We start from the raw sequence: 57671 nt of genomic DNA on the forward strand, positions 1-57671 counted from the left end.
GGAAAGCCTTGAGAACTCTCCACTTATCGGTCGGTCGCTACGCGGTGTTCCCTCTACCCGTGATCGATCCGGGCTAGTCCGGATCGTTCACACCGGGGACGGAGATAGGGCTGGTGTCGCAGCGGAGCCTGCTGGTGGCCTCGCGCTTTGCCTCGCGGCGGTTCTGGTTTCTGCAACGTGGGAACTGGTCACAAGAACTTGCGGCTCTCGGGGTGTGAGAGACCAGGAAAATGAAGCTGCGACCTGAATGGAGATCCAACCCGAGCGTCGCCACTCAAACCCATTGGGCGACAATCGACCTTTCCGTCGGTGGTGCCCGTGTTGGTGTAGCTCTCTCCAAGTGAAGACCAATCGCTTTTCGAAAGGAAGACGTCCATGGCTGAAGGCATCACGCAGGAAGTAGAGACAAAGGAAGGGCGGGTAGTGGGGAAGATCGACGAGGGCATCTTCGTCTTCAAGGGTATCCCCTACGCCGAGCCTCCGGTGGACAGCCTCCGGTGGAGCCCGCCCGTGCGCAAGCAGTCGTTGGGGGAGAAGCCCCTGGAGGCCTTCGAGTACGGCGCGTCGCCGCTCCAGTCGCAACAGGGCTGCATCGAGGGTGGCGGCGGGGATCCTGGCATCATGAGCGAGGACTGCCTTTTCCTCAACGTTTGGACGCCCACCCTGAACGAGACGGCGAAGAAGCCTGTCATTGTGTGGATCTTCGGCGGCGCCTTCGTGGTGGGGACCGGCTGCGTTCCGCCCTACAACGGCATTCCCATGGCCCAGAAGGACGTGGTGCTCGTCACCTTCAACTATCGCGTGGGGCAACTGGGGTTCTTCGCTCATCCCCTCCTGGACAAGGACGGCGCACCCCAGGCCGAGGCCAACTTCGGCCTGATGGATCAGATGATGGTCCTGGAGTGGGTGCAGGACAACATCGCGCAGTTCGGCGGGGACCCGGGCAACGTCACCCTGGTGGGCCAGTCCGCGGGCGGCAAGAGCGTGCTGTCGCACTTCTGCTCGCCGCTGAACCGGGGCAAGAACCTGTTCCACCGAGGCATCGCGCAGAGCGTGTACGTGCTCAACGAGACGTCGATGGAGAAGGCCAGGGCCAGCGGTGAGCAGTTCACGCATGACCTGGTGGCGGTGGGGCTGCTGAAGGAGCAATTCACCCTGGAGGAGCTGCGCAAGGTGCCCGGGGATGAGTTCTGGCTGCACTCCCCTGGGACCTTCAATGCCCCCAGCCCCATCGTCGGAGACGCGGTGCTGCCCAAGAGCCTGCGGGCTACGTTCGAGGATCATGAGGAGCAGCGGCTGCCGCTCATCATGGGCAGCACGAGCGATGACGCCAGCGTCGCGGCGGCGTTCGACATGGACGCGGCAACGATCATCCAACTCCTGAAGGACAAGGGCCTGTACCTCTCGGTCAAACTCCTCTACTCGGGGGCCAATGACACCGAGTTGGCCCGGCGTGTGGTCCTGGACTTCGTCTTCGGGATCACGCCCAAGTACTTCGGAGACCTCCACAGCGCATCCGCCAATGGCAGCAATCACACGTGGAGGTACGAATTCGCCTACGTTGCCAAGGGGCTGACGGGGCAGCAGCCGAATGGTGTGCCCCATGGCGGGGACGTGTCGTACTTCCTGGGCACCTGCGACCGCTGCCCTCCTACGCAAGCGGTCTTCACAGATGCCGACCGCGCCTTCGCCAGCCAGGTGCTGGAGTACGTCGTCCGCTTCGCGCACCGTGGTGATCCCAGCCCAACCGAAGGAGGAGTCGCGTGGCCGCGACACATCAAGGGCTCCCAAGATCGGTTGCTGTTGCTGACCGACTCGATCACGGCGAAGTCGAACTACAAGCAGGTGATCATGGGCGCTGCGGAGAAGGCAGTGAAGGATGGCGCCTTCGACGAGATGTCGAAGGTGCCCGCCATCGCCAGCCGGAAGCCCGGTGAGACGCCGTAGGCCGGCCCCACCCCAGCAGACGGGATAGCCCTCCACCATTCAGGGCGTTCTGGAGCAACGGGGCGGGACTACGTGGGACGCGGCGGGATATCGATTCCAAGTCGTTCCGGGCGGTTACACGGCGGCGGAATGGGCTGCGCGGCGCCATCGTCGCCGCGTCCAGCTCGGCCCGGGTGCAGAGCGCGTCCGACAGTGCCTGCTTGGGGCAGGTGGAGTGTGCCAGAAGACGCGCGGCAGCCTCCTTCAGCGTGGAGAGTCGCGCCCGCCGATCACCGGGAAGCGCTCGTAGGCCCGATTGAGCGCGTCCAGGTGGGCGGGGTTGTCATAATCGAGCGGCGCATCCGTGAGCTTCACAACCCATCCGCCCGACGGCGTGCGCCGCGCCCGCGTGAGCAGTTCGGCGTCGCGGGCCGGGTCCGGGAACCCGATGGCCTGCGCGGCAGCAGCAGACCAATAGTTCAACCACCCGAGGAAACAGGGAATCTCAGGCGCGGGGAGGTTTTCTGGAAGATGGAGCATGGGAAGTCCTCGGGGTGAGCGCTCCGGTCCATGAGGCGAGCGACGAAACTGCTCCGAGACTTCCGCGCCGTAACTATACCGTGACGCATGCCCCCAGAACGCGCGCGCCCCCTCCGCCATGGCCTCGAGCATGGCCGCCGCTGCCGAGATAACAGCCTCGTCCAGTGGCAACTTCGCATGAACGTCGAGTTGCGGCTGACCGCCCGGGCTGAGGAGTGCTGGACTCTGTCTCCCCGAAACCGTCACGGGGTAACTCTCGTCCCCGTTGCACAGAAGAGGGATTCTCCCGTCCTTAATCCTTTCTATGAGCCACGCGTCGCGCTGCGGCAAGGCGATGGGGCGCCCGCTTTCGGAGATCCTCCACGCTAGGCGCAAACCGGGAAGGGCCTTTTCCATCCCATGGATGACATCGAGCGCGCGGCCGTCTTTGCCCACGAGCGCAGGCGCGTAGACGATGAAGACGAGGACTCTAGGTATGCTCATCGTGTGCATCCCGTGACAACGACATGGAGGGTGGGAATCCGGGCGATCAGCGCGAGTCTGTGCGCTCGCGTGCTCACCCCAACGACGAAGTCGTATCCACAGGCCCGCGCAGCGGCGAGTTCCTCGATCAATTGCGCCACCTCCTTATCGATCTCCCGCTCCTGGATAAAGTCAGGGTAGGTGTCAAATCGGTGGGTCTTGATCTCCCACAGCACACGTACGCCGACTTGCAGCGCATCGAAGCGCTCACCGCCCACGAATACGTCCATGCCGGGATAACGGTTGGGCGGAAACTTATCGGCGCACTCGTTATGCGGGACATCTTCGCCCGCGTGCCGCACCGGGATGGGCTCGCACGACGGACGGCGCGGAGTGGTTTCTGGCGGTGGGGGGAAGATGTCTCCGATGTTCGACCCCTTTGGCTTTGGCGTTCGGTTCGCTAACGGTTCCTGCGCGGGCTGCGTTTGAGCCTTGGGCTTCGTGCGCTCGCGGGATGCGTTCCGTTGATAAGCATCAATCCCCTCTTGGATGGCGGCTGCCACCACCACCGCGCCAATAACAATCACTGCGCCGCCGACGATTTCGGGTGCCGCAAAAACACAGAGGGCCACGACTGCGGGAGCGGCTGCATCCGCGTAGGCGACAGCGCATCTTTTGGTGACATTCCTGAACCTGACCCTGTCGCGATCGAGAGCATGAAAGCACCGCTCCGCAAGGATTGGCCACTCGTTGGAGGCTTCTCGCACCACGCATTTCCCATCATCCGTCCACGGGTACTGCGCCGCCCGCTGAAGGTTTGCGAATCTCGGACGCGGGGGGCTCGGGTCCTCCAGCTCTCCCAGGCTCGGATCCATCGTGGCGCAGGCCGAGAGCAGGAGCAGGAGCAGGGGGGCGCTGCAAGTTCGCGAACGCATGGCCACGGCTTTTCAATCAAGCAAGGTGCTGCGGGTCAAGGCTCCGGTTCTCCGCTGGAGCATATTCAGCACGGCCCAACAGCGAGAGCCGATGGAGGATCGCGCGTCGGACAGCTCCAGCTCGGCCCCTCGTCCCTGGTAACTCCCCGCTCAGCCCGCTCCCTCGACCTCCACGAGGTTGTCGTAGAACGTCGCCCCGCCGCCCATGTCGGTCACCGCCTGCGAAGTCGTGTGGTTCACGTTCCGCCCATCAGGTGTGAGCGAGCTCAACCAGAGCGACGGAGCGACGACTACCCCCGGCCGAGCCCTCTCCGTCACGACGGCATCGGCCAGGAACGCGCCGCGATCGTTCCGGATACGTACCCTCTGGCCGTTGATGATCGAGCGCGCCGCCGCGTCGATGGGGTGGATCTCCAGGTGCGGGCCCTTCTCGAAGCGCGTCAGCACATTGCTAAACGTGCTGTTCAAGAAGTAATGACCGGGCGGTGAGATCAGCGCCAGCGGATAACGTGCAAAGAGCTCAGGGCTCGACGCGCTGCTCTCCCGTGGGGGAGTCCATGCCGGCAGCGGGTCATGGCCGTCGCGGGCCATCCTCGCGGAGAAGAGCTCGCACTTGCCGGAGGGCGTCGAGAAGCCTCCTTGGGCGTACGGCGCGAACGGCGCCGGAACATTCAGGCGCACCGCTCCCTCGGCTTGAACGCGCTCGAGTGTGATCCCCGCGAGCCATGGGTGCTCGCTTTGCAGCGCCTGCCGCGCCATGGACTCGTCACTGTCCTGGAAGCATGGGTCGCTGAAGCCCATGTGCGCCGCGAGCCTCCGGAAGAGTTCCGTATTCGGGACGGCCTCGCCGAGCGGCGCGATTGCCGCCGCGTTCCACATGACATACAGGTGACCGTAACCGATGTGCAGATCCACGTGCTCAAGCTGCGTGGTCGCCGGCAGGAGGAGATCCGCGAAGTTGGCCGTGTCCGTGTGGAACTGCTCGTGAACGACCGTGAAGAGATCCTCGCGCCGGAGCCCGGCCTTGACGCGCTCCAAGTCGGGAGCCACACTGGCTGGATTCGAATTGTAGACAAAGAGGGCCTTGACGGGTGGGCCGGTGACCTCCGTGAGGCTCCGCCCAAGCTCGACCATGTTGAGAGTGCGGGTACCGGGCGGGATCAGCTCAAAACGCTGCAACGCGGCATGATTGACCGGGTAAGTTTCGTAGGTCCATAGCTGGACACCGCCAGAGGCGGAGCGCCATGCGCCGGTCACCGCTGGCAAGCACGAGATGGCGCGCACCGCCATCCCTCCGCCGGCGTGTCGCTGCATCCCGAAATTCAGGCGGATGGCTGCAGGCTTGCACGTCGCGTATTCAACCGCGAGGGCCTCGACCGACGCCGCTGGGAGCCCGCAGATGGCCGCCACACGCTCAGGCGGGTACTCGGCGGCGCGCTCTGCCAGCTCGGTCCGGCCCACGCAGTATCGGTCCATATAATCCTCGTCGCCTAGGCCGTCACGGAAGATGACGTGCATCATCCCGAGCGCCAGCGCCGCGTCAGTCCCCGGCAGCAGCGCGATATGCTCATCGCACTGCTCCGCGGTTCGCGTCCTCCGAGGATCAATCGCTATCACCCTCGCCCCTCTCTTGCGCGCCGCAGTGACGAACGGCCAGAGGTGGGGGTTCGAGGTCAGCGTGTTGGTGCCCCACAGGAGGATCGTGCGTGCTCCCTCGAAGCACTCTGTATCCATGCCCATGGAACTCCCCAGACTGTAGGCCATGCCGGCCATGCCGGCGGAGCCGCAGATCGTGCGATCGAGGAGCGAGGCGCCGAGCTTGTGGAAGAACCGTCGATCCATCGAACTGCCGTGCAGGAGCCCGAGCGTGCCGCTGAATGAGTACGGCAGGATTGCCTGCGCCCCCCACTCCGCGATGATCTCCTTGAACCGGCGCGCGATCTCGTCGAGCGCCTCCTTCCAGGAGATCGGCTCGAAGCGCCCCTCACCTTTCGCGCCCACGCGGCGCATCGGGTGGAGCACGCGGCCGGCATGATAGGTACGCTCCAGGTACCGAGAGACCTTCGCGCAGAGGAAGCCCTGAGTCGTCGGATGGTCGGGATTGCCTCGTACCTCGACAGCTCGGCCAGCCTTGACCGTGGTCAGCATGGAACAGGTGTCCGGGCAGTTGTGCGGGCACACGCTCCGCACGACTGTCGCTCCTGGGTCTTCGGTGATTGTGGCGCGCATAGGGAACAACGTACTACACCGTCGTGCGGCACTTTCTCGACAGCCACGTCGCCACGGCCGGGGGATTGCCACCAGCCCCCCCTCTGTGAGGCATAGACGCCGGCCGCACACGAAAACCAGCGGGCGCGGAGGAACCCATGCACAACGAATCCGGACGCAGTGTGGCCACGAACAACCCTGCAGTGCTGATCGCCGGAGGCGGCCCAACGGGCCTGATGCTGGCAGCTGAGTTGGCGTTGGCGGGAATCGACGTCGCCGTCGTCGAGCGTCGCGTGAACCAGGAGCTTCCCGGGTCACGCGCTGGCGGCCTGCACGCCCGCACGATCGAGGTGTTCGATCAGCGGGGCGTCGCCGAGCGCTTTCTCTCGCAGGGGCAGATCATGCAGGTCGCGGGCTTCTCGTTCATCCCGCTCGACATCAGCGACTTCCCTACGCGCCACAACTACGGGCTCGCGCTCAGGCAGGCTCGCATCGAGCGCATCATGGCCGAGTGGGTCGCCGAGCTGCCGGTGACGTTCTATCGAGGGCGTGAGGTGACGGGGTTCGCGCAGGACGACACCGGCGTCGACGTCGAGCTGTCGGACGGCACCTCGCTCCGGGCGACGTACCTCGTCGGGTGCGACGGAGGCCGGAGCCTGATTCGCAAGAAGGCCGGGATCGAGTTCCCCGGCTGGGACGCGTCGACCAGCTTCCTCATCGCCGAGGTCGAGATGACCGAGGAGCCCGCGTGGGGCATCCGCCGTGGAGAGAAGGGCGTCAACGCCATCGGCAAGATCGACGACGGGAAGCGCGCCGGCGTCGTGCTGGTCGAGCCGCAGGCCGTCAACAGAACCGAGCCGACCCTGGGTGAGCTGCGCGCGGCGCTGATTGCGGTCTACGGGACCGACTTCGGTGTTCGCAATCCGACCTGGCTCTCCCGATTCTCCGACATGGCTCGGCAGGCGGCGTCCTACCGGGAGCGACGGGTGCTCCTTGCCGGCGACGCGGCGCACGTGCATGCCCCCACGGGCGGACAGGGCCTCAACATCGGCGTGCAGGACGCCGTGAATCTCGGCTGGAAGCTCGCGCAGGTGGTGAAGGGCCTCTCGCCAGAGACCCTCCTCGACACCTACCACGCCGAGCGGCACCCCATCGGTGCCCGCGTGCTCCGCCTGACGATGGCTCAGATCGCGCTCGGCCGCGGCGACGATCGCACCGAGGCCCTACGCGAGAACATGGCCGAGCTGCTGAAGATGGAGCAGCCTCGCAAGCAGTACGCCGCCATGATGTCCGGCCTCGACGTCCACTACGGCCTCGGTGCGGGGCACCCGCTGCTCGGGCGTCGCATGCCCGACCTTGAGCTGAGCACGGAGAGCGGCCCGAAGCGCGTGTTCTCGCTACTGCACGAAGTCCGGCCGGTCTTCCTCAACCTCGGCGAGCCGGGCGCCTTCGACATCACTGCGTGGGCGGAGCGGGTTCGGCGGGTCGATGCCCGATACACAGGCGCGTGGGAACTCCCGGTGCTCGGTGCGGTCGCTGCGCCCTCGGCCGTTCTGGTCCGGCCCGATGGCCATGTCGCGTGGGTGGGAGACGGCACGGATTTGGGGCTGCGTGACGCGCTCACCCAGTGGTTCGGACCGCCCACGCCGGCGTAGCGTTGACGCTAAGTTCGAGTTTCGCACTCCAAAGGAAGCTTTTCCTTGAGCTTTGTCATTGCCTGAAGGAGTGCCGCTCTGTTCTTGGCGAGCTGAATCCACTTCGGGACCCGGCTGGCGAGACTGCTGTTCTTCCAGCCGTACTGTGGATCGCGAGTCCGTTCCCGGTGTTTTGCCCTCACGAACGATTCAATGAACGCAAGGTGGCCGCGATTGTAAGCCCAGAGCGTCTCTCCAGCGCAGGGAGCCTGAAGCCAGAGCGGAAGTTCAAAGTAATCGTCCCTTGGCTCACCCTGCCACTGCCGCGCGATCTCTCGCTTTGCCCAATCCTTGGTGTGTCCACAGCTCGCGCATACGAGGCGACGAGGCGCGAACCAGTCCTTGCTGCTTGAGTCGATGCGGAACGTACGCGCGCAGCCGTTGCACCTGGGGCACACGACCAGGATCTCGTCCATGAAGTCGTAAATGGACTGCCCTGGGTCCTCAAATCTCTGCTGCGACGTCATCCCATGACCCTAGCTTCATCCAGGGATTTCGCTGGGTTATCTTTTCCGGGCGATGCAGCCTTGGGACTCTTTCCATGCCCCCGTGCCCTGACGAGAACGAGCTGCTGGAGTGGGAGCAAGGGCGCCTGTCCGTGGACGCCGTGGCGCGGCTGGAGGCCCACCTGGACCGGTGCGCGGCGTGCTGCACGGTGGTGGCGGGACTCAAGGCGCAGGAGCCTCCAGCCGAGGAGCCCCCGGCGCTGCCCGGGCCGGGTGCACCTCCTCAGCCTGGAATGCGCGTGGGGCGTTATGTGCTGCTGCGCCGCGTGGGCGAAGGGGGCATGGGGGTGGTCTTCGCCGCGTATGACCCGAACCTGGACCGGGAGGTGGCGCTCAAGCTGCTCAAGCCCGGCGTGGTCGCCGATGCGGAGGCGCGCGGCCGGCTGGTGCGCGAGGCCCAGGCCCTGGCGCGGCTCTCCCACCCCCATGTCGTCATCGTTCATGACGTGGGTTCGGATGGCGACACCGTCTTCCTTGCCATGGAGCTGGTGCGAGGGCGGACGCTGCGCCACTGGCTGGCGGAGGCGCCTCGGCCGTGGCGCGAGGTGCTCGTGCGCTTCCTCCAGGCAGGTCAAGGCCTGGCGGCCGCGCACGCGGTGGGGCTGGTGCACCGCGACTTCAAGCCGGACAACATACTGCTGGGAGACGATGGCCAGGTGCGCGTCACCGACTTCGGCCTCGTGCGCCTGGGCCCCCCTCCGCCGGAGACCGGGGACGGCCCCACCCCGGGTGACCCGCCGAAGGAAGGCGGCACCCTCTCCGGCGTTCGGCAGGGCACCCCCGCGTACATGTCTCCGGAGCAGTGGGAGGGTCAACGCGCGTCCGCGCACAGCGACCAGTTCAGCTTCTGCGTCGCGCTGTACGAGGGCCTCTTCGGCCAGCGGCCTTTCGCCGGGGAGACGCCGGCAGAGCGCATCCAGGCCTTGCGCGAAGGGCGGGTGACGCCGCCGCCCCGGGGCTCGCGCGTGCCCGGTGCCGTGCGTGACGCCGTCCTGCGAGGCCTGGCCGCTCAGCCGGCCTCGCGCCACCCTTCCCTGGACGCGTTGCTGGCCCGGCTCGAGTCGGGCCCCCGCGCGCACCGCAGGCGCCAGGCCGCCGCGGCGCTGGCCCTGGGGGTGGTGGCGAGCGCCGCCGTGGGCTTCGCGCTGGCCCTGGGGAACGCCGCGCGGGTGTGTACCGGTCTGGAGCCCCGGCTGGAGGGCATCTGGGACGCAGCGCGCCGGGCCCAGCTTGAGCAGCGCTTCCTTCGGGGCTCGCTGCCGGCGCCCGGGGACGCCTTCGCTTCCACCGCGCGGGCACTGGACGCCTATGCCCAGGCGCTGGTGGCCCAGGAGCGTCAGTCCTGCGAGGACACACGCGTGCGGCACTCACAGTCCGAACAGCTGATGGATCTGCGCGCCGCGTGCCTGGATGGCAGGCGCCAGGCGCTGAGCGTCCTGGTGGAGTTGCTGGAAGCAGGCGACCGCGAGGCGCTCACCCGGGCACCCGAGGCCGCGCGGCAGCTCCCCTCCCTGGCGGCGTGCGCGGACCGGGACGCCCTTGCCCGCGTGGACCCGTTGCCCCCCTCCCCGGAGGCCCGGGAGGAGCTGGCGGCGCTGGGCCGGGAGCTGGACGGACTGCGCGTGCAGGGCGCGGCGGGGCTCCATGAACGCGCGCTGCCCCGGCTGGAGACCGTGGTGGCGGCGCTGCGCGGGCTGGGGCACCGGCCCACGCTGGCGCGGGCCCTGCTGCTGCTGGGGGAGCTGAGGGGCACCGCCGGGAGCTTCGTGCCGGCACGCGAGGCACTGGAGGAGGCCGTACGCGTCGCGGAGGCTGGGCACGACGACGAGACGGCCGCGCGCGCGTGGAACCGCCTCCTCTATACCGAAACCGAGGGCATGGGCCTGACCAAGGAGGCCGAGCGCACCGCCCGCATGGCGGAGGCGGCCCTGGAGCGGCTCGGGCCCGAGGCCTCCCTGGAGGTGGCCGCGGAGCTGCACCGTGTCCGCAGCAGCCTCAGTTACCGGCAGGGCGACTATGCGCGGGCGCTCACCGACGCCAGCCAGTCCCTCACCCTGCTGGAGAAGGCACGCGGGCCGCGGGATGTGGCGCTCGCCGACACGCTCATCGGCATGGGCCTGGCGCTCAACGGCCTGGGGCGCTACGCCGAGGCGGAGCAGCACCATGCGCGTGCCCTGGCACTGGTGGAGGCGGTGTATGGCCTCGAGCACCCGCTGCGTGCCGCGCACCTCAACAACGTGGCCACCGCGCTGCGGCTCCAGGGCAAGGTGGCCGAGGCGGTGGCACGCTACGGCGAGGCCCTCGCGCTGGGCGAGCGCCTCCTGGGGCCGGAGCACGCCAGCACCAACATGATCCGGGTGAACCTGGGCGACGCGCTCTCGCGGCAGGGCCAGCTCACGGAAGCGCTGCCCCACTATGAGCGCGCCCTGGCGAGCCTGCGCAAGAGCGGGGACGGGGGACGGCTGCGGGTCGCCAACGTGCTGCTGAGCCTGGGCAACGTTCAGACAGACCTGGGACAACTCGCACAGGCGGAGACGGCCTACCGCGAGGCGCTCGCGATCCAGGAGGCGCTGCTCGGCTCCCAGCACCCGGACGTGGCCGTGTCGCGCAACAACCTGGGCTGGGTGGCCATGGACGCGGGCCGCCTGAAGGAGGCGCGCACCCATTTCGAGGCGGCGCGCGCGCTGTGGGAGTCCACGTTGGGCCCCCGCCACCCGAAGGTGGCCAGCGCGCTGTACAGCCTGGGCCACGTGGAGCTGCGCCTGGGCCGGGTGGGCCCGGCGCTCGTCCACCTGCGGCGTTCGCTGGAGGTGCGCGAGCAGGCGCTCGGGGCGGAGCACCCCCGGGTGGTGCAGACGCTCGGGCTGCTGGGGGAGGCGCTGGTGAAGGGTGGCCAACTGCACGAGGCCCGCGCGCCGTTGGAGCGGGCGGTGGCGCTCTCCTTGCGGATAGAGCTGGCTCCTTCCGATCGGGCCCGGTCGCTCTTCGCCCTCGCCCGCGTCCTCTGGCCATCGAGAGGCGAGCGTCCCCGGGCGCTCGCCCTGGCGCGGGAGGCCCAGCAGGCCTATGCCCGTAGCGCGCCCACCTACGCGTCCCAGGCGCGCGAGGTGCAGGCCTGGCTGTCCACGCACGGCCCCTCTTGAGCCGGGCGCCGTGTTTCACTCCCGCCCGCCTGGGTGGGCTCGCTGATAGAGTTGCTTCGTGGCGTCCGAGCAAACCGAGTCCTTCCTGCTGCGGGCGCCGCGCGCGCTCGCCCCAGCGCTGCGGGCCCATGCAGGCCTGGAGGAAGCGCTCGCGGGCTTGGTGCGGGAGGCACGCGAGGCGTGGCCCCAGGTGCCCATGGACGCGGAGGCCTTTCTGGCACACGTGGCCGGGCGGCTTCCCTCCACGGGCGAGGCCGGTGAGGTGCTCGCGAGCCTGCGCGCGGGGGAGCTCTTCCTCGCCTTCGCCTGTGCGCGGGGGGATGCGCGGGCGCTCGAGGCACTCGACGCGCATGTGCTGTCGCAGGTGGGGACATGGCTGCCCCGCGAGGCGCCCTCCGCGGTGGACGAGCTGCGGCAGGTGTTGCGCCAGCGGCTGCTCGTTCCGGTGGACGGGGCGCCGCCGAAGCTGGCCTCCTATTCCGGGCGCGGGCCGCTGGGACAGTGGGTGCGGGCGGTGGTGCTGCGGCTCCACATCGATCAGCAGCGCGCCGCACCGCGCGAGCAGCCCGTGGGGGAGGCCCCTGTAGAGCTGGCGGAGCGGCTGAGCGCGGACCCCGAGCTGGCCTTCATCCGCGAGCGGCACCAGGCCGACTTCCGCGTGGCCTTCCGCGCCGCGCTGGGCCGGCTGGATGCCCGGGAGCGCAACCTGCTGCGGTTGCACCACGTGCACGGCCTGTCCATGGACTCGGTGGGCGCCACCTACCAAGCACCCCGCTCCACCGTGGCGCGCTGGATTGCCCAGGCCCGGGAACGGTTGCTGGTGCTCACCCGCGAGGAGCTGACAGCGCGGTTGGGGCTCACCCCCGACGAGCTGGACAGCATGCTGCGCCTCGTGAGCAGCCAGCTCGATGTCAGCCTGCGTCAGCTCATGACGGACTGACGGATCTCGAATTCGGACTTCCCGGGTGGGACGAAATTCCCCATTTCTCGTCCAAGGGGAAATACCGCAGCGTTTCCCCTCGGAGACAATCATGACGAAGAGCTACATGCGTTCCTGGGCCGTGCCGTTGGCGCTCTTGGGTGTGGTGGGATGTGCCAAGACCGAAGGCGATGAGGCGCTCGCCATCACCCCGGACGACGCTCACGTGGCGGCGTGGGTCCCTGGGACGCCGGTGCCCTCCCACACGCACGCCGAGGGAACGTCTCACGCGCTGACCGTCGACTGGATTCTCGAAGAGGATTCCGTCGAGGAGCTGACCGACCACTCCGCGCTGGTCATCAACGGCCGGGTGGAGTCCACGCGCTACGACGTCGTCCGTGCCTATGCGCAGTCCAAGTTGGAGGGACAGCCCACCGGAGAGGCGAGCGGCCTCTATAACGATCTGCCGGTGACCATCGCGACGGTGCGGATTGGCGGCCTGGCGCGCTCCTCGCAGGGCCTCAAAACGAGCTCGGGCGGCACGCTCGCGCAGGGCGCCACCGTGGACGTCATCTTCCCGGGCGGCCTGCTCGCCGACGGCTGCACGCTCGCGCCGGAGGACCAGCCGCTGCCGAAGGTGGGCGAGCAGTCGGTCCTCTTCCTCACGCCGCAAGGCGGCACCCAGCCCCTGGCCGCGAGCGCCACGGCGGGCCTCTACGCCGTGACGGGCGGCCCCCGGGGCCGGATCCTCGTGGAGGGCAACCTCGTCCAGGGCGCGAGCGTGCCGCAGCATGCCTCCGCAATTGAAGCGCACGTGGGACAGCCGGTCGACGCGCTGCTCGAACAGGTCGCGGCCCGCGCGCGGACCGTCGCGTACGTGAGCCCCGAGTCACGCCCGGTGCCCCAGTTGAAGGAAGAGCCCCAGGGGCCGTCCGCCCAGAGCTGGTGCGGGATTCCCCTCTTTGGCTACAAGTGGTGCCGCAGGCCCGCGAACATCACCTTCACGGACCTCACGGGCCCGAACTGGCCCGTCGGCGACTCCATGAATGCGTGGATGTACACGAACGTCTCGAACAGCTTGTACCTCCACTGGCGTGCCAGCGGCGCCTCCGACGTCATGGTCTACGCGGCCGCGTATGGCTACAACGGCTGGTACGGGTACGCGTACAACAACTGGTCGGGCACCTGCATGACCAAGAGCACCATCCAGCTCAATGAGACGTACCGCGCGGGCGCGCACCACACGAAGACTGTCACCATCCACGAAATCGGGCACAGCCTCGGCCTCAACCACCACTGGGACTGCAACTCGATCATGTACTCCCAACCCACCGCGTGTGCGGCCGCCGTGACGTCCTGTGACGCGCAGGCGGCCTCGGAGCTCTATCCGTACTGAGCTACCGGCCCAGATCGGGGCTCCTCATGCCGAGGGCCCCCCGCGACAGCGCGTCGGAGAGCTGGATCTCCATCCGGAAGGCGAGCCGCGCTTCCTGGACCACCTCGCGCATCTGGTCATCGGAGAGGTTGAGCGCGTCCATGTTGCGGCTCACCCGGCGCTGGAAGATCTCCAGCGAGCTCGGCCCCACCGACTGGTACAGGGCAATCCCCTCCCCGTCGGTGAGATCGAACGCCCGCGCCACCATGTTGCCCAGCATGGGCCCCGACAGGATGTCGCGGATGTACCGCACATAGGCATGCGCCACGAGCAGGTGGGGGGCCTCCTCCACCAGTTCCTGGATGCGCGTCACGTGGGGGGTGGTGAGGTGCAGCGGCCTCGGCGTGTCCCGCCAGTCCTCGCCCAGGAAGCACGTCAGGTCCTCCTGGATGGCGTGGGAGCGCCACAGCTCGGGGAAGACGAAGCCGCCCACCGCCGCGTGCGTGCGCTGGGACTCCAGCGCCTCTTCCAGCGCCTCGTACACCTCCAGCAGGCACTGGAGGTAGGTGATGTAGTGGCGGCCGCGGACGAACTGGCCGTAGACGCCCGTGCCCCACGCTCCCCGGAACAACCCCTTCATGAACAGCGTCTGCTCGGCTTCCCGGCGAGGCGCCGCCGTCCCCTCCTCCAGGCGCTTGGACAAGGGCAGCCGGGGGGGCTCTGCCTCCCGGACCGGGGCGGTGGGAGTCTCAACCCCCGAGGTGAACGCGGTGGGGATTCGCAGCAGGGCGGTGGCGGACATGGGACCTCCAGGAATCGATATCGATAATCAAAATCGAAATCATGATGCCTGGAGGCCGTACCGGGAGTCAAGAGGTGGATGGCCGGCGCCTTCCTGGGGAGGACACGGGGAGGCATGACGGTGCGCCCGCCCTGGCGGAGCTTTGGTAGCTTCCGGCGAATGAAGAAGCTCCTCATCGTGGTTCTTGGGCTCGCCGTCCTGGGGGTTGCCGCCGTCGCGGGTGCGTACCTGTGGGCGGAGCGTGGGACGAAGACGCCGAAGCTCGCCAGCGGCGCGCCCGAGGTCGTCTTCGTGGTGAAGAAAGGGACGACGGCCCGGGCGCTCGGTCCGGAACTCCAGGCGCAGGGCTTCATCGATGATCCGCGGCTGTGGCGCTACCACCTCTGGCGGCGCGGGGGCCTGGCGCTGAAGGCCGGCCGCTTCAAGCTCCGCGCCTCCATGCCCATCGTGGAGATCGCCAACGTGCTGGAGAGCCCCCCGCTCCCCGAGGACATCCCGTTCGTCATGATCGAAGGGTGGCGGCTGCGGGACACTGACGAGGCGCTCACCGCCAAGGGGCTCATCAAGGCGGGCGAGTACATCGCCGCGGCGAGCCGCCCCGCGCGCTTCCAGGCCTCGTTCCCGCTGCCCACGCGCACCCTGGAGGGCTACCTCTACCCGGAGACCTACGGGGTGGTGCCCGAGGGGTTCAACGTGCACGACTTCATCCAGCGGCAGCTCAACACCTTCGGGGTGCGCTTCTATGACGTGCACAAGACCGAGATCGAAGCGGGCAAGCGCAGCCTGCACGACATCGTCGTGATGGCCTCCATGCTGGAGCGCGAGGAGCCCCTGCCGGAGCAGCGGCCCCTGGTGGCGGGGATTCTCTGGAAGCGCATCGACAAGGGCTTTCCCCTGGGCGTCGATGCCACGAGCCGCTACGAGCTCGTGGAGTGGAACGATCGCAAGGAGTTCCTGAAGAAGCTGCGCGACAACACGGACGCCTGGAACACCCGCACCCGCCCCGGGCTGCCCCCGGGCCCCATCGGCGCGCCCACCGTGGACTCGCTCCTCGCGGCGCTCCGCCCCCAGGCCAGCGAGTACTGGTACTACCTGCACGACGCGCAGCGGAAGCTCCGCCCCTCGCGCAACGCCCAGGAGCACGAGCAGCTGCGGGCCAAGTACAACGTCTATTAGCCCGCGGCCGGGGCGTCCGCGCCGTCGAGCTGGGCCAGCGCCCGGCCAATCCCGGCCAGGTCATACGGCTTGGGCAGCAGCACGGCGCGGCCCATCCCGGTCTCCTGCTCGGGCGTCAGGGACATGCCGTACCCCGAGGCGATGATGACCTTCAGGCCCGGGGCGCGGTGAACCGCCTCCCGGGCCAGATCCACGCCGGACTGGCCTGGCAGGCTCACATCCGTGAACAGGATGTCGAAGTGGTCCGTGGCGAGCATCTCGCGGGCTTGCTCCGCGCTCTCGACGGCCAGCACGCGGTGCCCCAGCCCATCCAGCAGCTCCAGCGCGGAGGACCGGATGGCCTCGTCATCCTCCACGAGCAGCACGCGATGGGACGCCTTCGCCTGGGGGGAGGCGGCTGGGGTGGGCGCCACCAGCGGGGGCTGCCGGAACATCTGGCGCAGCTTCCGGGCGAGATCCTCCTTCCGGTAGGGCTTGCTCAGCAGGCTGACGCCTGGGTCCAGCCGTCCGCCGTGGACGATGGCGTTCTCCGTGTAGCCCGAGGTGAACAGCACCTGGATGTTCGGGAAGAGCGCCTTGGCCTGCCGGGCCAGCTCGGGGCTGCGCACCGGGCCGGGCATCACCACGTCCGTGAACACCAGATCGATGGGCATCCCGCTCTGGAGGACCGCCAGCGCCATCTGGCCATCGTTGGCCTTGAGCACGCGGTAGCCCAGCTCCGTCAGCAGCTCCACCACGGTGGTGCGCACCTCCGCGTCGTCCTCGACCACCAGGATCGTCTCGGAGCCGCCCTCGATGGGGCCGGTGACGATCTCCGGCAGACTCACCTCGGCCTGGAGCGTGCGCGGCAGGTAGATGCGGATCGTCGTCCCGTGGCCGACCTCGCTGTAGATCTTGATGTGGCCCCCGGTCTGCTTGACGAAGCCATACACCATGCTCAGCCCGAGGCCCGTGCCGCGCCCCTCCGTCTTGGTGGTGAAGAACGGCTCGAAGGCCCGCTCCAGGATCTCGGGGGACATGCCGCAGCCCGTGTCCGAGACGGCGAGGACTACGTACTGGCCCGGCGTCACATCCGGATGCAGCAGGGCGTAGTGGTCATCCAGCATGGCGTTGCCCGCCTCGATGGTGAGCTTGCCCTCCCCTTCCATGGCATCCCGGGCGTTGATGGCCAGGTTCAAGAGGACGTTCTCGAGCTGGTTGGGATCCACCAGGGTGTTCCACAGCCCCCCGCCGACGACCGTTTCCAGCTCGATGCTCTCACCGAGGGCGCGCCGCAGCAGCTCGTCCATGCTGCGCACCAACCGGCCCAGGTGGAGCACCTTGGGCTCGAGCGGCTGCCGCCGCGCGAAGGCGAGCAACTGGGAGGCCAGCCGGGCCCCCCGGTCCACCGCGCCGATGGCGGTCTGCACGCGCCGCTGGGCCCGCTCGTTGCCCGTCACATCCCGGTACAGGAGCTGGAGGTTGCCGCTGATGACCTGGAGCAGGTTGTTGAAGTCGTGGGCCACCCCGCCGGTGAGCTTGCCGACCGCCTCCATCTTCTGGGCCTGGCGCAGCGCGGCCTCGGTCTTCTGTCGTTCCGCCTCGCTCTGTGCCAGCTCGCGGGTGCGCTCCTGAACCAGCTCTTCCAGGTGCTCCCGGTACCTGCGCAGCTCGTCCTGGGCGCGCTTCTGCTCGGTGATGTCGTGGCCCTGGACGAAGATCCCCGAGACGGTCCCGTCGGCGTCGCGGATGGGCTGGTACACGAAATCGACCCACGCCTGCTCCAAGGGCGCCCCGGGGTGCCGCTGCACGTGCAGCTCCATGGCCCGGCCCACGAAGGGCTCTCCCGAGGCGAACACCCGGTCGAGCAGCTCGTAGTAGCCCTGCCCCACGAGCTCGGGAAGCGCGTCCCGGACGGTCTTTCCGGTGATGTCCCGGTGGCCGACCACCTGAAGATACGCGGCGTTCGCCATCTCGAACACGTGATGCTGTCCCCGCAGGAACGCCATGAAGCCAGGGGCTTGCCCGAACAGCCGGAGCAGGTGGCGGCGATCCTCGTCCAGCATCCGGTTGGCTTCTTGGACAGCCTGCGCCCGAAGCAGGACGTTGGCCTCCATCTGCGTCGAGCGAGGCTCCTGCGAGACCTTGACGGCCTGCTTGAGCTGCTGGAGTTCCGTGATGTCCATGGTGTGCTGGAGGATGTAGGCCACCTCCCCCGAGGCATCGAACAGCGGGGTGTGGGTCGCGCTCCAGTAGCGCTCCTCGATGACCGTCCTGCCATCCACCTCCTTGGGCACCCGGTAGAGGATCACCGCCAGGAAGTCCGGGACCCGCTGGGTCAGGACGCGGACAAAGGAATCTCGAAGCTGACGGGCGTTCTGGTTGTCACGGTTTTCGGGATCGTGCGGGAAGGCCTCGAAGATATTGCGGCCCCGCAGCTCTTCAAGGCGGCTCGCGGTGAGCCGCAGGTAGGCCTCGTTGGCCGTGACGTACCGGAACTCGCGATCCAGTACCATGTACGGATTGGGGGAGTGCTTGAAGAGCGTCTCGAAGTCGATGTGGGACATGGTTGAGTCAGGGCCGGTATCGTCTCTTCCTCAACCCTGGTGATACGACGCTCAATCTTGGACATGAGCACCTTTGAACATCTGACCGCCTTGGAGGACGGACAGCCCGTCGCCGTTCTCTACCAAGTGCTCCCTCCCCCGCTGAGGGACGGGCTCCGCAAGCCCATGAAGCCGGGCGGCTACGCCGACAGCGGGGCCGACATCGCCTACGTGCTGCGCCAGCAGGGCGTGCCCGTGCTCACACCCCGGGTCCAACCCGACGTGAACACGCACCAGGACTGGGTCTTCGCCGAGGATGAAGCGGGGATTGCCGCCGCCCGCTCTCAGGGCGCGCGGCTGCTCTGGGCCAACACGGTGCTCTTTCAGGGCCACCCCGTGGAGCGCGCCATGCGCGACACGTGGATCGTCGGCCAGCTTCCCCGCCTCACGGAGACCTTCGACGACAAGTGGGCCACCAATGAGACCCTGCGCCGGGCCGGATGCCGCGTGGCCACTTCGTTGTTGGTGAGCGCCACGCCCCGTACCGGGGCACTGGCCCTGGACCGGCTGGGCGAGCAGGACCTGACCGCCCGCGGGCTGCGCTTTCCGCTCATCCTCAAGCCCGTCCGGGGACGTGGCAGCCAGGGCGTCGTGCGGGTCGAGAACTTCCCCGGCCTGCTCCAGGCGGCCCACGGGCTGTTCGCGGCCCGGGTGGACGGTGCCCCCGAGGTTCCTCTGTATGGGGACACCGCGATCGTCGAGCAGTTCCTCGCGGGAGAGGAACTCACCCTGACGGTCATGCCCCCGGGCCATTACCTCCTTCGGGGGGAGGCGGTTCACCAGCCGCGGCACTGGGCCTTGCCGCCCGTCCGCCGCTTCAACCACCACGGCGGCGTGGCCCCTTACAACGGCATCGTCGCCGTGGTGAACAACAGCGAGGCGCTGGAGACCTCCCGGCAAGCGGAGCCGCCGGTGCAGGCGATGATTCAGGATTGCATCCGCGCGGCGGCGTTGGTGGGCGCGCGGGCGCCGATCCGCATCGATTGCCGGGGAGATGCGCTGGGGCAGTTTCAGCTCTTCGATCTGAACATGAAGCCGAACATGACCGGGGCGGGACGGCCCGGGCGCGAACAGCAGGACAGCCTCACGTGTCTCGCGGCCCGCGCCATCGGCTGGTCATTCGGGGACCTGCTCCTCAACATGCTGAGGCAGGCCTGGCGAAGCCCCCTGGGGTGACGTGCCAGGCGCCGCGTAGAGGTAGACCGGCGTGCGGTAGAGATCCGCGGTCACGGCGGTGCGGCGGGGCGTCCAGCCTCTCAGCGCGAACGTGTGGCTGAGGATGAAGGCGCCCCGGGGCAGCTCCTGGGTCAGCTTGGGCGCCAGGCGCCGCATGGCCTCGGGAAAGAGGTAGCAGACCACGAGCGAGGCCTCCGCGAAGGACGCGTGAAAGAAGTCCCGGCGCACGAGCCGGAGGTTGCGGCGGGGGGCCAGCCACTGGCGCAACCGGCCGAAGGCATAGGGCAGTGGTGACAGCTCGAAGCCCACCACCTGGGCCTGGGGGCACGCATCCGCCAGCGCGAAGGCCAGCGTCCCCCACCCGGAGCCAAGCTCCAGCACCGTCCCCTCCAGGCCCTCGGGAAGGAGCGCCAGCAGCTCCCGGCGCACCCGGCCCGAGGTGGGCATGGGAGAGATGCCCGTCCGCAGCGTGAAGAGGACGATGGACAGCATTCCTCCCAGCAGGAGGGCCAGCAGGACCAGGTAGAGGACGGTGCCCGCCTGGTTCACGGTCTGCCTAGGGCTTCACGAAGCGGCCCAGGAAGAGCACGGTCTTCGTCTCCTCATCCTCGATGAGGAAGAGGAAGGGGCGGTCCACGGTGAGCGGCTCGGGGACAGAGGGAGGCGCCACGATGACGGCCGTGGCCGCCGCAGCCTCGGCGCCCTTCTCGTCCACGGACACGAAGGCCTTGTGCTCGACGCGCGCGATGGCCAGCTTCTCCTGCTGCGTCAGGCCCGAGAAATCGGCCCACTCCGTGAACGCCTGGGCCATTCCCAGCTCCTTCAGCGTCTCGGCCAGGGAGAACGACTGCTCGACCTGGAACCGTGGCAGGCTGAAGCTCACGTCCTTGCGCACCAGATTCCCCCGGACATTCGAGAGGAAGTCCGCCGAGAGCCGGGATTCCACCTCCGCGAACCGCCCCGCATTGGGGACGATGAACAGCATGCGGTAGGTGCCCTTCATGAACGGCAGGCCCACCGCCTCGAAGCCCTCCCCGCGCAGGTAATCGACGTTCATGCGGGAGCGCATCATCTGGACCGCTTGCGTGCTTCCGTCCAGCAGGTGAAACGGGGCGCTGCCGGTCGAGTTCGGGCTGAACGGCTGCTGCCAGGCGCCCTTGAAGTAGAGCGCGTTGACGAGCAGCAGCCGCGTGTTCCGGTTCACCGCGTCTTCCGGGAGGAGATTCTGGATGCGGTCCCCCGTCTGCTCCGCGACCCACCCGTTGATGTCGTCACGGATGGCGGAAGCCTGGGTGGAGAAGTCCACCACGTGCACGCCATTTCCATAGTGGAGGGCGAGCACATCGAGGAACGCGGGCACGAACGTCATCCCCTTCTGGCTCCAGGTGGCGTTCACCCGGCGGAACTGGGTCGGCGTGCCCTCCCCGCCCACCGTCTCCTCCGCCTGCGCGTCGAGCTTCAGGTTGAGCGCATTGGTGGCGGGATGCAGCCGGGCCTGGGGCAGCGAGAAGTGAAGCGCCTGGGCCATCTCCGTCTCGGTCTCGCCGCGGGCGCCCACGTACACCATCGACAGCACCTGGGAGATGCTGAACGGGGAGAAGAAGAGGTTCTGTCCCGGCTTCGCGATCTTCCGGTACACGGAGGCCCCGAAGCCGGTGTTTCCGGTGACGAGCGCCGCGAGATCCCCGGCCTGCACCTCGGGAGACACCACCCGCTCCTTGTCCGAGGAGATGAATTCTCCCGGTGCAGCCCCCGTGGGCGTTTCCTGCAAGGGACCTTCCGGTGTGCCGGAGTCAGAGCAGTGTGTGAGCGCCAGGGCGGCGGTGAACAGCGGAGCGAGCCATTTCCGGGATGAGGCCATGTCTTCCTCGTGACAGCGGGTGCCCCCGCCAGAAAGCAAGGGGCATGCTGGCCGGAAGCCTCAGGAACTCCAAGGACTTGGCGTCCGTCCTTGGAGAGCGCACCTCGAATTTCCGTCGCGGCCAATCACAGATTCGATTGGCGCCGCCGCAGCAGCGGCAGCAGGGCCAGCGCCATCCACCCCAGGAAGCTTCCCGGCGAGGCGGTGCAGCCCGACTTCTCCGGCTTCTCAGGCTCGGGCTCGGGTGGAGGCTCGGTGGCCGCCACCTTCACCGTGACGAAGAACGTGCAGGAGGCCACGTTCCCCGCGGCATCCTCCGCGGTCACCTTCACCGGCGTCGAGCCCACGTCAAAGGAGGACCCCGGGGCCTTGGTATAGGTGAGCTTCACCTCCGAGAACTCGTCCTCGGCCTGGGCCTCGCTGTAATTCACCAGCGTGGAGGTGCCTTCGGAGATCTCCCGCGTGGTCTCCGTGGGGCACGTCAGCTTGGGCGCCACCGTGTCCCGGAAGCCATTGTCCCCGATGGCCCAGAGTTCCGTTCCCGAGGGGGCGACCTGGGCCGTGAAGAACACGAAGTTCCCCGCGCCGGTGAAGCCCTGGGGCTCGGAGCTGTCATTGCCCGGGGCCAGGTCCGCGATCCGCAGGGTCCCGCCCTCCGACCCATCGCTGGTCCAGGGCTCCAGCGAGCTCTCGCCATCCGAGGCCGCGAAGTAGAGCCGGTTGCCCACCGCGCGCAGCCCCTGGGGCAGCGAGTCTCCAGGGCCCGGGGAGATGTCCTTCACGCGCAGCGTGCCCGCGCTCGTCCCGTTGCTCTTCCACAGCTCGATGCCATTGAGGCCGTTCGAGCCCGCGAAGAAGAGCGTGTCGCCCACCACGGTCAGCTCATTGAGCACCGGCTCTCCAGAGCCCACGAAGAGATCCTTCACCTCCACCGTGCCGCGCTCCGTGCCATCGCTCTTCCAGAGCGCCAGGCCGTTGCCGTCGTTCGCCGAGAAGAAGAGCGTGCCGCCCATGCCCACGAGCTGCGAGGGGTATGCGCTGGCATCTCCCGGGGCGATGTCCTTGACGCGCACGGTGCCGGCTTCCGTGCCATCGCTCTTCCACAGCTCCTGGCCGTCGCGCTCATTCTGAGCGGCGAAGAAGAGCGTGTCGCCTACCCCCACCAGGGCGGTGGGGTCCGAGCTCGCCTCGCCCGGGGCGATGTCCTTGACGCGCACGGTGCCGGCTTCCGTGCCGTCAGTCTTCCACAGCTCGCGGCCGGCGCTGGCGGACTCCCAGACGGTGAAGAACACGCGCGTGCCCACCACCGTCAGCCCCACGGGCTCAAGGCGATCGGACTCCGCACCGAACGCCTTCACCGGCACGGTGCCTGCTTCGGTGCCATCACTCTTCCAGAGGCTCAGCGGCTCGTCGGCCCGGTGGCCGAAGAAGAACAGCTCGCTACCGCGCACCACCAGGGAGCTGCGGCCCCGAGGATCCACGAACACCTGCACGTCCTTCACCTGCACGGTGCCCGCGTCCGTGCCGTCGCTCTTCCACAGGCCCGCCTGCTTGCCATCGGACGCGCTGAAGAAGAGCTGTCCCTGGAAGGAGACCAGCGCCTCCGGGTTGCCGCTCGCCTCGCCTGGGGCCAGGTCCTTCACCCGGGACGTCCCGCGCACGCGCGCGTTGCTCTTCCAGAGCTCGGCGCCACTGACGCCGTCATCCGCCTGGAAGAAGACCGTGCCATTCACCTCCGTCAGGTAGCGGGGATGGGAGGGGGTCTCCGGCAGTGAGGTGAAGTCCTTCACCAAGACCGTGCCCGCTCCGGTTCCATCGCTCTTCCACAACTGGAGCTGAGGCGCCTCCAGGCCCGCGCTCACGCTGAAGAGGGCGGTGCCGTTGAGCTCCGTGAAGTCCGCGGCGGCAGGCCCCAGGGGAAGTGCCTTCACCTGGACCGTTCCGGCCGGGGTCCCATCGCTCTTCCACAGTTGCTGGTCCGCCGCGCGGAAGAACAGCGTGCCGTTGATGACCCGGTGGTCCGTGCTCCGGTCCAACGGCCCCGGCACATCGGCCCGCACCTTCACCGTGCCCGCCTCCGTGCCATCGCTCTTCCACAGCTCCGTGCGCCCGGCTGTGTCCTCCGCCTTGAAGATGAGCTGGCCGTTCAGCTCCCGGAATCCCATGGGCAGCGAGCTTGCCGACCCAGGGAAGAGGTCCTTCACGCGCACCGTCCCGGCCTCGGTCCCATCGCTCTTCCAGAGTTCGGACCCGGAGGTTCCGTCATCGGCCTGAAGGAAGAGCTGTCCGTTCACCCAGAGCATCTCGCGGATGCCCGCTCCCTCGATGCCGGGGCGCAGATCCTTGACCATCACGGTCCCGGCTTCCGTGCCATCGCTCTTCCACAGCTCCTCGCCGTGCCCACCATCCGAGGCCTGGAAGTAGAACGTCTCGCCTACCCCGGGAACGAACGTGGTGTCCGGGCTGAGGTGGAGCTCCTTCACGCGCACCGTCCCGGAGGCGGTGCCGTCGGTCTTCCACAGCTCCGTGGCGCCATTGGCACCGGGAACACCGAAGTAGAGCACCCGGCCGATGGCGCGGGGCTGGATCAGCGGCAGTCCCCGCTCCCCCGGGATGAGCTCGCGGATGAGCTGGGTGCCTTCCGCCGTTCCATTGGACTTCCACAGCTCGTAGCCCGTCTTGCCGTCCTGGGCCTGGAAGAGGATGCCCCCGGCGAAGGGCTGGAGGAAGCGCGGCTCGGAGTCACCCGCCCCGGCCGCGATGTCCCGCACCATCACCGTGCCGGCTTCCGTGCCATCGCTCTTCCACAGCTCCGTGCCCGTGGAGGTCGCCCCGCGGGCCGTGAAGAAGAGCGTGTTTCCCACCGCGAGCAGGTTCTGGGGGTTGGAGCTGCCGGGCCCCGGGAAGATGTCTTTCACCCGCACGGTGCCCGCGAGGGTGCCGTCGCTCTTCCACAGCTCCGTGCCCGTGCGGGCATCCGCGGCGACGAAGAAGACGGTCTTGCCCACCGCGGTGCTCCAGGTGGGGCCCGCATCCACGGGAGGCCCCTCCACGTAGCGCGTGCGGTTGATGTCCTCCACTTGGAAGGTCCACCAGCCCGGTGCGCTCGTCACCAGGTCCTGCGCCTGGGCCTCGGCTTCGGCCGAAGGCTCCATCGGACCACAGCCTGCCCCCAGTGCCATCGCGACATACAGCCATCCCCATCGGGGGCCTGCGTTGCTCATCGGTGTCCTCAACTCACTCTTCCTTCGCCAGGGTATCCACCTGCTCCTGGAGTCCGGCCGTCCCCTGGAAGAACTCTTCCACGGTCTCGGCGGGCACCAGCCTCAGCGATGATGGCAGCAGGGTCCGCGAGAACTCTAGCTGGGTGCTGAACCCCTCGTTGCCCAGCAGCTCCTGCGCCTGGACGAGCGTGCCAAACCCCAGCACCACCACGCCCACCACCGCGCCCAACCGCCGTGAATCCCAGCGCGTCACATACCGCATGTGCCAGAACAGCCCCCACGCCATCAACACCAAGTAGCCAAGCAAGCCCAGCCACTCGATGCTTGGGCCCAGGGAGAAACTGAAGCCCAGGACAGTGAGCAAGCCGGGGATAGAAACGAATCCCAGCAGCGACAGGCTTCCGATGGCGCCGTGGGCGCGGAAGTAGAACTGGCGGCGGGCGATCCGGCTCGCGATGGACCAGGCGCCTGCCCAGAACAGGGAGACCGCCGCGGGCAGCAACACGGCGTACACGAGCTCGCCCCAGTCCGTCTTGTCGTAGCTCGTCAGGTACTCGGACAGGGCAGAGGCCACGAGCGCCGCCACGAGCGCCACCAGGAAGAGCGGCGGCTGCTCGAAGAAGCGCTGGCGCGGCGCCACGGGGGCCTCGGACACGGCGGTGACCTCCACCGCGTGGCTCAGGCCCCGGAACCGCAGCACCGTGTCCCCCACCGCCACGCGCGCCCCGGGGGTGAGGCTCAGCTCGGCCAGCGGCGCCCACGGCTCCATCCGGAAGGTGCCGTTGCGGCTGCCGACATCCCGCACCAGGAATCCGCCCTCCTCGGTGCGCTCGATGCGCAGGTGGTGGGTGGAGACCTTGGGATCGTCGAGGATGACGTCGTTGGTGTAGCCCCGCCCCACCGTGGCGGGAAAGCGCTCCAGGCGGTGGCGCGCCTGGACAGCATCTCCCTCCAGGACTTCCAGGAAGAGCACCTCTTCGTTCAGCGCCTCCAGGGGGCTTACCGCTTCCACGTCATGGCCTCCAGGTAACGGCGGGCGAGCCGCTGGGCGTTCTCCGGGGAGAAGCCTGCCAGGGTCAGGCTGCTGTCCACTCCTTGCGTGCCCGAGGGCAGCGCCGCGGCCCGGAGCACCAAGTCATAGATGCCCGGGAACTTCTTGTAGGCGCGCAGGCACAGCGCGGCCCGCAGCGTCAGCCCACCGGATTCCACGAACTCCGAGCGGCACCGGAAGTTCGTCACATCGTCGCGCGTGGCCTCCACCAGGATGGGATCCGAGGCGAAGATCTCCGCGTAGAGCGTGGCGAAGCGCAGGGTGCCCAGCTTCGAGGACGAGACGTACTGGTGCACGTAGGAGACCACGCCGGTGCGGTGCGCGGAGGTGAGGAACAGATCCTCCTCGGAGGAGCACTGGTAGTTCGTCACCGAGTAGGGCCGCTCGGCGTCATGGGGCGTGTCCCCCCAGCACTTGAGAAAGGGCAGCCACCGGCCCGGAACCTCGTAGCTGCCCAGGGACTGGTGCGGCAGGGGCGTTGCCATCAGGTGGTCGGTGACCCGCTGCTGGTGCTCGAAGAGCTGGGTGCGCACCGAGTTGAACAGCGCATCCTGCGAGGGGCCCTCCGCGTCCTGGGCCTGCCGGGCACGCGTCAGCAGCGCCCGGGCATGCTCCACGGGGACGAGGAAGCCCACCTGGTTGCCCAGGGTGGCCACGTTCACCCCCACCACCCGCCCCTCGCCCGTGAGGGTCGGCCCGCCGCTCATGCCCGGGTTGATGGCGCCGCTGAAGTGGACCCGGTCATAGAGGGCATCCTGGACGAGCCCGTTGTAGGTCCCCTCGACGATGGTGGTGCCCAAGTCGCGCGGGTTGCCCATGGCGAACAGGCGCGCGCCCTGCGGCGGGGGCCGCTCCTCCAGGACGAAGAAGTCCGCCATCGGCTGATCGAGCCGGACGACGGCCAGGTCATGCACCACGTCCACGCCGAGCAGCTTCACCGGCAGGGCCTGCTGTCCATCCCGCACCAGCTCGGCGGTGTAGTCCTCCGGGTGGAACACCATGTCCGAGACGACATGGTAGTTGGTGATGGCGTGCCCCTCGGCGCTCACGAAGAAGGCCGAGCCGATGGAGGACTTCGTGCCCGAGCGGCGCTCGATGATGCGCACCTGGGCCACCCGGCGTTTGATGCGCTCGAACAGCTCATGGGTGGCGGGGGGCAACGAGGCCACCGGCAGCGGGGGGATGGGCTCCTGCGCCTCCCCCGCTTCGGGGGAAGAGGCCGGGGCCTGCCCGGGAAGGACCGCGGGCTCAGGCTCGCGCGGTGGGATGGGCACCGGCACCTGGGCAAGCGTGGCGATGACAAAGAGGGTGAGCATGGGGGCCGCACAGTAGCGGACGTACGGCCGTTCCGGGACGCTCACCACCCGCGCAACCCAACAGGTAGGGCGCGCGAGGCCACCCCAGGGAGACCTGTCAGGTTGCCCGGGAAAGGGTTGTTTCGGGCTTCGTGCCGCACCATGCCAGGATGGCTGCGGGAGATCCCTCGCATGCACCCCCTCCTCGCCCCGCTCTGCGTCTGTGCCCTGCTCCTTCCCTCCACCCTGCTCGCGGCCCAGGATCCGCTCGCGAAAGGCCAGGGGGACCATGTGGCCCAGGTCATCGGCTGGTCGTCCGATGAGAAGCGCTTCGCCGTCCGGCTCTATGCCCGGTCGCAGCCTGCCTCCCCCCAGGAGGACCGGGAGCCCGAGGCCTGCGAGGGCTACGTCAACGGCGAGGGCCACCCCTTCCGGGGGAGCCTCACCGTGCTGGTCTACGAGGGAGGCCGGCTCCTCTCGCTCTTCCCCATTCAGGAGGCGGGCACCTGTACCCCCCTGACCCAGGCCCAGGAGCGGCTCAATGCGGCGCTGAAGCGGCTGGAGGCCCTGGGCATCCAGATGGGCGCGCCCGCCAAGGAGCTTCTCTTTCCCCCGGAAGCGGGAGGCCTCCGGGTGGAGGACGGCCCCCAGGCCCCCTACACCCTGGAGTACGCCGAGCGGCTCGTCCCGCAGCCGCCCAAGCCGAAGCAGAGCCTGCAGCGAGGCGTGCTGGAGCAAGAGCTGTCCGTGCTCAAGGGCGGCACCCGGACGAAGGTGCTCAGCCGCCGCACCCCGTATGAGTACACCACGGCCGCGGCGGGCTATTGGCGGCCAGGACTGGACCGGCTCTTCCTGTCCCCCTCGGGCAAGACCCTGGTGGTCATGGGGGCCGAGCGCGTGGGGAATCTGAGTGGGGGACGCAAGTCCTTGCGGCTGCTGGGCGTGCTGGCCTGGTCGGGTGAGCAGCTCAAGCCCCTGTAGATTCGTTGCGTGAGGAGCACTCGTTGGGATTGGGGCTGGCTCCGCCGCCCCGGATCAATGGGATGATGGTCATCCATCGCGCCGGGGCCCCGCCCGGGCGTGAGCTACCGGCCACCTGGGGGGGGAGCAGTCGTGGGGACGTACCGGATCATTCGAAGACTGGCGGTGGGTGGGATGGCCGAGGTCTTCCTCGGCAAGATGGTGGGGGCCGAGGGCTTCGAGAAGCCCGTGGCCGTCAAACGCATTCTCCCGTCCTTTGGGCAGGACGAGTCGTTCATTCACCTGTTCCTGCGCGAGGCCAAGGTGTGCGTGGCGCTCCAGCACGCCAACGTGGTGCAGGTGTTGGATCTCGGTGCCGTCAAGGGCCAGTACTACATGGTCATGGAGTTCGTGGATGGGGAGAACCTCCGCGCCCTCCTCAAGGCCGCCCGGACCCGCCCGCTCGCGCTGGGATTGCGCGAGGTGTGTTTCATCACCCAGCAGGTGGCCGAGGGGCTCGCGTATGCCCATTCCCGCACGGATGCCACCGGGGCGCCGCTCAACATCGTCCACCGGGACGTCAATCCCTCCAATGTCATGATTGGCGGCAATGGGGAGATCAAGCTCGCCGACTTCGGCATCGCCAAGGTCGCCGATGGGCACCAGGAAACGCAGGCGGGGGTGCTCAAGGGGAAGATCAACTACCTGTCCCCGGAGCAGGTGCTGAGCAAGCCGGTGGATCAACGCAGCGACATCTTCCTGCTCGGGCTGCTGCTCCACGAGCTGCTCTCGGGAAGGCAGTTGCTTCAGGGCACCCAGCTTCAGATCGTCCAGCAGCTGAGCGCCTTCAACGAGCGCGCGCTGGAGCCCATCCCGGGCGTCCCCGCCCCGCTGTGGAGCATCCTCCAGCGGGCCCTGGCCTTCTCACCGGCGGGCCGCTTCCGCACGGCCCACGAGTTCTCCTCGGCGCTCCAGAGCTTCCTGTTCGATCACCGGCTCCGGGTGGGCACCACCGACATCGCCTCGCTCTTCGGCCGTGCCTTCCCCGCGCGGCGCTCGCCGCTGGAGGATCTGCCCGGGGCCCGGGGCGAGGAGATCCACCTGGAGAACCGGGACACGCCCCGCGGCGTGGCCCCGCCCGTGCTCCAGCCCTTCTCCTCCGCGCTCCTGCCCGCCGCGACCACCTTGATCCGCGCCACCCCTGCCCCGGGCTCGGGACGGGCCCCGGCACCGCCTCCCCTGCCGCGGTCCGCGCAGGAGCCGACGCGGGTCTCTGCCGGCAGTGAGCCCCTGCCTGCCCCCGCCCCGTACCGCCCCACCGCACGGCCCCGCGCGGGCCGCCGCATCGGCGACATCCTCCTCGCCCGGGGGATGCTCACCTCCGAGCAACTGACGCAGGCGCTGACGCTCCAGAAGCGCGCGGGGGGAAAGCTGGGACAGGTGTTGGTGGGCGAGCGGCTCGTGGAGGCCGAGGAGCTGGTCCGGGCCCTCTCCGAGCAGTCCGGCCTGCCCCACATCTCCAGCGAGCGGCTCCACACGATGCCTGTTCCGGTGGAGCTGACGCGGCTGATGCCCATGGAGCTGTGCGAGAAGCTCTGCGCGGTGCCGGTGGCCCTGCGCAGCCGGGAGCTGTACTGCGCGATGCTGGAGCCGAGGGACCTCAAGGTCCTGGACGCGTTGAAGTTCGCCACCGGCTCCATCTCGGTGCATGGCCTGTTCGCCACCGAGCCCGCCATCCGCCGGGCCATCCGGCGCTTCTACCTGGGGGAGGAGGCCCGCGAGGAGCCCGAGGACAAGAGCGAGACGAGCTTCAACCGGGAGCGGGTCCTGAACTTCGTGGAGCGCTTCACCGGCCGCACCATGGTCAACCTCGATCTCGAGGCCGAGCCGGGTGACGAGCCCTCCCTGGAGCCCCCCCGGCTCTCGCGCGCGTTGACGCCGCCCCCGGTGCCCACGCCCCCGGCGCGCGCCCCCGTCCTGCCCGGCAGCAGCTCGCGGGCCCGCATGGTGCTGGTGGTGGGCGATACGCCCGAGCCTGTCCACATCGCCGTGAAGCTGCTCCTGCATCAGGGCATCGCCGCGGCCGAGAGCCCCGCGGGCACCGCCGAGAAGGCCCTGGCGCTCGGTGGGTATGATCTCGTGCTGGTGCTGGAGGACGCGGTGGTGGATCCTCCGGGGGTGGCCGCGCGGCTGCGCGCCGCCTACCCGGGGGTGGGCGTGCGCTGCTTGCCCTCGCTCAGCACGGTGCTGCTCGGTGAAGGCGGCCCATTGGCCCGGCAGCTGGCGGTCCAAGCCCGGATGCTCGAGAGCGCCGTGGCGATGATGGGTGGCAGCGCCATGATGACGCCCTTGCTGGTTCGGCTCGCGCGGCGCTGCGCGGTGCGGCTGGGCGCGGGCAGCGTCGAGGAGAGCCTGGCGGGCACCGCGGCGGCCGCGCTCGCGCTGGGGGCCCGGATGGAGGAGGCCTCGCACTTCGTGCTCCCCTCGCTGGCGCGCGTGCACTCGCTGGTGGGCAGCGAGCTGCCGGAGGTGGCGGAGCTGTTGACGGCGGTGCTGTCCGGCGGGGCCGAGGCGGGGCCCCCCCCGGACCGGTTGGCCCTGGCGGTCCTGGCCGCGACGGCGTTCGTCCTCCAGACCCAGAGCGCCCAGCCCAGCGCCACCGAGGTCATCGAAGCCCTGCTGGCCTTGCGCAAGAGCCAGCGGTTGACCCCGGTGGCCCTCGAGGCCCTGGCCCAGGAGCTGGGCACGGGAGCCGACGGGGTAAGCAGCACGGCGCCCCGGGTCGTGGTGGTGGACAACGATCTGAGCACGGCCCTGACGCTCCAGCTTCGCCTCATGGCCGACGGGCTCGGCATGAAGCGCGTGCGCACCCTGGCCGAAGTCGAGCAGTCCCTGGCCGGGGCCCTGGCCGCCATCCTGGAGGCCCCCCTGCCGGATGGGGACGTGCACGCCCTGCTCCGGGTGCTGCGCGCCTCGCCCGCCACCGCCCACCTGCCCGTGTTCCTCATCGTGCCGCGAGAGGACCCGGCCGGGGTGATGACGGGCATCGACGCGGGGGCGGACGATGTGCTCGTGCGGCCCGTGAACGTGGAGGTGCTGATGGCGAAGCTGCGCCGCGCCATGGCCCACCAACATGCCGTCCAGCGTGCGGGAGGACATTTTTCCTGAGGCCGTTTGGTTGCATCATGCAGCCATGGCTCCCCCGACCTACGAGACCGTGGACGGCTCGACGCCGGAGATCACCCCGCTGGCGGCCGAACACGGGCGCCGCTTGCCCCTGTCCGCCTTCATGCTCCTCAATGGCGGCGACGTCTTCGAGTCGCGCCAGGGGCGGCCTCCCGCCGAGGGCCCCGCCCGCGCCCGGGCCTATGTGAAGGCGAGAATCACTTTCGTGGCCCATGGGGCCCCCGCGGAGCTGCTCCAGCGCGCCGAGGGCGACATCGTCCGTCAGCTCTCCGCGAACCTGCAGCTCATCGGGCGGCTGGAGGCCTCGCGCCCCCTCACCGTGGACTTCATCCCCGCCGGGCAGCCCATGGCGAAGTACGGCTATCCCCGGTCCGTGTCGCCGCAGGCCGCGGGGCTGTTCTGGGACCATCCGAGCTGGGAGCGGGCCCGCATCGCGCTGCGGCAGGACAAGCTGGGCACCGAGCCCCACCTCGTCTTCCACGAGATGGCCCACGCGGTCCAGGGGCTGGCCTTCACCCAGGAGGAGAACGAGCTCATCTACCGGGTCATGCTGCGCACCTACCGGAGCCGGGCCATGGTGGACGAGGTGTTCGCGCTCTACAGCGAGCGGGAGTTCGTCCCCTCGATTACCGCCCATGACCTGCGCGCCCCGGGCGTGTACGGCATGGCGCGCCAGCGCTGGAACGAGGAGCACCTGTTCACCCGCTTCGTGCGCAACCTCTATGCGCCCCACAAGCCCCTGGCGGGCCAGGGCCCCGGCGGCCAGGCCTCCTCCTTCGAGGGATGAGCCCTCCAAGCGCTTGTTTGATGGACCGCCGTTGACAGCGCGTCCGCTCCAACGGATATTCAGTCATCCGCTTTTACGGACAAACGTCCAACTTCAAAGAGGCCGTCCCATGAGTGCCGCCGTCATTGACCTGGAGGACTTTCGCAAGAAGCGGAGGGCTGCCCAGTGTTCGATGATGCGGTCTTCTCCTACTGCCCGCCCATGGATCCCCATCTGGGTGTGGGTCATAGTCTGGCCGCTATGAAGTCCGTTCGGGAGAATTCAGGGCGCAAGGGCCGCGAGGGCGCATCGCGCCGCAAGCCGGAGGAGCAGCCATCCGAGGCGCCAGAGCCCACCGAAGAGGCCCCGGCGTCCAGCCCCCCTCCGGGAGGCGAGGCGGCGTGGGCGTACGAGGTGGCGCACCCGGACGCGGACCAGGACCTGGCCCCCGTGGTGGGCAAGAACCTGCGCCGGCTGCGCATCCAGCGAGGACTGTCCCTGGAGCGGCTCTCGAAGGCCTCCGGCGTCAGCCGGGCCATGCTGGGACAGATTGAACTGGGACAGAGCGCGCCCACCATCAACGTGCTCTGGAAGATCGCCCGGGCGTTGGATCTGCCGTTCTCGGCGCTCATCAGCAACTCGGGCGGCGCGGGAACCCGGCTGATGCGGGCGCTGCAGGCCAAGCGGCTCACCTCGCACGATGGGCGCTTCACCTCCCGCGCGCTGTTCCCGTTCGACGAGCCGCGCCGGGTGGAGTTCTACGAGCTGACGTTGAAGGCCCAGAGCGAGGAGCAGGCGGACGCTCATCCCCCGGGGACGATGGAGAACCTCATCGTGACGCGGGGCACGCTGGAGATGGAGATCGGGGCCGATCACCACCTGCTGGCCACCGGGGATGCCATCCTCTTCGAGGCGGACAAGCCCCACGTGTACCGGAACGTCGGGACCGAGGACATCACCATGTACCTGGTGATGTCCTATGCCGAGGAAGTCGGCTGAGCAGGCCTTAGCGGGCCATGCCCATCATCATCGGCATGCCGTTGCACATCATCATCATCGGCGCGCCCATGGCCATCATGGAGTTCATGGCGTCACAGCACTCCTTCATCATCGCCATGTCCTGACCTTCCATCGGCATCATCTTGCAGACCATGCCGTCCTTGGTCATCTCACACGTCATCCGGACCATCATCGGTGCCATCTGACGCATCATCATCGGCATCATCATGGGCATGCCCATGCCGCCCATCATGGGGTTCACCCCCATCATGCCGCCCATCATCGGGTTCATGCCCATCATCGGCATCATGCCGCCCATCATGGGGTTCATCCCCATCATGCCGCCCATCATCGGGTTCATGCCCATCATCGGCATGGGCATCATGTTTCCCATCGGCATGCTCTGAGTGGAGTTCATCGGCATCGCATTCATGGCCATCATGGGCAGCGCTCCTCCCGCATTGCGGGCGTGAAAAATCCGCCGGATGAATAAGTCTTCCCTTCTGGAGGGGGCGACTGGCCTTCGGGCGCACCCTGCGTTTTCCTCCAACGCAACAGACAGCTCACCAAGACGGCGGAAAAATGGCTGGTTTGGACGGATGTATGTCTGTTTACACGGAGGGTGAACCCAGCCGTGGGGCCGTCTCCCTTACATGGAAGTGTTCTCTGGCCGGCGCCGGCGCCAGGCCATGTAGGAGGCCACCAGCGCTCCGGCCAGGGCCCCGGCTAGGGCCCCCGTGGTCCGGTTGGACAGGCTCACATGGGCAGGCGCCTCCATCCGGAAGGTCTCCAGCGAGGCCTGCACCTGGGGCGCCAGCTCCTCCCAGCGGACCGCCGGGGCACTCACCATCACCACCGCGTGCCGCCCCACGGACGCCAGCCCCGCCACCAGCACCGTCCTCACCTGCCCCGCCTCCCGCAGGGTTCCCAGCACCTCCACCCGTGGCACGGGCCCCATGCGCCGGTCCACGCGCTCCGGTGTGAGCGCCAGGCCCAGCTCCCGCTCGAAGTGCCGCACCACCGCCGCGCTGAAGTCATCGCGCTCCGAGGGGCTCGCCGAGAACGTCTCCTCCACCACCGAGACGAGCAGCACCGCCGCCTCCGGCCCCTCGCCATCCGACAGTGCCGCCGAGAGGAAGCGGGGCCTGTCTGGCTCCAGCGTCACCGCGCCCGCCCGGCTCCCCGCGAAGGGCTCCGGGTGCACCATCACGAAGCCCTCGGGCGGCTGGAAGCCGTAGCCGTCCTTGCGCAGCTCGGAGCCGAGGGCGCCCTGGGTCAACAGCAGGCTGGCGGCAAGCGCGGCAAGGAACATAGGCCCCGCCGAGGATAACCCCGTGCGCGGCCGGGGCCCGCACGGTAACCTTGTCCCCGCGATGACCCTTGAAGCCCGGGCCGAGATGCAGGCGCGTGCAGAACGCGCCCTGCGCCGCGGAGAGCTGGCCGAAGCCGTAAGCCTCTACGAGACGCTCGTCCGGGAGTGCCCTTCCGATGAAGCCCTCTCCCAGCGGCTTGCCCAACTGCGCGAGTCGCTCCAGCCCATGGAGCTGCAGGCCCTGCAGCGGGCTTCCGCCGCGCCCCGCGAGGAGCGGCTGACGCTCGGCCCCTCCTCTCCCATTCAGGAAGGAGAGCGCCTCTTCGCCCTGGGGGACTACGCGGGGGCCGCCGCCGCCTACCGCCGGGCCCTCCAGCAGCGTCCCGACAACGAGCTCATCCAGGAGCGCCTGCTGGAGCTCTTCCAGCTCGCCCGGGTGACCTCGGGCCGCTCGCCCACGGACCGGGCGCTGCCCAAGGAGACCGAGCCGCTGCTCCAGGCCCTGCTGGATCGGCTCGCGGCCCGGAAGCGGCGCAAGGGAGGCTGAAGCCCCCCGATTCGATTCGCGCGTTGCGGACCCCGGAGTCGCCTCCTAAACTCCCCCCCGACGCCATTGTCATAGGCGCCTTCTTGTCCCTGACACCCGCGTCCGACCATGCCCCGTTCCCTGAGCCCCGGAGTCCTGACTGCCGCCGGTGCCCTCCGGGGCCTTGAGGCGTGGACCCGGGGGCTCCTGAAACGCGGCGTGCACCCGGTGGGGACTGCTTGCACCCGATGACGCTCGTTGGCCGTCAAATCGGTCGCTACCGCATCCTCGAGCAGCTGGGCTCGGGGGGCATGAGCGTCGTGTACAAGGGGCTGGACACCGCCCTGGACCGGGAAGTGGCCGTGAAGGTGCTGCACCCGCACCTGGCCAGCAAGGACGAGGCCCGCAAGCGGCTCGCCCGCGAGGCCCGCGCGGTGGCCCGGCTGCACCACCCCAACATCCTGGAGGTGTTCGACTTCTCCGCGTCCGACGCCCAGAACGCCTACATCGTGACCGAGTACATCCGCGGCCACACCCTGCGGGAGTACCTGGACGAGGGGGGGCTGGAGCCGCCCGAGCTGGCCGCGATGCTCATCCACGAGCTGGCCGCGGCGCTCGCCCACGCGCACGAGTCCGGCGTCATCCACCGCGACCTCAAGCCCGAGAACGTCATGGTCCGCGAGGACGGCGTCCTCAAGCTGATGGACTTCGGCATCGCCAAGCTCCTGGAGACCGAGGAGCGGATGACGGTGACGGGGACGCTCGTCGGCTCGCCGGCCCACATGGCGCCGGAGATCATCGAGGGCCTGGAGGCGGGCCCCGAGGCGGACGTCTTCTCGCTGGGCATCATGCTCTACGCCTTCGTCACCGGGCGGCTGCCCTTCACCGCCCCCAACACGACGGCCACCCTCAAGCGCATCCTGGATGGCGCGTACGAGGATCCCCGGCGGCGCGTGGGCTCGCTGTCCGATGAGCTGGCGGAGATCATCGCCACCTGCCTGGCGAGGGATCGCCACCACCGGTACCCCCACGCGGGGCGCCTCCGGGATGCGCTCGCCGACTACCTGGCCGGGCTGGGCTTTCCCCGGGTCGGCGAGGAGCTGACCTCCTTCTTCGCGGATCCGCCCTCCTACAAGAAGGCCGCCCGCCAGCGCCTCGTCGCGGCCCTGCTGGAGCGCGGCGAGCGCTTCCTCGCCGAGAAGCGGACTCCGCGCGCCCTGGCCAGCCTCAACCAGGTGCTCGCCCTGGACGCGCAGAACGCCCGCGCCCTGGCGATGCTGGAGGGCTTCAACCGGGCCCGGCGCCGCCAGCTCTGGATAAAGCGCGGCCTCCAGGCCGGAACGGCGCTCGTCCTCGCCGCGGCGCTCGGCACGGGGGGCTATTTCCTCTTTCGCGCGCCCGCGTCACCGCCCGTGGCCCCGCTCACGCCCCCGGCCCCGCAGCCCCCGGCCGAGGCCCCGCAGCAGGAGCTCCCGGCGCGTGCGCCCCTGCTCCTGCCGGTGACGCCCCCCGCCCCGGAGCCCGCGGACAGCCCGGGGGCGGCCCCGAAGAAGGCCCCCGCCCGGCCCGCCGAGGCGCCCGCCCCCTCCGAGGCCAAGCCCGAGCCGCACCGGCCCGCGAAGGTCCATGTCTCCATCCTGGTGCGTCCCTACGGCGCCATCCAGGTGGATGACATGCCGCCCAGCCCCCAGCCCCTCGCGCAGCATGATCTCCAGCTGACGCCCGGGCCGCACACCATCACCGTGCGGTGCGACTGGTGCGAGGACGCCGTGGAGACCATCCACGTGGCGGCGGACGGGGACAAGGTCTTCCGGCTGCGGGCCCTGCTCAAGGCCTCCCGGCTCTCCTTCGATTACCAGCCCCCCGAGGCCCAGGTCCGCGTGGGAGAGGAGCGGCGCACGGCGCGCGACAGTCTGGAGCACCCATTCGACATCCAATCGCCCCGCGGGCCTGCGAGCTTCCAGCACCGCGTGGAGTACGAGGTGAGCCACCCCGGCTACCGGACCGAGAAGCGCGCGGTCATGGTCGAGCCCGGCAAGCCCGTCACCTTGCGCGGGAGCCTCGTCGCCGAATGAGCCGTGGCCTGTGTCTCGCGCTGTTCCTCGTCCCCCTGCTGTTCGTCCCCCTGCGCGCGCACGCGCAGGAGTCGGACCCCGAGGTGGCCGCGATCCGCTCCAACTTCGAGTACGGCAAGTACGCCGAGGTCATCGATCGCGCCAAGGCCCGGATCGACCGGGGCAACCTGAACGAGCAGCAGCTCGCGGACCTGCACGAGCTGGCGGGCCTGGCGGCCTTCAACCTCCAGCGGATGACGGACGCGGAGCGGCACTTCGCGGCGATGCTCCGGTTGGATCCGGACAGCAGCCTGGATCCGTTCGTGGTGCCCCCCCCGGCCGTGACGTACTTCGACAAGCTCAAGGAGCGGATGGCCTCGGAGCTGGAGTTCCTGCGCCAGGAGCGGCGGCTGCGCCAGGAGCGCGCCCGGGGCGAGGCCGAGCGGCGCGAGCGCGAGCGGCTGGCCGCCGAGGAGCAGCGCCGCCGCGTCGAGGCGCTGGCCCGGCAGGTGACGGTGCGCACCGTGGAGAAGCGCAACTTCCTCGTGAACTTCGTCCCCTTCGGCGCGGGCCAGTTCCAGCAGGGCCGAAACAGCCTCGGCATCATCTTCGCCGCCACCGAGGGCGTGCTCGCCGTCACCAGCGTCATCGCCTACTTCGCCTACGAGGCGCTCTTCGAGACCTCCACCATCGAGCTGGACGACGTGCTCACCGAGACGGGACGCGCCTCCATCACCGTGCGCTACATCCCCACCCGCCGCTCCGGCCAGGCCGACGCCTGGCGCTTGCTCAAGGTGGGCTCGGCGGCCGGTTTCTACAGCATCTACGCGCTCGGCGTGGCCGATGCCCTCTACCACCACGATGACCAGGTCGTCCGGACCTCCATCGAGGAGCGGCCCGAGCCGGCCCCGTCTGCCCCCGAGCCGGGCCGGAGCCCCTCGGCCCGCCTCCAGCTCTTCCCCACCTCCGGCGGGCTCGGCGCCGGCCTCACCCTCACCTTCTAGCCTCCGGTCTCACCAGGAATCGTCCCACCATGGCCAGCCTCAGCGTTCGCACCCCGGACGGAAAGGTCCGCACGGTCCCCCTGCTCAAGCGCATCACCAGCATCGGACGTGGGCCGGACAACGACGTGCCGCTCGATGACCCTGCCGTCCCGGACAGCGCGCTGCACGTGCTCTTCGATGGCAGCCGCTACCAGGTGGGCAGCCTGGGGGCCACCTTCCAGATCAACGGCAAGAAGCGCGACTCGCACGTGCTGGCCTCCCAGGACGTCATCCGCGTGGGCCAGACGGAGCTGACGTTCTCGCGCGACACCTCCGCGCCGCGCCCCACCCCCTCGCCCGCCCCCACCATCACCGTGGAGGAGAACCCCGACTCGCACACCGCCGAGCTGCCCGGCGTGCCCGGCCGCGAGCTGGCCATGCTGCGCCGGCTCACCGCCTTCAGCGAGCGGCTGCTGGGCAGCTACGACTTGGACCGCATCCTCGAGAGCCTCATGGACGAGGCCATCGAGGTGACGCGCGCCGACAAGGGCTTCCTCATCCTGCTGGAGAGCAACGAGCCGCGCGTGAAGGTGGCGCGCAACCTCTCCCGCGAGAACATCGAGGACGCGGTGGAGAAGCTGTCCGACTCCATCATCGCCAAGGTGGTGAAGGAGCAGAAGCCGCTCATCCTCGCCGACGCCATCGACGCGCCCGAGTTCAAGGCCAGCGAGTCGGTGGTGAACCTCAAGGTCCACTCCGTCATGTGCGTGCCGCTGATGCACAAGGCGAGCCTGTTTGGCCTCATCTACGTGGGCAACGACCGGCTGGTGAACCGCTTCGAGCCCAAGAGCCTGGACATGCTCACCATCTTCGCGGCGCAGGCCTCGCTCATCCTGCACAACGCGCTGCTGGTCAACGACCTGAAGCTCGACAACACCGAGCTGCGCAAGAAGCTGGAGGACCAGCGCTACGGCGACATCATCGGGGCCTGCCAGGGCATGAAAGAGGTGTACAAGCGCATCGACAAGATCGCCCTCACGGACATCTCCGTGTTGATTACCGGCGAGACGGGCACGGGCAAGGAGCTGATCGCCCGGGAGATTCACCGCCACTCGCCGCGCGCCAAGGGCCCCTTCATCACCATCAACTGCGGCGCCATCCCGGAGAACCTCCTGGAGAGCGAGCTGTTCGGCCACGTGAAGGGCGCCTTCACCGGCGCGGTGGCCACCCGGCCCGGCAAGTTTCAGGCGGCCATCGGCGGCACGTTCTTCCTGGACGAGATCGGCGAGCTGCCCCTGCAGCTCCAGGTGAAGCTGCTGCGCGCGCTGCAGGAGAAGGTCGTCTACAAGGTCGGCGACAACCGGGGCGAGCCCGTGGACATCCGCGTCGTGGCCGCGACCAACAAAGTCCTCGAAGAGGAGGTGAAGCGGGGCACCTTCCGGGAGGACCTCTACTACCGGCTCAACGTCGTCACCCTGAAGCTGCCCCCGCTGCGCGAGCGCGGCGAGGACGTGCAGGTGCTGGGCAAGTTCTTCCTCCAGAAGTACTCCAAGGAGTTCAACTCCAAGGTCCGGGGCTTCACCCCGGCGGCCACCGTGGCCATGAAGAAGTACGCCTGGCCGGGCAACATCCGCGAGCTGGAGAACCGCATCAAGAAGGCCTCGGTGCTCGCCGACAAGCCCCTGCTGGGCGCCGATGACCTGGACCTCAAGCCGGAGAACCTGGAGCCCATCATGCCCCTGCTCCAGGCCAAGGAGGAGTTCCAGAAGCGCTACATCAACGAGGTGCTGGCCCGGAACAACGGCAACCGCACCAAGACGGCCAAGGACCTGGGCGTGGATCCGCGCACCATCTTCCGCCACCTGGAGAAGATGGAGGCGGAGAAGAGTGGCCGGCCCCTGCCCCCCGAAGAGGAGGAGTTCTGATGCGGTGGCTGGCGTGGGTGGGGGCCGTGTGCGCGGCCAGCGGCTGCATCCTTCCCCAGGACGACATCTTCCTGGAGGAGCTGCCCGAGCGCCGCAACCGCCCTCCCCGCCTCGTGGAGTCCCAGACCGAGCCGCAGGCGCGCGTCATCCAGGACTTCGGCGCGGCGGGGTTCTGCGACCTGGTGTTCTCCGTCATCGTGGAGGATCCGGACGTGGACGACCGCATCTCGGTGAAGTGGTACCTGGACTATAACCCGCAGAACCCCATTGGCCCGTACCGGGAGACGGACCTCTCCCGCAGCGGCCAGGCCCAGCGCGGCGAGCGCGGCACGCTGAACATCAACCTGCGCGCGGCCAACAGCCCCCTGCGGGAGCCGGGCACCCACGTGGTGGAGGCGCTGGTGACGGACTCCCGCCTGCTGGCCAACCGCCAGCCCGAGTCCATCACCTACGAGGGCAGCGACGGGGGCGTCATCGTCAACCCCGGCTATGTGGTGACCTACTCGTGGTTCGTCACCACCGTGCAGGGGGACTGCACATGAGGCTGCCCCGCGCCGCGCTCCTGGGGCTGGCCCTTGTGGGCGCCGCCTGTGCCTACCTGCCGGACGACAGCGAGGATGTTCAGCTCGTCTGCCGCAGCGATGCCGAGTGCACGGAGGGCCAGGTGTGCTTCGCGGACGGGTGCGGCGACCCGGGCCAGAACATCGTCGTGGAGGTGAAGCCGGATCCCGCCGCGGGGCTGCACGCCCAGGACTTCGCCGTGACGAACCTGCGCCCCCAGCAGAACCTGGAGCTGTTCGGCCGCGCCACCCTTCAGGGCAAGGTGAGCCGACAGCTGACCGAGCTCACCCCGGAGGGCACCCCCGCCACCGTGTCCTACCTGAGCCCCGTGTTCGTCCGGGCCACCGGCGAGAGCCTGCTCATTCCGGGGCTCGCCCGCAGCTTCGAGGGCAACCTCGTCCCCACCCGCGAGGGCTACCAGCTCGCGGTGGGCGCCGGGGCCTACACCGTCACGCTGGTGCCGCGGGACACCTCGCTGCCCCCGCTGCGCACCGAAGGCGTGCGGGTGGAGCCCGGCTGGGCCGTGCCGCTCGACTTTCTCCTGCCCGCGTCCGCCTCGCTCACCCGGCTGACCGGCAAGGTGGTGCGGGAGGGGGGCCAGCCCGTGAACGAGGAGCTGGAAATCCAGGCGCTGGATGAGGGGCTGAGGCCCCTGTCCCAGCGCGTTCCCGTGACGCGCGAGACGGGAGACTTCCTGCTCACGTTGCCCCCGTCCGCCGCCCGGCTGGAGCATGTCCTCGTCCAGGTGACGGCCCCCCGGGCCGGCGGCCTGTTTCCCCAGCGGGAGTTCTCCGTGGACCCGCGCCCGGGCACCACCGCGCCGCTCGTCCTGGAGGAGGCGGGCACGGCCGTGCCGGTGAGCGGCCGTGTCGTGGACCGCGCGGGCCAGCCCGTGCCCAACGCCAGCGTGTACCTCCAGGGCAAGGTCCAGGGGGGCGGCCAGTTCCACAGCGTCACCGTCCGGACCGGGGCCGAGGGCCGCTTCGAGCTGCTGTCCCTGCCGAGCCTGCCGGACACGCCGCTGATGCTCTATGCCATTCCCCCCGGGAACGTGGCCGCGGGCATCACCCGCCAGCCCACGCGCGTCCCCACGGAGGGGCTCTCCGGGCTGGAGGTGCTCTGCCCCAACAAGGTCGTCGTCCGGGGCGTCCTGCTCCGGCCCGAGGGCGGCCCCGCGGCCGGCGTGCGCGTGGTGGCCGATCCCGTGGGGGCCGTCACCGGCTGGCCCTGGCCGGCCCAGGGGGCCGAGGTGAGCTCCGCCACCGATGAGGAGGGGGCCTACAGCCTGCGCCTGGATCCGGGCGAGTACCGCTTCGACTTCATGCCGGGCGAGAACCTGCCGCGCGTCAGCCGCTTCGTGCCCGTGCTGCCCACGGAGGACCTGCGGCTGGAGCCCTTCACCCTGTCCAAGGGGCGCCGCGTCACCGGCCGCGTCACCCTGGGCGGCACGCAGGGCACGCACGGCACCGCGGGGGTGCCCTACGCCGACATCCAGTTCTTCCGTGTGGTGAACGTGGCCGGCAAGCCCACCGCCATCCGGCTGGCCCAGACGGTGGCCGACAGCGCCGGGGACTACACGGCCACGCTCCCCACACGCTAGAGAAGCCCATCCCCCGGCGCATGCGCGGCCGGCGGACAGGCTTCTGGGAGCGGCAGGTGGAGCGAGGGGCTCAGCCCTGAGCGCGGGTAATCAGCTCATTCATCGGCATGACCGGGTTGAGCGCCTGCCGCGCGTGGTCCGCGCCGCGCACCGGCAGCGATGCATCGATGAGGCCTGCCTGGAGCATGATGGAACCCATGTCCCAGTAGAGGTTCTCGGACTCGATCTTGTCTCCCTGCGGGTTGAACTGGACGATGACCACCATGGCCAGTTCGATCCACCGGTTGGTGGGGGGCACGCCCGGGAGGATCCAGTCCATCTGGATGGAGTGAGTGAACTTCAGCACGAACTCATCCACGATCCGGCCCTGGCCCACGGTGCGCGTGATGGGCGCGAAGGCGATGTCCGGCGGGAGCTGGTTGAGGAAGTGCTGGGAGTAGAAGACCCTCAGCTCCTCCGAGTTCAACCCTCCCACCATCAAGGGCACGATGTTCACGCGGGGCGTGTCCGTCATGGTCGCCAGCGCTTCATCCGTGCTCTTGGCCTGGAACTCGGAATGCAGATGCGCCTCCCACTGATGCGCCATCTCTTGCACGTGCGGCTTCTTCACGTCCGTCGACGCCAACAACTCACTCATGGGCGACTCCTTTCGTAAGACCACTGTATTGGCTTCGCGGGACCTCAGCCATGGCCCAAAGCACGCCATGAGAAGAGGTCCCATCGCTACGTTAACAGCGATACGTGACACGCAACGGAAAGAGACGCTTGCCTCCTGGTGAATCCAATCGATCTGCACGATTGAAACACAGGCCGATGCTGCCGCCGGGGTCTGTCTTTACATCCCCGGGGTCCAACCCAACCCGCTATGTGAAACACTCACATGAAGCCAATCACGGGGAGCGCGGACTGCTTTTCAGACGCGCGGCGGCAAAGGCCGACTGGAGCGCATCCACCGCGCCGCCCACCTCGCCCGCGTACTGCACGGCATGAATCGTGTAGAGGTCCTGCACCTCGTCCAGGCGCCGGAAGACAGTGCGCAATTCAGAGCGGTCTCGTGAGCCCAGGGCACACTGACTTTCCTGCATCCGCAGTTTCTCCAGCCAGCCGGTGCGAACGCGCATCCACTGCTGATCCACATCGCGGGGAGCGATCTCGGAGGCGCGCACCAGCTTCTCGCGTTCGCTCTCGAGCTCGGTCCACAACCGCTGTGCGCCCTGGAGGCACTCTGCGTAACTGAGCACCTCGCCGGCCGCGGGCAGATGCTCGGGCGTCATCGACGCCACCGACCGGCTGACGTTCACGATGAGCCACAAGCAGAAGGCCGTCACCAGGACGAGGTAGGTCCCGTAGGTGGCGGCGCGAAAGGGACGGTACTGGGAACTGCGGGGGTCGGGAACGGACACGGGGCCCAGGTCTTACGACCGTGGGCCCCGCGTGGCAACACCCATCCCCCCGTGGGACGGGGAGCAGAAACGCTGGACTACTGGCCCGTGGGCGCCGCCGGGGCCGGCGCCGCGGGGGCGGGGGCCGCAGGCGCGGGCGCCGCCACGGCGGGCGCGGGGACCGCGGGCGCCGCATCGGGGCCCGCCAGCTGGCGCTTGGCGGAGTTCAGGCGCGCGCGCATCGCCCCGAGGTACTGGGTCGCCGGGTAGTTGGCGATCGCGTCACGCACGGTGGCCAGCGCCTTCTCGACCTGGTTGGTCTCCTGGTAGGACTGGGCCAGCAGCACCATGGCGTAGTCACGCGTCTTGGAGCGCTTGTCCCCATCGACGAAGCGGGCCAGCAGCGGCACGGCCTTGTCGTGCTTGCCGAGGTTGTTGTAGGCGGCGCCCAGGAAGAAGGACGCATCCAGCGCGTCCGCCTCGGTGGGGTTCATCGCCATGAAGCGCGAGAGGTCCTCCACGGTGCCGTTCATGTCGTTGCGGCGGAAGGCGGCCTTGCCGCGCTCGAAGGCAGCGTCGCCGATCTCCTTGCGCAGGAGCGTGGCGCGATCGTTGAGCGCCTGGCGCTCCAGGCCGGACAGGCGCGTGGTGTCCAGCTTCACCAGCGCGTCGATGCCCTTGAGCCGCTCGTCGCCGGGCAGCGTCGTCATCAGCTTGTAGACCTCGGCCGCGGAGCGCTGGGCGCCCTGGTTCGCGGCCAGCTCCGTGCGCTGCTTCTCGAGCTCCGACGTCAGGTCGGTCACCATCTTTTCCAGCCGCTCCCGCTCGGCGCCCGCGGTGGAGGTGCGCGCATTGCTGATGAGCAGCGCGCCTCCCCCGGCCAGGATGGCGAAGAGGGCGTAGGCCACCCCCGAGGAGATCCACTGCCGCTTCTGGAAGTCCTCGTGCCGCTTGCCGACGGCTTTCACCTCGGCGTGCAGGTTCTTCAGCAGGTTGTCGGTCTTGATGACGAGGTTGCGCGCCTCGATCACCTCCTTGCGGATTTCCGACAGTTCCTTATCAACCTCTGGCTTGTGCTCGGATGCCATGGACATCTTTCTGTTGGACCCGGAAACGACTTCGACCGGCTCGCGCATTCTAAAAGTTCCCCTGTCGGATCAATGACTTTCCGGCAGCGGAACAGGGTTTGGAAAAAACTCATTTCCCGCCCCTTCCTGTCAGCAGGCAGGGGGACAGGTGCCTGACGCCCAGCTAGAACCTCCGGCTGGGCTCGGAGGGGCCTGGAGGGAAGGTGTAGGTGATGCCCAGGCCGAACCAACTGCCCCCTGCGTTGAATGTTCCGAATCTCCGGCCGGGTGCTTCGACCGCCCCCCGGGCCCGCACCAGACGGTACTCGGCGGTGAGGCCCCAGACAGGTGTCAGCCGGAACGTCGCCCCCACGGTGGCCCCCCAGGCCTGGATGAGCGTCTCCTTGGCCGCTTGCCCTTCGAAGGCGGCCGAGGCCAGGAGCGGTCCCGTGAGCACGCCCACGAAGGGCACCAGCCCCTCGGGGCCCACGTTCAGGCCGCCCTGGAGCCGCAGCCCCAGCAGGGCTCCATAGGAGATCGTGGTCAACCGGGGCTGGCCGGTGAGCTGGAGCCGCTCCAGCGTGCCGAACAGATCCACCCCCAGCTCCACCAGGTCCGTGATGGCATAGGCGAAGGAGGCCATGCCGATGGGGCTGCCCTGGGAGCGGGGAGACGGCTCCAGCCCGGCGTTCTCCGGCCGCGAGGCGTACCGGTCATAAAAAGTATCGTTGGCGACGAGCCGCCAGCCGCCCTGCACGGTGATGCGGCCCACGCCCTCCAGCAGCGGCCCGTCTTCGCTGGCGAAGGCGGCCGGGGCGCAGAGAACTGCGGCGAGGGCGAAGCCCCAGCGCATCAGGGCCCCCTTCTGCGCACGGCGATGTCCAGGAAGGTCGTGCGCTGACGGCGCACCGAGGCGAGCAGGCACCGCACCACGCACAGCGCGCCGAACTCCCGCAGCACGACGCCGAGGTTCGCCAGCACGTCCCGGAGGGTGATGACACCGCGCATGCATCCGTCCTCGTTTCCACCCGCGCTACAGGAATGTGGCGCACCGTAACAGTGACCCTTGGAGCGTCAATTTTATGGCCGGGTACGGCACGGGGCTTCAGCGGGCGCGGCGCTCCAGCTCGAGCAGCGGCATCTCCAGCACCACCACCGTGCCGTGGCGGCACGTGGGGTGGAAGTCCGCCGTGTCCAACTCCTCCAGCAAGGCGCGCAGCTGGGCGTCGGAGAGCTTCTCCGGGGCGGTCTGGGCCGCATGGCAGGCCATCACTCGCAGCGCCTCGGCCAGGCCCACCGCGTCCGGCGGCGTCCCGGCGGGGGGCAGCGCCTGGGCCAGCGCCTCCAGCAGCGCACGCGGGTCCGCGCCCTCCAGGCCCGGGGGCACCGTCTTGAGCGCGAAGCTCGTTCCGCCAAAGGGCTCCGCGTCGATGCCCAGCCGCGCCAGGGCCTCGCGCCCGCCCACCAGGGCCCGGGCCGCGGGCACGGGCAGCTCCACCGTGGTGCCGAAGAGCGAGGGGGGCGGCGTCTTTCCCTCCTCCAGGATGCGGGAGAAGTCCATCAGCCGCACGCGCTCGAACGCTGCGTGGGGATCCAACACCACCAGCGTGCCGCCGGGCCCCTCGCAGACCTGGAAGCGCCCGCCCAGCGTCCCCAGGGGGCGCAGCGCCGCGAAGTACCCCGGCGGCGGGGCCTCGTTGAGCTGGGGCAGCGCTTGGCCAAAGGCGGGGGCGCGGCTCATGGGCACCGGCGCGGCGGGCACCAGGGCGAGCGGCGTGGGCGCGTCCGCGGCCGAGGGCAGCGGCAAGGGGGCGCCCCAGGTGGCCTCCTGGGCCCGGGTGAGGAAGCGCTCCACCGCCTGGGCATAGTGGGCCGCCTGGCGCCGGGGGTCGGCCTCCTGCGGCGTGGGGCCCAGCCAGGGCGCGGCCCGGATGGTGCGGACGACGGCGGCCAGCACCGCGTCGTACACGCCGCGCGAGTCCGCGAAGCGCACCTCCATCTTCTGCGGGTGCACGTTCACGTCCACCGCGTGGGGCTCCACGTCGATGAAGAGCACCACGAGCGGCTGGCGCCCCGAGGGCAGGTACTCCTGGTAGCCGCGCTGGATGGCGCCGATGAGGCCCCGGTCCCGCACGTAGCGGTGGTTGACGAAGGTGTAGATGCCCCGGGCGGTGGGCAGGGTGTACTCGGGGGAGGCGATGTGGCCGGTGACGCTCAGCCCCAGCCGCCGCTCCTCCACGGGAAACAGGTGCGGGTGCACGTCCGTGCCGAGCGCCGCGGCGATGCGCTCGGTGGGGTCCTCCTGGCACGCGGGGCTGGTGAACAGCGGCAGCCCGCCGTGCTCCACCAGAAAGGACACCTCCGGGTGCGCCAGGGCGATCCGGATGACGGCCTCCTCCACGTGCTTGAGCTCCGTCTCCCCCCGGCGCATGAACTTCAGCCGCGCGGGCGTGTTGTAGAAGAGGTCCTCCACCGTCATGACGGTGCCCACGCGCGGCGGTGCCTCCTCCACGTGCATCCCCGCCCCACCCTCCACCGTCACCCGCGTGCCCACCTCCGCATCGGGCTCGGCCGTGTGCAGGGTGAAGCGGGACACGGCGGCGATGGCCGGCAGCGCCTCGCCCCGGAAGCCCTTGCTGGCGAGGTTCTCCAGGTCGTCCAGCTCGCGCAGCTTGCTGGTGGCGTGGCGCTCCAGGCACAGCACCGCGTCCTCGCGCCCCATGCCATGTCCATCATCGGACACGACGATGCGCTGCAGGCCGCCGCCCTCCAGCGCCACCTGGACCGTGCGGGCCCCCGCGTCCAGGGCGTTCTCCACCAGCTCCTTCACCACCGAGGCGGGGCGCTCCACCACCTCGCCGGCGGCGATCTTGTTGATGAGGTCGTCACGAAGTCGGGCGATGCGGGCCATGGTGCGATGCAGCCTCTCAGGGTAGGACATGGCTCGCAACACCCAGCGCGTTGGCCCCCTTTCTTTGCTCGAAAGGCTGACAATCCAGCGCCGGTTGGGCTAACACCTTCGACCCGGAATATGGATGCGACCCAGGCAGGAAAGAGGGGGCTGCGCGTCGCCGTCACCGGCGCCAGTGGGGATTTTGGCAAGCTGCTGCTGCCACGGCTGGAAGCGGACTCCGCCGTGCAGAGCGTGGTGGTCCTGGATGTGGCCAACCCGGGAGGCACCAAGGTGGAGTTCCACCGGGTGGACCTCACGCGCCACGACGCCGAGAGCGAGCTGACCGACGCCCTGTCCGAGAACCCCGTGGATGCGCTCTACCACCTGGCCTTCCCCTTCGGGCCCATGATGAACGGCTCGGTGGCGCACGAGCTGGAGGTGGCCGGCACCATCAACGTCCTGGCCGCCGCGGGCCGCGTGCGGGTGCCCCGGCTCGTGGTGCCCTCGCTCACCGCCGTCTACGGGGCCCGGAGCCAACACCCTGCCCTGCTGCGCGAGGAGGCGCCGCTCTCCGGCTGCCCCCTGAGCCGCTTCGTCACCGACAAGGTGGCGGTGGAGGGCCAGGTGCGCGCCTTCCGCGCGCGCCACCCGGCGACGCGTGTGCTCGTGCTGCGCTTCGCCCCCGTGCTCGGCCCCTCGGTGGACAACCCTGCCACCCGCATGCTCCGCCGCTCCGTGGTGCCCACCCTGATGGGGTTTGATCCGCTCTGGCAGGCCGTCCACGAGGACGATGCCGCGCGGGCGCTCCACCTGGCGCTCACGGCGAATGCCTCCGGGGAGTTCAACATCGTGGGCCAGGGCGTGTTGCCGCTCTCTGGCCTGGTCTACCAGGCGGGAGCCCGGCCACTGCCCGTGCCGGGGCCCCTGTTCCGGACAGCCTTGCACTTGATGGATGCGGTCGGGGCCTCGGGATTGCCGATCGCCCTGCTCGACTACATCCATTACAGCTTGGTCGCGGACGGCGAGCGCGCCGAGAACGAGCTCAATTTCATCCCCATCCATCACGCCCGGGACGCCGCCGCGGCGCTGAGGAGGAGCTGAGTCATGGCCACCAAGGGTGTGCTCGGGAACGACCCGTTTCAGCGCGGTGCCGCGCAGCGTTCCAACGAGCCCCAATCCCCCGCCGCGGAGGCTCCCAAGGCGGCCGCGTCCAAGAAGGCCGCTCCGCCCCGGAGCAAAGCGAAGAAGGCCGCCCCTCCGAAGGCTGCGCCGCCCAAGGCCGCGAAGCCGCCCAAGGCCGCCTCTCCCAAGGCTGCGCCGCCCAAGGCCGCGAAGCCGCCCCGGGAGCGCAAACCGGCCCGGACGTCCGCCCCCGCGCAGGAGCCGCTCCCGCGGTTGAGGGAGCCCTCGGCCCCCGAGGTGTCCCGCCGTCGCCGGGCCGAGCCCCTCCCCCAGGTGGCCGCGTCCCAGGAGGCCGTGCCGGCCCAGGCCGCGCGGGAGCAGGAGGTGGACGTGGTGATGGCCACCGCCCCCGCCCTCGAGGCGGCCCAGGCCGCCGCCGAGGCCGCCGCGGAGACCGCCGTGGCCACCCTGCTCACGCTCGGGGCGCAGCAGGCCCTGGAGGGAACGGCCCCGGAGCCCAACTCGCTGGAGGCCGCGTGGAACCGGGAGCTGGCCACCGCCGTGGTCGCCGAGGCCGCGGAAGCCACCGCGGAGGCGGTCCTGGGCGTGGCCCTCTCGGCCCAGGCTCCTGGCGCGCAGGCGGAGACGCCGGCGGAGGCCGAGGACACGCCCGAGGAGGTGCCCGACCCGTCGCAGGATGAGTTCCCTCCCGCGCGCAAGGCGCCCCTGTCCCTGGTGCCCGCGCCGGAGGAGCCCGAGGCGCAGCAGGAAGAGCCCTTCTCCCCGGAGCAGCCCCAGGCCGAGCAGGTAACGGCCACGCCGCCGGGCAGTGTGTTCGCCCTGGCCAAGGACATTGTCTTCCAGGCGCTGTCGAGCGCCTCGATGAGCCGGACGCTGGAGGCGGCGCACGGGGTGGTGAACGCCATGCGCGCGGGGCTGGGGACCCATGGCAGCACGTCCCTGGACGAGTACGGGCGGGATCCGGAGCTGGTGTCGGAGCTCCAGCCCCTGCTGGACTTCCTCTACGATCGGTACTGGCGCGTCACGCTGCAGAGCGTGGACATGATCCCCGCGGGGGGCGCCATCCTCGTGGCCAACCACTCCGGCGCCCTGCCCTTCGACGGGCTGGTGGCCACGCAGGCCATCCTCCGGGAGCGCCCGGAGCTGCGGGAGCCGCGCTGGCTGGTGGAGGATCAGATCTTCCACGCGCCCGTGCTGGGGACGATCTTCAACCGGCTGGGCGCCGTGCGCGCCTGCCCCGAGAACGCGCTGCGGCTGCTGGACGAGCAGCGGCCGGTGCTGGTGTTCCCCGAGGGCTACCAGGGGATGAGCAAGCCGTTCGCCCAGCGCTACCAGCTCAAGCGCTTCGGACGGGGCGGCTTCGTCAAGCTCGCGCTGCGCACCGGGGCCCCCATCATCCCGGTGGCCATCGTCGGCTCCGAGGAGACCTCGCCCTTGCTGGGCCGCATTCCCGCAGGCTTCCTCGGGGTGCCGTACCTGCCGCTGACGGGGCCCCTGCCCTTGCCCGCCAAGTGGACGCTGCGCTTCGGGGAGCCCATCAGCATGGAGGGCCTGAGCCAGGATGCCGCGAATGATCTGGCCGAGGTGCAGCGGCTGACCGAGCGCACCCGCGAGTCCATCCAGGGCATGCTCCAGGCGTTGCTGCGCGAGCGCCGCTCCGTCTTCGCGGGCTGAGCGGCCGGCCGGGCCAGGGGCCTCAACCGCAGACGCGGTTGCGGCCCTTGTTCTTGGCCTCGTAGAGCTTCTCGTCCGCGGCGCGCACCAGATCTCCCGGCTCGCGGTGCTCCGGCAGGAGGAGGGCGCAGCCCAGGGAGATCGTCACCGAGATGGGGTGCTTGTCGAACGTGAAGTGCGTCTGCTCCACCTTCTGGCGCACCTTCTCCGCGAACAGCCGGGTGCCCTTGGCGTCCACCTCTGGCAGGAGGATTCCGAACTCCTCGCCCCCGTAGCGGGCGAAGACATCCTCCCGGCGGATGTTCACGCGTACCGCGGAGGCCAGCTGCTTGAGCACGTAGTCTCCGGCCAGGTGCCCCCGCTTGTCGTTGATGTGCTTGAAGTGGTCCACGTCGAACATCACCAGCGACAGCGCCCGCTCGTAGCGCCGGCTGCGGGAGACTTCGCGGTCGAGCTGCTCGTCGAAGTAGCGGCGGTTGTGGACCTGGGTCAGCCCGTCCATCGTCGTGAGCCGGTAGATTTCATCGTGGTAGGCCGCCTCGATGTTCCCGCCCGCGATGAACTTGAAGATCGTCCGGCCGATCTTCACCAGGTCCCCGTTGCGCAGCTCCTGGGGGCTCGTCACCGGGTGATCATTGACGAACGTGCCGTTGGTGGAGCCCTGGTCCTCGATGTGGACGCCCTTCACGGTGTTGGTGATGCGCGCGTGCGTGCGGCTCACCGACTCCTGATCCAGCGGGATGTCCGACTTGGAGGAACGGCCGATGACACTCTCGCTCCGGGACAAGTCGTACTTCCGCCCCAGATCCATGCCGTAGATGACGACGAGCGCCGCGTCCAGGTTCACCGGACGATCGGAGATCTTCGAGATGAGCGTGACGACGGTCTCTCTCTGCGCCATACCCGGACAAGGGTATCATCTCGAAATTCGAGAAAGCCAGCCGAGGTCCCCCGTCCTTGGTGAGGTCTTGGAAAGATTCAAAGAATGTGAATCCGGCGTGTGTAGGCCACTGGCGGACGAAGGGGCAGCCCGCTCGAATCCACCAGCGTGGCCGTGAGGGACACGTCGTTTCCCGAGCACGCGGAGGGCAGGCGCAGGTCCACGTCCCCGGCGGTGTTTCGCTCGCCCCGCACCGTCTGGCCTTCGCAGCCCACGCCGCCCACGAAGGAGAGCTGCACGAAGCCCTCGCCCTCCGGGGCCGGGCCCAGGTGGAAGCCGGTGGCGCGCACGCGGACGGTGGAGCCTCGCGGCACGCTCAGCCCGTCAGCCTCCGGGGTGAGCCAGGTGAGCTCCGGGCGGCGGTAATCGAGCACCGAGAAGGCCCGGGTGAACGCATCCAACTGGGCCAGCGACGCCGTCTGTCCCTCCGCGAGCATCGCCAGGCTCAGGCGCTTGCCCTCCGGCGCGCGCACCGCGAGCGTCTGCACCCACAGCAGGGAGCGCGTCCCGGTGAGATCGCCAAAGTAGGTCCGGTCCTCGAAGGGCGCGGGCGGCACCGGCAGCCGCACGGAGGGCGTCTCCAGCGAGGGCTCGTACAGCACCGTCCACTGGCGGCCGAACCGGTTGGTGAAGCTCACCCGGAGCAACGTGCCCACCCGGCCCGAGCTGTTCGTGAACCAGAACTGGCGGCCCTGGAGCATCCCGGAGGGCACCGGCTCGAAGTTGTAGCGGGCCCCTTCGGGGATGGGCAGGAAGCCGCTGGAGAGCGTGACCGGCGTAAGGCCCCGGGGATCGAACAGCGGGGCGGCGAGCGGCTCCACCACGCCGCTCACGGCCTGGCCCGCCGGTTCCTCCAGCGTGGCCGCGTGCGTGCTGGCCATGACGATCAGCCGGTAGGGATGGCCCTCCAGGCCGTGGTGCGCGGGGGCCATGCGGACCGCGACGAGCCCGGGCGCGGACAGGCCCGCCTGGAGGTCCGTGTTGGGATCCGCGGGGGCCACGTTCACCGCGAGCCCCAGCCCCAGCGGCACCCGCCCCCGTCCCGGCACATCCACGGCGCCCACCACGAAGGAATGGCTCAGGAAGGCCCCGCGGTACACCGGGAGCGAGGGCACCCGCACGACGAACGGGAACCCCAGCGGCATCTGTGACGCGGGCAGATCCACGGCGGTGTAATGCCGCGTGTCGCGGAACTCGGGCAAGCCCTGGGAGGCCCCCGGAATGGGCTCGAGCGCGAAGCGCACATCCCGCACGGCCGAGGAGTGGAAGTGCCGCAGCAGCGGGATGGTCTGGGCGAGGAGCTGGGTGGTGTCCTGGGAGGCGCCGAAGAGATCCGGCGGCAGCTCGGCGGTGGGCACGTCCCCCGCCAGCGCCCAGGCCGTGCGCAGTCCGCACCGGGGGGCGAGCCTGCCCGGGTTCTCCCCGGTGGCCGCCACCGGCGCCTCGGCGCAGCCGCCTTCCAGGCCGGGCACCACGTACGCCACCTGGGCCGCCGTGGCGGGGGTGGCCAGGGTGACGTTCGTGGGCAGGGCCCACGTGCGCACCTGGCCGCTCAGCTCGAACGTCACCGCCTCCCGGGGCCCCCGGCGCTGCGCCTCCACCCGGTCCACCCCCTGGCCGGGCAGGGACAGCCCGATGAGGCCCATGTGGAGGTACGGGCCCACGGGCCGGTTCTGGAGCTGGCCCCGGATGCCGCCGTGGACCTCCAGCGGGTTGCGCCGCAGGGGCATCCGCACCTCGCGGCCACCGGCCTCCCCGTCCAGGTTCGCCAGCGTGAGGTAGCCGTACTCCGGATGAAAGGCGGTGAGGTTCATCCGGTCCGAGGCGGGCACGAGCGCCACGCCCTCCGCGTCCGTCGTGCCCGTGCTGGTGAGCGCCCCTTCCGCGTTGGAGACGCCCACGAGGACGTCCGGAAGCGGCGTCCCGGACAGCTCCTCCGTCACCACCACGCGCACGCGGTGGGCCTCCACCTCCGCTCCCAGGATGGAGAGCTGGGCCGAGCAGCGCGCACTGCCCACCTGGGCTTCGATGCGCACCAGGGCCCGCTCCGGCGTCACCACCGTGAAGAGGGCCTCGGTCCCCTCTTCGTCCCCGGTCACCGCCGCGCTGGAGGCCTTCCAGGCGATGCCCCCGCCCGGTACCAGGGGCTGCCCCTGGGCGTCGTTCACCGTCACGCTGAAGCGCGTCTGCGTGCCCTGGCGGCCCATGGCGAACGCGGGCGTCACCTGGCACGTGGCCGCCTGGGCGGCGGGCGGCGGGGCCACACACCGTCCATCCCGGCACACCTGTGCGCCGCAGGCGGCATCCCCCGCGCACAGGGCCAGCACGCACTTGCCCTCGTCGCACTGGCAGCCCAGTGGGTTGCGGTCGCACTCGCCGAGGGCGAACGTCCCCCGCCGCTCCGCGCCACAGTCCAGGGCCGTCCGGCACGAGGCCTCGCACCGCGAGGTGGCCGCGTTGCAGAAGAAAAGCGCCGGATCCGGGCAATCCTCGTCCACGGAGCACGGGCTGCTCGGAGTGGGGGCTTCGTTGCCACCTCCCGGTCCGAACCCATCGGCGTCCTGCTGGGCGCACCCTGCCCAGGCCAGGCACACGCCCAGCAGGCCCAGCAGCAACGGCGCGCGGGTGTGTGCACTCATCGACGGCTCCCTGTTCCCGGCAGGGAACTGCCGCACCTTACAAGCAGGCGAACCGCTCCGCGACACGGCCTGGCAGTGGCTTTCCCCCCGGAGCCGTCCGATGATTTGCCCGCCATGTCCCGCCACGAACCGAAGACCCTGGAGGCCCTGCTGCCCCGGCTCCTGGCCCGCCTGGCCGAAGAATCCGGGAAGGGTCAGTCCCTGATGCCGGTTTGGGCCGCGGCGGTCGGTGCGCAGATCGCCAAGCACACCTCTCCCTACTCCCTGCAAGGAGGAACGCTGGTGGTCACCGTGGAGAGCGCCGAGTGGGCACAGACCCTGTCGCGGGAGCAGGCCTCCCTGTGCGAACGGCTCAATGAGCGGCTGGGGCCCGGAAAGGTGACGGCCCTGTCCTTCCGGTTGGGCCACGAATGATGTTCGCGTTGGCGCTGAGCGCCCTGGTCGCGGCCACCCCGCTGGCGCCCGAGGCCATGGAGCAGCAGGCGGCCCTCCACGTGGCGCGCGAGTTCGAGCGCGTGGGGCGCCGGCTGCCCGCCCGGGACGCGGCGCTGACCGAGGCGGCACGCCGCCTGGCCCGGGAGGCGCTGGGCCCGCAGCTGCCCACCGGCGCGCCCGACCTGCACGCGCTCACGCTGGCGGTCAGCGACTCCGGCAGCACCGACCCGAGCCCCCGCACCTTCGTCATCCGTGCCTGGGTGCACGCGCACGCCATCGAGACGTTCCTGGCGCGCAAGGACTTCAGCGCCGAGCCCGCCACCCACTTCGGCGTGGGCGTGGCCACCGCGGGCGAGCGCGCCTCGCTGGTGATGCTGCTCACCGAGCGCAAGGCGGAGCTCCAGCGCTTCCCCCGCGCCTTCCCGCGGGCCGGGGTGTCCCAGACGCTGTGTGGCGAGCTGGTGCCGCCCCTGAACGCCGCGGAGGTCTTCGTCACCCTGCCCGAGGGCAGCGTGGAGCGCATCGCGCTGTCGCGGCAGGACGGCCCCGTGTTCTGTGCGCGGATCCCCTTCGCCCAGGCGGGCGGCTACACCGTGGAGGTGCTGGGCCGGGGGACCAAGGGGCCCGAGGTCGTCGCGCTCTTCTTCGTGGACGTGGGCGGCCCCCGGCAGCGCGGCCGCGCGGAGACCGAGGACGTGGCCGAGCCCACCACCCTGCCCGAGGCCCGGCAGGCCATCCTCTCCCGCATCAACAGCCTGCGCCGGGCCCACCGGCTCAACCCCCTGGCCCCCGACAGCGCCCTGGAGGAGGTGGCCCAGGCCTACAGCGAGCGCATGGCGCGCGAGGGCTTCTTCGCCCACGTGGCACCCGACGGCTCGGACCTGCGCGGGCGCATGGAGGCCGCGGGCCCTGCCTTCCGCGGCTCCGGGGAGAACCTGGGCATGGCCGCCGGGCCCGTGGCCGCGCACTTCGGAATCGAGCACAGCCCTGGCCACCGCAAGAACCTGCTCGCGGCCCCCTTCACGCACGTGGGCATCGGGGTGGTGTTCCAGACGGTGGACGGGCGGCCCCAGGCCATCGTCACCGAGGTGTTCTCCACGGCGGTCTCGCCCCTGAAGGGAAACCCGGTGGAGGAGGCGTACAAGGCCATCGCCGCCAAGCGCAAGGAGGCCAAGCTGCCGCCGCTCGAGCGCAGCCTGGTGCTGGAGCAGATTGCCCAGGACCACGTGCGGCGGGCGCTCCAGCGCGATACGCCCAAGGCGGAGCTGCCCGGCTCCTCGCTGCACGAGCGCGTCTTCCAGGCCCTGCCCCAGGTGGGCACCGCGGCCGCGGACTTCTACGTGGCGGAGGACCCCACCGCGCTGCCCGAGTCCAAGAACCTCATGGATGCTCGCAACACGCAGGCGGGTGTGGGCGTCCTCCGCGGCAATTCGAAGACTTTCGGCAAGGACCGCTACTGGGTGGTGGTCATCTACACCGCGCCCCGGTGAGCCAGGCCTTGAACCCCGTGCCCCTTAGATGGGCCGGCGCTGCGTGGCGTAGGCCTCGATGCCCATCTGGGGCGGGGCCACGTTCTGGTAGAGCGGGCACTTCATGCACGAGAACGACTGCCAGCCGCGGCGCACCGCCTCGTCGAGGCAGTTGTCGTAGTGGTGGCAGTTGAGGTTGCGATGCGACTCGACACCAGCTCGCTTCGGACCCGCCTCAGGGTTGATGGTCTGCGATAGATCGGACGGACACGGCTTCATGAACGGAGCCCTCCCAGGTCAGCGTTTTCCCCCCGTGCGCATCAGGACCAACGAAACACCTGCAACGAAATACATCCCAACCAGCCCCTTGCGTGACGCATCGGGCCAGGACGGCTTGGGCGCGCCGCGATTTAGGACTTGTTGGGGCGGCTGTCAAACCACCCCCCCGGAAGGACCCTCCGGGGAATGTCTTCTAGATGGCTCCCGTTGGGAGGCCGCAGGGGTACGACCCGTGAGGCACATGTGATGAAGTGGAGCAGCTTGGTGGCGGGGCTGGTCTCGGGCGTGGCCCTGGCGCAGTCGCCGGAAACGTTGGAGGCCGTGCGGCTGCACAAGCCGGAGGCCCGGGCCCTCGTCCAGGCGGACCTTCAGGCCTGCGAGGCCCAGCGGTGCGCCCAGGCGGGCCGCATGGCCCTCCTGGCCGCGACGCTGGCCCTCTCCGAAGGCGAGGCCGCCGAGGCCCGGAGCCTGCTGGAGGCCCACCCCGCCCCGCCGCTGCTGGAGCCCTTCCACGCGTATTACCGGGGCCAGGCGCTGTTCTACGCGGGAGAGGCGGCCGAGGCCGCCCAGGCGTTCGCGCTCGCCGCGAAGAAGGCCCCCCCCTCCCTGGCCCCTCGCGCGAAGGCGAGGCTGGGAGAGGCCCTCCTGAGGGCGGGCAAGACGGCCCAGGCGGCGCCGGTGCTGGAGCTTGCCGCGACGCAGACCCCGTCGGCGGAGCTGCTCTATGAGCGGGCCCTGGCCCGGGGTGCCAAGGGGCTCGCCGATGGGGCCCGCGCGGACCTGCGCGCGGTGGCGCTGCGCTATCCCACCCACCCCTACGCGGACGAGGCCCTCACGCGGCTGGAGCTGCTCAACCCTCCGGCCTGGCTGACCCTGGAGGAGCATCTGCGCCGGGCCCGGGCGTTCCTGGACGCCGGCCAGGCTTCTCGCGCGCTGGAGGAGCTGCAGAAGGCCACGGCGCACCGCCCCGCGGAGACCCCGCTGGCGCGCGCGAGGTTGGCGCTCGCCCGGGCGCAGACGCTGTTCGCCCTGGGGCGCACGGAGGAGGCCGAGAAGGCGCTCGCCGAGGCCCGCAAAGGGCCTGCCGAGACGGCCGCCGAGGCGGAGCTGCTGGTGGCCCGCCGCGCCCTCCGGGCCAACAAGAATGACCAGGCCCGCGAGCTGATGGCGGCGCTGGACCGCACCTACCCCCAGGAGCCCGCGGGGGATGAGGGGGGCTTCTTCGCGGGGTGGTTGGACTTGCAGGCCGGCCGCTTCGAGGAGGCGGTGAAGGCCTTCGCGCTCTACGAACAGCGCCACCCGCGCTCGCGGCGCCGGGACGAGGGGCTGTGGTTCCGCGCCCTGGCCCTGCTGCGCCTGGAGCGCTACCCCGAGGCGCGCGAGGCCCTGGCCCTGCTCGTCTCGGGCTCGCCCAAGAGCAGCCTCGTGCCCCAGGCGCGCTACTGGATGGCCCGCAGCCAGGAGCTGGGTGGGGCCACCGTGGCCCTCACCGCGCCCGCGTATGAAGGGGTGATTTCCTCCGCCCCCGCGTCGTTCTATGCGCTGCTGGCCTCCGAGCGTCTCAAGGCCCTGGGCCGCACGCCCCCCGTGGCCTTCCCCTCGCCGCCCCGGCAGCTCCTGGTTCCCCGGCCCCCCGAGCTGGAGCTCGCGGTGGCGCTCAGCGAGGCAGGCCTCTTCCCGGACGCGGCCGAGGAGGTGGAGTCGCGGGTCTCTCGCATCCGCTCCGCGGAGCAGGCCCTGCCCTTCGCGCACGCGCTCCTGCAACTGGGCGAGTTCGGCCATGCCCACGCCGTCGCCGCGAGGCACCTGTGGGGGCGGGCCTTCGGCGCCCGGACCCCGGATGCGCTGGCGGTCTTCTATCCGCGCGCCTTCGCCTCGGCGGTGGAGGCGGCGGCCACGCGCCACGCGGTGGAGCCCTCGCTCGTCTGGGCCATCATGCGCCGGGAGAGCGCCTTCCGCCCGGAGGTGGCCAGCGCCGCGGACGCCCGCGGGCTGATGCA

At 69.7% G+C, this 57671-nt stretch carries 43 protein-coding genes (1 of these 43 running past the window's edge); 22 read left to right on the plus strand and 21 right to left on the minus strand.

The features are described from left to right. The first annotated feature begins 375 nt into the window (after positions 1-375). A complete protein-coding gene (locus KY661_RS07120) occupies positions 376-1947 on the plus strand; it encodes a carboxylesterase/lipase family protein (protein WP_225409499.1) in 1572 nt (523 codons plus the stop codon). 243 nt (positions 1948-2190) lie between these two features. Here the strand turns inward: KY661_RS07120 and KY661_RS07125 are convergent, their stop codons facing one another. From KY661_RS07125 to KY661_RS07135, 3 genes are all read right to left on the minus strand, one after another. Next, a complete protein-coding gene (locus tag KY661_RS07125; protein WP_225409500.1) occupies positions 2191-2949 on the minus strand; it encodes a DUF5953 family protein in 759 nt (252 codons plus the stop codon). After that, complete coding sequence (locus KY661_RS07130; RefSeq protein WP_225409790.1) at positions 2946-3863, minus strand: DUF6310 domain-containing protein; 918 nt, start codon at positions 3861-3863, stop codon at positions 2946-2948. Before KY661_RS07130 ends, KY661_RS07125 begins: the two co-directional genes overlap by 4 nt. Positions 3864-4013: 150 nt before the next feature. Continuing rightward, positions 4014-6092, minus strand: a complete 2079-nt coding sequence (locus tag KY661_RS07135; RefSeq protein WP_225409501.1) for a molybdopterin-containing oxidoreductase family protein — start codon at positions 6090-6092, stop codon at positions 4014-4016. 137 nt (positions 6093-6229) lie between these two features. On the opposite strand from KY661_RS07135, the gene KY661_RS07140 reads away from it, so the two are divergent. From KY661_RS07140 to KY661_RS07155, 4 genes are all read left to right on the plus strand, one after another. Continuing rightward, positions 6230-7726: an FAD-dependent monooxygenase gene (locus KY661_RS07140; protein ID WP_225409502.1), complete on the plus strand. Its 1497-nt coding sequence runs from the start codon at positions 6230-6232 to the stop codon at positions 7724-7726. A 580-nt stretch (positions 7727-8306) separates the two neighbouring features. Next, positions 8307-11414 carry a serine/threonine-protein kinase gene (locus tag KY661_RS07145; RefSeq protein ID WP_225409503.1) on the plus strand — a complete coding sequence of 1036 codons (3108 nt, stop codon included), beginning with the start codon at positions 8307-8309 and terminating at the stop codon, positions 11412-11414. Positions 11415-11472: 58 nt separating this feature from the next. Then, positions 11473-12354, plus strand: coding sequence for a sigma-70 family RNA polymerase sigma factor (locus KY661_RS07150; RefSeq protein WP_225409504.1), 882 nt, complete (start codon positions 11473-11475; stop codon positions 12352-12354). A gap of 91 nt (positions 12355-12445) precedes the next feature. Next, positions 12446-13729, plus strand: coding sequence for a matrixin family metalloprotease (locus KY661_RS07155; protein ID WP_225409505.1), 1284 nt, complete (start codon positions 12446-12448; stop codon positions 13727-13729). 1 nt (position 13730) lies between these two features. On the opposite strand, the gene KY661_RS07160 is transcribed toward KY661_RS07155, so the two are convergent. Continuing rightward, on the minus strand, positions 13731-14510 hold the full coding sequence (locus tag KY661_RS07160) for a biliverdin-producing heme oxygenase (protein WP_225409506.1): 780 nt from the start codon (positions 14508-14510) through the stop codon (positions 13731-13733). A gap of 159 nt (positions 14511-14669) precedes the next feature. On the opposite strand from KY661_RS07160, the gene mltG reads away from it, so the two are divergent. Continuing rightward, positions 14670-15686, plus strand: coding sequence for an endolytic transglycosylase MltG (mltG, locus tag KY661_RS07165; RefSeq protein WP_225409507.1), 1017 nt, complete (start codon positions 14670-14672; stop codon positions 15684-15686). Here mltG and KY661_RS07170 read toward each other — a convergent pair. After that, on the minus strand, positions 15683-18232 hold the full coding sequence (locus tag KY661_RS07170; protein ID WP_225409508.1) for a response regulator: 2550 nt from the start codon (positions 18230-18232) through the stop codon (positions 15683-15685). The two genes, mltG and KY661_RS07170, sit on opposite strands and share 4 nt — an antisense overlap. 63 nt (positions 18233-18295) lie before the next feature. On the opposite strand from KY661_RS07170, the gene KY661_RS07175 reads away from it, so the two are divergent. Next, positions 18296-19447 carry a D-alanine--D-alanine ligase family protein gene (locus KY661_RS07175; protein ID WP_225409509.1) on the plus strand — a complete coding sequence of 384 codons (1152 nt, stop codon included), beginning with the start codon at positions 18296-18298 and terminating at the stop codon, positions 19445-19447. Here the strand turns inward: KY661_RS07175 and KY661_RS07180 are convergent. The 5 genes from KY661_RS07180 to KY661_RS07200 all read right to left on the minus strand — a co-directional run bounded on the left by KY661_RS07180 (position 19388) and on the right by KY661_RS07200 (position 26899). Further along, entirely contained in the window at positions 19388-19996 is a 609-nt protein-coding gene (locus tag KY661_RS07180; protein ID WP_225409510.1) for a class I SAM-dependent methyltransferase, read from the minus strand. The genes KY661_RS07175 and KY661_RS07180 overlap by 60 nt on opposite strands. A 7-nt stretch (positions 19997-20003) precedes the next feature. Then, a complete protein-coding gene (locus KY661_RS07185) occupies positions 20004-21218 on the minus strand; it encodes a serpin family protein (RefSeq protein WP_225409511.1) in 1215 nt (404 codons plus the stop codon). Positions 21219-21433: 215 nt separating this feature from the next. After that, the gene (locus KY661_RS07190) at positions 21434-24463 is read right to left on the minus strand and encodes an ELWxxDGT repeat protein (protein WP_225409512.1); all 3030 of its coding nucleotides are present in this window, start codon (positions 24461-24463) and stop codon (positions 21434-21436) included. 82 nt (positions 24464-24545) lie between these two features. Then, positions 24546-25544, minus strand: a complete 999-nt coding sequence (locus KY661_RS07195) for an FHA domain-containing protein (RefSeq protein WP_225409513.1) — start codon at positions 25542-25544, stop codon at positions 24546-24548. Continuing rightward, on the minus strand, positions 25532-26899 hold the full coding sequence (locus tag KY661_RS07200; RefSeq protein ID WP_225409514.1) for a S1 family peptidase: 1368 nt from the start codon (positions 26897-26899) through the stop codon (positions 25532-25534). Before KY661_RS07200 ends, KY661_RS07195 begins: the two co-directional genes overlap by 13 nt. A gap of 171 nt (positions 26900-27070) precedes the next feature. On the opposite strand from KY661_RS07200, the gene KY661_RS07205 reads away from it, so the two are divergent. From KY661_RS07205 to KY661_RS07220, 4 genes are all read left to right on the plus strand, one after another. Beyond that, positions 27071-27859 carry a hypothetical protein gene (locus KY661_RS07205; RefSeq protein WP_225409515.1) on the plus strand — a complete coding sequence of 263 codons (789 nt, stop codon included), beginning with the start codon at positions 27071-27073 and terminating at the stop codon, positions 27857-27859. 132 nt (positions 27860-27991) lie between these two features. Next, complete coding sequence (locus KY661_RS37525; protein WP_225409516.1) at positions 27992-31006, plus strand: protein kinase domain-containing protein; 3015 nt, start codon at positions 27992-27994, stop codon at positions 31004-31006. Between the two features lie 25 nt (positions 31007-31031). Next, positions 31032-31811, plus strand: coding sequence for a hypothetical protein (locus tag KY661_RS07215; RefSeq protein WP_075005319.1), 780 nt, complete (start codon positions 31032-31034; stop codon positions 31809-31811). A 240-nt stretch (positions 31812-32051) separates the two neighbouring features. Continuing rightward, the gene (locus KY661_RS07220; protein WP_263436791.1) at positions 32052-32789 is read left to right on the plus strand and encodes a helix-turn-helix domain-containing protein; all 738 of its coding nucleotides are present in this window, start codon (positions 32052-32054) and stop codon (positions 32787-32789) included. A gap of 7 nt (positions 32790-32796) precedes the next feature. Here the strand turns inward: KY661_RS07220 and KY661_RS07225 are convergent, their stop codons facing one another. Beyond that, positions 32797-33231, minus strand: a complete 435-nt coding sequence (locus KY661_RS07225; RefSeq protein ID WP_225409518.1) for a hypothetical protein — start codon at positions 33229-33231, stop codon at positions 32797-32799. 207 nt (positions 33232-33438) lie between these two features. Beyond that, the gene (locus KY661_RS07230) at positions 33439-34101 is read right to left on the minus strand and encodes a hypothetical protein (protein ID WP_225409519.1); all 663 of its coding nucleotides are present in this window, start codon (positions 34099-34101) and stop codon (positions 33439-33441) included. Between the two features lie 61 nt (positions 34102-34162). Here KY661_RS07230 and KY661_RS07235 point away from each other — a divergent pair, with 61 nt between their 5' ends. The 6 genes from KY661_RS07235 to KY661_RS07260 all read left to right on the plus strand — a co-directional run bounded on the left by KY661_RS07235 (position 34163) and on the right by KY661_RS07260 (position 41750). Next, positions 34163-34648: a tetratricopeptide repeat protein gene (locus KY661_RS07235; protein ID WP_075005315.1), complete on the plus strand. Its 486-nt coding sequence runs from the start codon at positions 34163-34165 to the stop codon at positions 34646-34648. Between the two features lie 227 nt (positions 34649-34875). Further along, positions 34876-36702, plus strand: a complete 1827-nt coding sequence (locus KY661_RS07240) for a serine/threonine-protein kinase (protein ID WP_225409520.1) — start codon at positions 34876-34878, stop codon at positions 36700-36702. Beyond that, positions 36699-37685: a hypothetical protein gene (locus KY661_RS07245; protein ID WP_225409521.1), complete on the plus strand. Its 987-nt coding sequence runs from the start codon at positions 36699-36701 to the stop codon at positions 37683-37685. The genes KY661_RS07240 and KY661_RS07245 overlap by 4 nt, the downstream gene beginning before the upstream one ends. A gap of 29 nt (positions 37686-37714) precedes the next feature. Next, entirely contained in the window at positions 37715-39589 is a 1875-nt protein-coding gene (locus KY661_RS07250; RefSeq protein WP_225409522.1) for a sigma 54-interacting transcriptional regulator, read from the plus strand. Next, entirely contained in the window at positions 39589-40131 is a 543-nt protein-coding gene (locus tag KY661_RS07255; protein ID WP_225409523.1) for a hypothetical protein, read from the plus strand. Before KY661_RS07250 ends, KY661_RS07255 begins: the two co-directional genes overlap by 1 nt. Further along, the gene (locus tag KY661_RS07260; RefSeq protein ID WP_225409524.1) at positions 40128-41750 is read left to right on the plus strand and encodes a carboxypeptidase-like regulatory domain-containing protein; all 1623 of its coding nucleotides are present in this window, start codon (positions 40128-40130) and stop codon (positions 41748-41750) included. The genes KY661_RS07255 and KY661_RS07260 overlap by 4 nt, the downstream gene beginning before the upstream one ends. A gap of 70 nt (positions 41751-41820) precedes the next feature. On the opposite strand, the gene KY661_RS07265 is transcribed toward KY661_RS07260, so the two are convergent. The 6 genes from KY661_RS07265 to mutL form a co-directional block, all read right to left on the minus strand. Continuing rightward, positions 41821-42387: a hypothetical protein gene (locus KY661_RS07265; RefSeq protein ID WP_075005309.1), complete on the minus strand. Its 567-nt coding sequence runs from the start codon at positions 42385-42387 to the stop codon at positions 41821-41823. Between the two features lie 253 nt (positions 42388-42640). Next, complete coding sequence (locus KY661_RS07270; RefSeq protein WP_225409525.1) at positions 42641-43153, minus strand: hypothetical protein; 513 nt, start codon at positions 43151-43153, stop codon at positions 42641-42643. A gap of 77 nt (positions 43154-43230) precedes the next feature. Then, positions 43231-44220: a tetratricopeptide repeat protein gene (locus tag KY661_RS07275; protein ID WP_225409526.1), complete on the minus strand. Its 990-nt coding sequence runs from the start codon at positions 44218-44220 to the stop codon at positions 43231-43233. 163 nt (positions 44221-44383) lie between these two features. Next, positions 44384-45052: a hypothetical protein gene (locus KY661_RS07280; protein WP_225409527.1), complete on the minus strand. Its 669-nt coding sequence runs from the start codon at positions 45050-45052 to the stop codon at positions 44384-44386. After that, positions 45052-45207: a hypothetical protein gene (locus tag KY661_RS07285; protein ID WP_225409528.1), complete on the minus strand. Its 156-nt coding sequence runs from the start codon at positions 45205-45207 to the stop codon at positions 45052-45054. Before KY661_RS07285 ends, KY661_RS07280 begins: the two co-directional genes overlap by 1 nt. Positions 45208-45304: 97 nt before the next feature. Further along, positions 45305-47110, minus strand: coding sequence for a DNA mismatch repair endonuclease MutL (mutL, locus tag KY661_RS07290; RefSeq protein ID WP_225409529.1), 1806 nt, complete (start codon positions 47108-47110; stop codon positions 45305-45307). A gap of 120 nt (positions 47111-47230) precedes the next feature. On the opposite strand from mutL, the gene KY661_RS07295 reads away from it, so the two are divergent. Beyond that, the gene (locus KY661_RS07295; protein ID WP_225409530.1) at positions 47231-48193 is read left to right on the plus strand and encodes an SDR family oxidoreductase; all 963 of its coding nucleotides are present in this window, start codon (positions 47231-47233) and stop codon (positions 48191-48193) included. Between the two features lie 3 nt (positions 48194-48196). Then, positions 48197-49909 (plus strand): lysophospholipid acyltransferase family protein, encoded by a 1713-nt coding sequence (locus tag KY661_RS07300; protein WP_225409531.1) that lies wholly within the window; start codon positions 48197-48199, stop codon positions 49907-49909. A gap of 22 nt (positions 49910-49931) precedes the next feature. Here the strand turns inward: KY661_RS07300 and KY661_RS07305 are convergent, their stop codons facing one another. Both KY661_RS07305 and KY661_RS07310 read right to left on the minus strand, forming a co-directional pair. Then, a complete protein-coding gene (locus KY661_RS07305) occupies positions 49932-50810 on the minus strand; it encodes a GGDEF domain-containing protein (RefSeq protein ID WP_225409532.1) in 879 nt (292 codons plus the stop codon). A gap of 77 nt (positions 50811-50887) precedes the next feature. Beyond that, positions 50888-53488 (minus strand): carboxypeptidase regulatory-like domain-containing protein, encoded by a 2601-nt coding sequence (locus KY661_RS07310; RefSeq protein WP_225409533.1) that lies wholly within the window; start codon positions 53486-53488, stop codon positions 50888-50890. Between the two features lie 114 nt (positions 53489-53602). Here KY661_RS07310 and KY661_RS07315 point away from each other — a divergent pair, with 114 nt between their 5' ends. Next, positions 53603-53902 carry a DciA family protein gene (locus KY661_RS07315; protein WP_075005302.1) on the plus strand — a complete coding sequence of 100 codons (300 nt, stop codon included), beginning with the start codon at positions 53603-53605 and terminating at the stop codon, positions 53900-53902. Then, positions 53902-55413, plus strand: a complete 1512-nt coding sequence (locus KY661_RS07320; RefSeq protein ID WP_225409791.1) for a CAP domain-containing protein — start codon at positions 53902-53904, stop codon at positions 55411-55413. The genes KY661_RS07315 and KY661_RS07320 overlap by 1 nt, the downstream gene beginning before the upstream one ends. A 24-nt stretch (positions 55414-55437) precedes the next feature. Here KY661_RS07320 and KY661_RS07325 read toward each other — a convergent pair whose 3' ends face one another. Further along, entirely contained in the window at positions 55438-55671 is a 234-nt protein-coding gene (locus tag KY661_RS07325) for a hypothetical protein (RefSeq protein WP_013376289.1), read from the minus strand. Positions 55672-55917: 246 nt separating this feature from the next. On the opposite strand from KY661_RS07325, the gene KY661_RS07330 reads away from it, so the two are divergent. Beyond that, positions 55918-57671 carry the 5' portion of a transglycosylase SLT domain-containing protein gene (locus KY661_RS07330; protein ID WP_225409534.1) on the plus strand. The gene runs 379 nt beyond the window's last position, so only the first 1754 of its 2133 coding nucleotides appear in the window; its start codon is at positions 55918-55920; its stop codon lies off the right edge, out of view.

The organism is Allostigmatella hybrida, from assembly GCF_020103775.1.
Classification (GTDB): domain Bacteria; phylum Myxococcota; class Myxococcia; order Myxococcales; family Myxococcaceae; genus Hyalangium; species Hyalangium aurantiaca.

Excerpts from the sequence above, each read along its gene's own strand:
- KY661_RS07285 (WP_225409528.1), bottom strand. The coding sequence starts at position 45,207 with ATGCGCGGTGTCATCACCCTCCGGGACGTGCTGGCGAACCTCGGCGTC.
- KY661_RS07300 (WP_225409531.1), top strand. The coding sequence starts at position 48,197 with ATGGCCACCAAGGGTGTGCTCGGGAACGACCCGTTTCAGCGCGGTGCC.
- KY661_RS07325 (WP_013376289.1), bottom strand. The coding sequence starts at position 55,671 with ATGAAGCCGTGTCCGTCCGATCTATCGCAGACCATCAACCCTGAGGCG.
- KY661_RS07320 (WP_225409791.1), top strand. The coding sequence starts at position 53,902 with ATGTTCGCGTTGGCGCTGAGCGCCCTGGTCGCGGCCACCCCGCTGGCG.
- KY661_RS07120 (WP_225409499.1), top strand. The coding sequence starts at position 376 with ATGGCTGAAGGCATCACGCAGGAAGTAGAGACAAAGGAAGGGCGGGTA.
- mutL (WP_225409529.1), bottom strand. The coding sequence starts at position 47,110 with ATGGCCCGCATCGCCCGACTTCGTGACGACCTCATCAACAAGATCGCC.
- KY661_RS07260 (WP_225409524.1), top strand. The coding sequence starts at position 40,128 with ATGAGGCTGCCCCGCGCCGCGCTCCTGGGGCTGGCCCTTGTGGGCGCC.
- KY661_RS07315 (WP_075005302.1), top strand. The coding sequence starts at position 53,603 with ATGTCCCGCCACGAACCGAAGACCCTGGAGGCCCTGCTGCCCCGGCTC.
- KY661_RS07295 (WP_225409530.1), top strand. The coding sequence starts at position 47,231 with ATGGATGCGACCCAGGCAGGAAAGAGGGGGCTGCGCGTCGCCGTCACC.
- KY661_RS07275 (WP_225409526.1), bottom strand. The coding sequence starts at position 44,220 with ATGGCATCCGAGCACAAGCCAGAGGTTGATAAGGAACTGTCGGAAATC.
- KY661_RS07145 (WP_225409503.1), top strand. The coding sequence starts at position 8,307 with ATGCCCCCGTGCCCTGACGAGAACGAGCTGCTGGAGTGGGAGCAAGGG.
- KY661_RS07305 (WP_225409532.1), bottom strand. The coding sequence starts at position 50,810 with ATGGCGCAGAGAGAGACCGTCGTCACGCTCATCTCGAAGATCTCCGAT.
- KY661_RS07230 (WP_225409519.1), bottom strand. The coding sequence starts at position 34,101 with ATGTTCCTTGCCGCGCTTGCCGCCAGCCTGCTGTTGACCCAGGGCGCC.
- KY661_RS07190 (WP_225409512.1), bottom strand. The coding sequence starts at position 24,463 with ATGGAGCCTTCGGCCGAAGCCGAGGCCCAGGCGCAGGACCTGGTGACG.
- KY661_RS07155 (WP_225409505.1), top strand. The coding sequence starts at position 12,446 with ATGACGAAGAGCTACATGCGTTCCTGGGCCGTGCCGTTGGCGCTCTTG.
- KY661_RS07280 (WP_225409527.1), bottom strand. The coding sequence starts at position 45,052 with ATGCGCTGGGGCTTCGCCCTCGCCGCAGTTCTCTGCGCCCCGGCCGCC.
- mltG (WP_225409507.1), top strand. The coding sequence starts at position 14,670 with ATGAAGAAGCTCCTCATCGTGGTTCTTGGGCTCGCCGTCCTGGGGGTT.
- KY661_RS07220 (WP_263436791.1), top strand. The coding sequence starts at position 32,052 with ATGAAGTCCGTTCGGGAGAATTCAGGGCGCAAGGGCCGCGAGGGCGCA.
- KY661_RS07175 (WP_225409509.1), top strand. The coding sequence starts at position 18,296 with ATGAGCACCTTTGAACATCTGACCGCCTTGGAGGACGGACAGCCCGTC.
- KY661_RS07245 (WP_225409521.1), top strand. The coding sequence starts at position 36,699 with ATGAGCCGTGGCCTGTGTCTCGCGCTGTTCCTCGTCCCCCTGCTGTTC.
- KY661_RS07160 (WP_225409506.1), bottom strand. The coding sequence starts at position 14,510 with ATGTCCGCCACCGCCCTGCTGCGAATCCCCACCGCGTTCACCTCGGGG.
- KY661_RS07135 (WP_225409501.1), bottom strand. The coding sequence starts at position 6,092 with ATGCGCGCCACAATCACCGAAGACCCAGGAGCGACAGTCGTGCGGAGC.
- KY661_RS07240 (WP_225409520.1), top strand. The coding sequence starts at position 34,876 with ATGACGCTCGTTGGCCGTCAAATCGGTCGCTACCGCATCCTCGAGCAG.
- KY661_RS07200 (WP_225409514.1), bottom strand. The coding sequence starts at position 26,899 with ATGCTCACCCTCTTTGTCATCGCCACGCTTGCCCAGGTGCCGGTGCCC.
- KY661_RS07140 (WP_225409502.1), top strand. The coding sequence starts at position 6,230 with ATGCACAACGAATCCGGACGCAGTGTGGCCACGAACAACCCTGCAGTG.
- KY661_RS07170 (WP_225409508.1), bottom strand. The coding sequence starts at position 18,232 with ATGTCCCACATCGACTTCGAGACGCTCTTCAAGCACTCCCCCAATCCG.
- KY661_RS07215 (WP_075005319.1), top strand. The coding sequence starts at position 31,032 with ATGGCTCCCCCGACCTACGAGACCGTGGACGGCTCGACGCCGGAGATC.
- KY661_RS07310 (WP_225409533.1), bottom strand. The coding sequence starts at position 53,488 with ATGAGTGCACACACCCGCGCGCCGTTGCTGCTGGGCCTGCTGGGCGTG.
- KY661_RS07125 (WP_225409500.1), bottom strand. The coding sequence starts at position 2,949 with ATGAGCATACCTAGAGTCCTCGTCTTCATCGTCTACGCGCCTGCGCTC.
- KY661_RS07235 (WP_075005315.1), top strand. The coding sequence starts at position 34,163 with ATGACCCTTGAAGCCCGGGCCGAGATGCAGGCGCGTGCAGAACGCGCC.
- KY661_RS07225 (WP_225409518.1), bottom strand. The coding sequence starts at position 33,231 with ATGATGGCCATGAATGCGATGCCGATGAACTCCACTCAGAGCATGCCG.
- KY661_RS07250 (WP_225409522.1), top strand. The coding sequence starts at position 37,715 with ATGGCCAGCCTCAGCGTTCGCACCCCGGACGGAAAGGTCCGCACGGTC.
- KY661_RS07205 (WP_225409515.1), top strand. The coding sequence starts at position 27,071 with ATGCACCCCCTCCTCGCCCCGCTCTGCGTCTGTGCCCTGCTCCTTCCC.
- KY661_RS07255 (WP_225409523.1), top strand. The coding sequence starts at position 39,589 with ATGCGGTGGCTGGCGTGGGTGGGGGCCGTGTGCGCGGCCAGCGGCTGC.
- KY661_RS07265 (WP_075005309.1), bottom strand. The coding sequence starts at position 42,387 with ATGAGTGAGTTGTTGGCGTCGACGGACGTGAAGAAGCCGCACGTGCAA.
- KY661_RS07130 (WP_225409790.1), bottom strand. The coding sequence starts at position 3,863 with ATGCGTTCGCGAACTTGCAGCGCCCCCCTGCTCCTGCTCCTGCTCTCG.